This window comes from Caballeronia sp. KNU42 (assembly GCF_053760385.1).
The window spans coordinates 1,716,380-1,774,050 of the sequence record NZ_CM132390.1 but is presented as its reverse complement, the minus strand read 5'-3'; the positions used below and the strand labels follow the sequence as shown (position 1 = coordinate 1,774,050).

Here is a 57,671-nt window from a genome sequence, read left to right as displayed (position 1 = left end):
CGATCTGATGTATTTCGAAACCGGCCAGGGCAGCGAGTTGTCCGCCGACGCGCATCACGGCGTCGATCAGCAGACCTGCGAAGTGCGCGGTTACGCGGTTGCACGCAAGTTCAGCCCGCTGCTGGTCAACACGGTGGTCGGTTTCATCGGGCCTGAGTATTTGTACGACGGCCGGCAGATCATTCGCGCCGGACTGGAAGATCACTTTTGCGGCAAGCTGCTCGGCGTCCCCATGGGTTGCGACATCTGCTACACGAATCACGCTGAAGCCGATCAGGACGACATGGACAACCTGCTCACGCTGCTGGGCGTGGCCAATGTCAATTTCATCATGGGCATTCCCGGCTCCGATGACGTCATGCTCAATTATCAAAGCACGTCATTCCACGACGCGCTCTATGTTCGCAATGTACTCGGCTTGCGGCGTGCGCCGGAGTTCGAAGCCTGGCTTGAGTCGATGCGAATCGCCGGTCCACTCGGCGCTTTGCTGAACCAGTCCGCATCACAACCGCTGCTTGAATGGATGAGCGCCTGATGACCGATTTCGACGTTCCTCCGTCTTCCGTCGATGTCAATCCGTGGGACGCGTTGCGCCGCTTCACGAACGCGCGCATTGCGCTGGGACGAGCGGGCAGCAGCCTGCCGACGGCGCCATTGCTTGCGTTTAATCTCTCGCATGCGCAAGCACGCGACGCGGTGCATCAACCGCTCGATGTGGCCGCCCTGCATGCGTCTTTACATGCGTCCGGTTTTGAAACGCTCGACGCGGAAAGCGCTGCCCCCGATCGCGAGCATTATCTGCGACGCCCGGATCTGGGTAGAAAGCTGGACGATGAAAGTGCAAAGCGGTTACGTGACTACGCGGCCGCCGCACCCGCTGCGTTCGATGTGGTATTCGTGGTCGCCGACGGTCTCTCAGCCTACGCAGCGGCACGTCACGCCGTGCCATTACTCGAACGCATGCGCGCGAAGCTGTCTGGGGTCAGCATCGGTCCGATCGTCATCGCAAGGCAAGCGCGGGTCGCGCTTGGCGATGGTATCGGTGAGCTTTTACGGGCGCGGATCGTGGTGATGCTGATCGGTGAACGGCCGGGTCTGAGTTCGCCCGATAGTCTCGGCATCTACCTGACGTATGAGCCGCGCATCGGTAAAAGCGATGCTGAACGCAACTGTATTTCGAACGTGCGTCCCGAAGGTCTTGCCTACGATCCCGCCGCGTTCAAGCTGCATTACCTGCTGACTGAAGCGACGCGATTGAAGCTGACGGGCGTCAAGCTTAAAGACGATAGCGATGCGTTGTTGCCGGCGGGAGGCTTGTCGGGCTCGGTGTTGGAAACCTAGATCGTGCACCTCGATGCGACGGACGGGCAGCCTCTGCACTGATGGCGTTTGGCTGTGATCCCGTTCCGTTCGCGTTGGTGGCGAAGCTTGTGTCGTTCATACGCGCTCTATCGTGCAACAGCCACCGGCGTCGCTGCGCTGCTTGCACCCGCTACCCCACCCGCCACCGTTTCACTCCCCGGCACGCAATGCGACTGCAGCGATAAATACCCCGGGTTATAAGCCTTCGCATCTTTCTTCGGCAACGTATAAGCGATCCGGCATTGCTCGACCGGACCACTCCCCCATTTAACCGTCAGCGCACCTTGATCTTCGAGCCCACGCGCAAATATTCTGCTGTCCTGACCGACCACACCCACGCTTTTTCCCTGTTCGTCTTCCACACTCGCTCCAAATGGCAACGCACCACCGCCCAGTTTCGGCGCCTGAATCAATGCCGCGCGCCCGCTCACCGTCTCGTACTTCATCATCACTATAGAGCCTGCGCGCGGCGCCACCTGCGCCGATGTCGATTTAAATTCGACATCGGTGGACGTGCCCTTCGGATCGATATCCACCACGTTCATGCTGTACGGCGACAGGTACGGTATCACCGCATATCCGCGTGAATCAACCTTCGTTCCCGGTGAACTCGTCACCATTGCACCGGCCGCAGCAGGAGCTTCCACAATGCCGATCGTGTCACCCACAGTCTGCGATAACGTCACCCCGCCCGGGTGCGCGACAACCGAACCCTGCACGCCCGCCGACACCTGACGCGTTCCAGCGCCACCACTCGCCGATGCATTGAACGTCGCATAAGGCGCACGATACGTCGCGCTCGCCCCCGCATTGCCATTGTTCGCCGATGTGCCCCCGGCGTTATACGTGCCATAGCCGTTGTACGAGAACTGGTTCGTTTCACCCAGCGAACCACTCACGTTCGCCTGCATGTTCGTCGCGCCATCGGAGCTGTGCGAGGCGTTCGTCGTCAGCATCGGCGCATGTGTTTTGTGGCCCAGCGGGATGGTCGTGCTCAGCATGAAGTCGTTCGATAACTGACCGTCCATCGAACGCGTGCGCCCCGCCGTCAGGCTGTACGTTCCGTACTTGAACGCGTTCGTATAGCCGGCCTGGAACAGCGTATCGCTACCGCCGTGGTTCCAGTAGTTTTGCGACGAACCCGTCACGAACATCGTGCCGTGATCGCCCAGCTTTTGATTCACCGATACCTGCATCCGGTTACGCTGGCGGTAAATCGCGTTGATATCGCCGCCATGGTCTGCGATATCGCGCACCGTCGCTGCATCGCTCAGGTTCATGTAACCCGCCGTCGAGAAACGATACGCCGCCACCGATACGTTCGTATCGGTCGCCGCGATGAACTTGCTGTAGCCCAGGCGCAAGCTCGTGCCGTGCATCGACTGCGCGTTCGGAATGCTGGTCACCGCGCCCGTGACGTCCATCGAGAACGCGCCGATGCCCGTGTTCAACGCACCGCCCACGTTCATCGCACCATATCCCGTCGATGCCACCACGCCGCCATAAGCAGTGACGGTGTTGGTGAGACCGCGCTGGATCGTGAACTGGCCGAAGACGGGCTTCGTATCGAGCGAATCGTTGCGCAGTTGGCCGGCCGTTGCGCTGAAACGCGTGACGCCCGGGCGCAGCAATTGCGCCACCGATGCAAACGGCACCGTGAACTCCTTGCTGCGGCCATCGGCCTCCGTCACCGTCACCACCAGGTCACCGCCGTAGCCGGTCGAGTACAGATCGGTGATTTCAAACGGACCCGGCGCGACGTTCGTTTCCTGCAACACCTGGCCGTTCTGACGGATCGTCACGCGTGCATTCGTTTCAGCCGTGCCGCGCACGACCGGCGCGTAACCGCGCATCGATTCAGGCAGCATGCGGTCGTCGGTGGCGAGTTGCACGCCGCGAAACGACACGCCATCGAAGATCTCGCCGGTCGTGTTGGCATCGCCCACGGTGAGTTGCGAGCCCAACTTGGTGATATCGCGCTGCGCGTAAGTCGCGATGTTGTCGAACTGGGTCTTCTGGCCGGTGCCGGCCGATATCGACGATTGATGGCGCAAATGCCAAGCGCCGATGTTCACGCCCGCGCTCAAGCCCAGGTAGCTCTGGCTCGAGCCGATGCCCGATCCTTCCGTGTGATACGTGTTCGCGTTGTAGCTGATAAAGCCGCCATTGACCCCTTGGTCCCACAGTTCAGGCGACACGTAGCCACGCGCCGAGTTCTTCATGAACGCCTGCGGCACGCTCAACTCCAGCGTCTGCTGCGTGAAGTCAAAGTCGACCGTGGCGCCGGGGACCAAGGTACCGATCTCATCGCAGGTTTCTGCCGTTGCGGCGCTTCGTCCCGCGGCAGCATCGGCCTTGGCCAGATCCACACCCGCGCGCTGCAACAGCGCGCGGCTGAAACAGGGCTTTGAACCCAGCTTGCCGTCAGGCGCTGCAAAGCGAATGTCTTCACGCGCCAGGCGCGCTCCATTGACGATCAGGTCGACCGAATATGTCCCCGGCGTCACGGCGTTGCCGCGCGTGAAACGGCTCGTGTCGACCGCCGTGCCTCCCTCTCCGCGCAGATACGTGTTGTCGAAACTGACTTCATCGACGGCGCCGCCCTGGGTTTGCGGCGTGATCACGGCATCGGCGACGGCTTGAGAGATTGCACCGCACGCCATCATCGAGAAAGCAATTGCAGCAAGCGGCTTCAGGCGCAGCCGGAATGCAACCGGGTACTGAGCAATGAATGCGGTTTGAGCAGAGAGTTTCATGATTCAGCCTGCAGTGATGGGGACAATTCAGACGCGAGTTGACCCATCGGGCTGTTCGGAACAGTCCGCTCGGTAAAACGCGTGTTGAGTGTTGGGAAGGCGTCGGCTTGGTTCGGCCCGCGACACCTTCAGTTCGCCCCGGTCAGAGGCGAAGTCTTAGGGGTTTTACGGGGCGACAGGTACATCAAACGGCAGGGCGCCGCCGAAATCGCTGATGCCTTGGTACTTGACGTGTGCGTTGGCAGGCACCGTTTTGAGGTTCTTCACCGGAAACTGCGCCGTGCCACGCGGCTCGACCATGCCACCCACGTCATTCGTATAGGTCTGGCCGGCGCCCACCACGTCGATCTTGCTAAACGACACGTAGTAAGCCGTGGGGTTGGTCGCCTTCACGTCGTAACCTTTGTTGTCGGCTGAGGGCACGAGCTTCCAGGTCAGCTTGCCAGCCGCTTCATCCGCTGTGCCCGCCAAGCCCTTCGGACGCGCAAACACCTTGAGGCGCGTGCGAAACGCGAACTGCAGCGTGTTGGTGTCTGCGGTGTCCGAGGTCTTCGCGATCTTGGGCGGTACATCCAGCACGTTCAGCCAGAACACCGACTCGCGGTCCTGCGGCAGCGCATCGCCCGTGTACATCATGCGCAGCGTCTGCGATTTCTTCGCATCCATGCGGAAGATCGGCGGCGTCAGCACGAACGGCGCGCTCGCTTCACCGGGCTTCGCATCCGCGTTGCCCTTATCCATCCAGACCTGCACCAGCGACGGTTCAGCGCGATCGTTGGTGAGCTTGACCGTCACCTCACGATTTTCAAGGGGATACACCACCCGCGTGCCGCCCACCGTTACGCTCGCGCCCGCGCTTCCGGCGAACAAGGCCGCCACCAAACCCAAACCACACGCCATTCGACTCAGGGACTTCATGATTGATGCATCTCCGTGAAAAACGTATCTCGATATTTCGGTAAAAAAACAGGCACCTGCACCCGCAGATGCCTGTCGAGGACGGCTTACTGGTAGTCGACCGTGTACTGCACCGAGGTGTTCACGGGGCCGGCTGTCGCCTTGCCCGTCGCGTAATACTCAGCGAAGTACTTCAGGTTCGCAGCACCCGTCACGATGGCAGCACCATTGCCCGCCATGTCGTTGTTTTCACCGGTCTTGACGTTGATGGGCAGGTGCGATGCGTTGAGCAAGCGAACCTGGACGTTTTGCGCACCGGCGGGCGCCTGGTTCATCAGATAACCCGTGTCCTGGTCGATCGTCGGGCCGTTTTCGAAACGCGCAACCGCCTTCGTTTCGGTCGAGCAGCCGCTCAGCGTGAAGGTCAGATCGGTGGCGCCCGTCGTGCCGGCGGTTGCGCCTGTTGAGCTCAAGGCGCTGTCGGTCACGACCGGCAGCGTGACGTTCTTGTCAGCCGCGCCGGCGACTTTGGTATCGATCGAGCAGGTTGTATCGGTGACTGCACCGGTGAAGGTGATCGTGCCGTCAGACGCGCTTGCGCCCGTTGAAGCCAGAGCCAATGTAGCGAGAGTTGCAGCAGCAGCGACGGTGGAGAGAAATGATTTCATGAACGTTTCCAATAGAGAAATGAATGAGGTTTGTAGACACGTGCGGCGCTTAGGATTCCTATCCCAGTTGATGCCGACCGCGCAGTGCGAGCCACCTTTTTTTCATCGTCTGGATTCGTGTGGGAGGCGATGAACCGGTTCGTCTGCGAGTGAATGAATATTAAGACTGGGGCTCTTCGATGGCCCTCGGAACGCTCTTAAAGAATTAGGACAAAATTGAGAATTCTTAATTGCGCAATGGTGCGTGGGCGGGCGGGAAGAAGGTGCGTTCATGAACGCCAAAAGGCGTCCGTGAGGACGCCTTTTGGTGTTTTAGATGGATTGAGACGGGTGAGGGTTTGCGGGAGTCGGCTTATCCACCTGTCCTGATACAAACGTCGCGAGCCGTCTTCGCAAAGGGTCTGTTATGACGAACCGCTCTGATCAAACGACGTCGTGCGCAGCAAGCGGATGGAAACAAGACGGACCGTTAGTCGCGTTTTTACTGGATGAGTGGCGAGGCTGTCCCCGCCGCTCATCGAACTGCGCGGCGCTCCCCTTCTCTCTTCGCCACAACCGCTACTGACCTTGAACGCATTGCATCGAAGACCCGCTGGCGATGTGGAATCGCGAGCAACAGGCCCAGCGCGAGAGCATCGGCAGCGAGACCCAACGGAACGTCGATCAGCCCATTGGTCAGCGTGAACAACACTGAATCGACCGTCAGCGAGATCACCGCGCCTGCCACGAAACACACCAGGCCATCACGGCCGACCGCACCGACCCACGGCAAACGCCGCGCAATCTGTTTCACCACTCCACGCCGCGCCAGATCGCTTGCAAGCCATGCAATGCTCAGGAAATTGACGATGCGCACGCCGGCCAGGTTGCGCTTTAAATCACCATCGATGGAAACGGGAAGCACGAGCAACTTGTAATACGCCATGCCCACGACAACCGCGAGCGCCGCGATGCTGACAACCCAGCCGAACCGGTAGGAACTCACGCGCTGATAGACAGGCTGGCAGCACGCGAGCACGCCGAGAACAAACATCAACTGCCACGCGGCGGGATTGAAGTCCCACAGCAAGTCGTCCGCTGACGGCAAATACTCAGCAACCGGCGCCGCGACAGCCCACAGCGCGACACTTGCACCGAGCAGGAGCCACGGCTTGCTACGCGCCAGCGGCAAGACAAGCGGCACGGCCAGCGCGAAGAACGCATACATGGGCAGCACGGACGATAAATACGGCTGACGTCGCAGGAGCAGCACGTCGGTGATCGCCGTGAACGGCGCAGCGAGAAAGCTATCCAGGTCGGCGATGGCAAGATTCGGTGCATTGCCGAAAAACGGCCGCAACAAGAAGCTCGTCAGCAGCATAAGGACGGCGGTCACGACAAACGCACGGTAGATCTCGAACGCGCGACGGAAAAACCGTGCCCGGGCGGCGGATTCCGAGCGGCGGGCGGCCATCGACACATAGGCCGTGGCTGTGGCGAACCCGCCGAGAAAGACAAACACTTCCGCGGCGTCGTTGAGCGCGAACGCGTGCAACGTCACACGTGAAAGCATGCTGCCGCCAATGTGATCGACTACGATCACCAGCAGCACGAGACCTCGAAAAAAGTCCAGTTCGACCAGGCGTTGCGATTTTCCCTGCATGTGAAACCTGAAAAATACCGCTGGACACAAGCAGCGAAGATTGAAGGCGTCGGTTCCGGTACGGTTCCGGCTAAAGTTATGCGTGGATTCGGCACGACGAACAGCACTAGAGTTTACCCGTATTTGCGCGTCGCACCATTTAGATCGATCGGCCGACGCCACCGCCCCGCCCGGCGAACTTTTTGGCTCTCCGCCGCTCTCAATTATTTCATTAAGCTTTCATTTTTGCCTGGCGCATCACGTATCATCGCGATCGGCCGCCGGGCAGGCGACTAAACCGTTACTTCCCACTTCCCCAAGACCCTCGGATCTCATGGACTATTTAGTTGCATTGGCAAGTGACCCCGGCGCGTGGGCCGCACTGGCGACGCTGCTTGTCATGGAAGTCGTGCTCGGCATCGACAACCTGATCTTCATCTCCATTCTTACGAACAAATTGCCCGAAGCGCAGCGGGCGCGCGTTCAGCGGCTCGGCATCGGGCTCGCGCTGGTGATGCGGCTTGGCCTGCTCGGCACGGTCGCGCTGATCGTGCGCCTGACCGCGCCGATCTTCACCGCGTTCGGCCATGACTTCTCGTGGCGCGACCTGATCCTGATTGCCGGTGGTGCGTTCCTCGTGTGGAAGGCGACCACCGAGATCCATCATCACGTCTCGGGAGAAGGTGAAAATGGCAGCGCCGTCGCGAAGACTTCGACGCTCACGCCGTGGTCCGCGATCGGCCAGATATTGGTGCTGGATCTCGTGTTTTCCATCGACAGCATCGTGACTGCGGTCGGCATGACCGAACATATTCCCATCATGTTCGTCGCGGTGATCGGGGCCGTTTCCGTGATGATGTTCGCGGCCGGACCGCTGTCGCGTTTCATCGAAAGGAACCCGACTGTCGTGATGCTCGCGCTCGGCTTCCTGCTCGTGATCGGGATGACGCTCGTCGCCGAAGGCTTCGGGTCGCATGTGCCCAAGGGCTATATCTACGCAGCGATGGCGTTCTCGGCGCTGGTCGAGGGACTGAACATGCTGTCGCGAAGAGCGAAAAAGAAGCGCGCTTCAGAGTGATGGCGCGATAAGTCGAAAACGCCGCGCCGCTTAAAAACCGGCGCGGTTTTTGTTAGAACGGCAAGTCAGGCTGACGCGGCGGTTTATCGGCGCCAGTCACTTTTTGCGCCTTGAGCCAGCGCTCGATTGCCTGCACAACGTGGTCCCGTTCGTCATCGTCCAGCCGTTTCCCCGCTTCTATGCCATGCCACTTGGCGAGGCAACTCCGGCAGCAAGTCGCCGTGGCGTGCTGCGCGATAAACACCGGGTGACCCCGAAACGGCGTCTGCTTGCCATCGTTCGACGGTTGTTCGGGCGCAAGGCGACGCGTGATCAGTTCACGCGCGTGGCTGATCACATCCGTCATGCCGTGCTCACGCAGATACGTTTGTTCGCGTTCGCCAAGCCGGAAACGCATTCGAAAATTCGAATGCGACAAGGCGTTGAAAACGGAGTCGAGATCGCGCATGGCAAGTGGCGCCAGGCTCAGACCGGTTTGCGATACAACGACGAATCCGTAAAACCTTCCGCGTTCAGCACATACCCGACCACGATCAGCGCGGTCCTTTCGATGCCTTTTTCAAGCACTTTTCCCGCGATATCGGCGAGGGTGCCGAGCACCTTTTCTTCGTCGGGCCAGCTTGCACGGAAGATCACTGCCACGGGACAATGCTCGCCGTAATGCGGAATCAGGTCGGTGACAATCCGTTCGATATGACGCACGCCAAGGTGGATCGCCATGGTCGCGCGATGGCGCGCGAGATCGGCAAGTTGTTCGCCTTCGGGCATCGATGTCTTCGTGGCGAAGCGCGTGAGGATCACCGTCTGCGAAATACCGGGTAAGGTGAATTCACAACCGAGCGACGCAGCACAGGCCGCCGCCGCCGTGACGCCAGGCACGATTTCGTACGGTATCCCGAGCGTATTCAGGCGCCTGATCTGTTCGCCGATAGCACCATACAACGACGGATCGCCGGAATGCACACGGGCGACGTCCTGCCCTTGAGCGTGCGCGGCTTCGAGCAACGCAATAATTTCATCAAGGTGAAGATCCGCCGTATTCACCACGTTTTGCGCGCTATGCCCGCTCAACACAGCTTCCGGCACGAGCGATCCGGCATACAGGATGACCGGGCACGCGCGAATGAGGCGTTGCCCCTTCACCGTGATGAGTTCGGGATCTCCGGGTCCGGCGCCAATGAAATAGACCGTCATTTAAGGGGTTTTATCGAAAAGTGAATACGGATGGAGCCATGCTTCGAGTGCACTTAGAAGCGCGCTTGTATCGGAAAATTCGCGCTCGACCGGGGGTAAGCCCGGTCGCTGCAGCATGATCACGGGCAAGCCGCGTTCCCGCGCGACCGCCAGTTTCGCCTCGGTGGCCGCGCCGCCGCTGTTCTTGCTGATGAGCACATCGGTTTGCTGTGCATCGAAGAGCGCGCGTTCGCCATCGAGCGAGAAAGGGCCACGCGCAGCAATGATGGTCGCCTGCGCGTTGCCGGAATGCGAGTCGAGACACCGGATGGTCCAATGCTGCGAAGGGGGAATCTCGTCAAGATGCGCAAGCGGTTCGCGGCCGAGCGTCCAGAGCGGATGGCGGTAAGGCGCGATGGCATGAAGGATGGACGAGAAGTCGGCGGCCTCGCACCACGCGTCGCCGCTTTGCGGTTGCCACGGTGCACGTCGAAGCGCCCAGCACGGCACGCTTTTCAACGCACTTGCCGCGCTCGCGTGACGGCTCATTTGCGCGGCGTAAGGATGCGTTGCATCGACGATCAAACCGATCGATTGCGCTTCAACGAAGGCCTTTAACCCATCTACTCCGCCGAAGCCGCCCACGCGCACACTGCAGGAGAGATCGCCCGGCATGCGGCCCAGGCCGGCCAGGCTATAGACGTGATCGGGACCGAGCCGTCGCGCGATGGTCAATGCATCCCCGGTGCCGCCCAATAGCAAGACCCGCATCATTGCGCCACCCCCACCATGCGCCCCTGCCGGTCGATCGCAAAACACTCCACGCCGATACCTTCCGGCACCACGCTCAACGCAAATTGCCGCGCATGCTCGCAGACGATATGACCGAGCGGTACTCGCTGCTCGTGGGCGAGCAGCAGCGCTTCCTGGCTCGTGTTGGCATCACGCATTGCCTGTTGCAGGGTGGTGCTGGCTCCGGCGCTCGCGGCCCAGGTGGCCAACTGCGGCAGGTCGATGCTCGAGTTCCGGCTATGCAGATCCATATGTCCCGCGGCTAGCTTGCTGATCTTGCCGAAGCCGCCGCACAGGCTCAACTTCTCGACCGGCGCACGTCGCAAATGCTTAAGCACGGCGCCCACGAAGTCCCCCATTTCAATGAGCGCGATATCCGGCAAGTTGTAGTGAAGACGCATGGCGTCCTCGCTCTGATTGCCCGTGCATGCCGCGATATGAGCATAACCATTCGCGCGGGCGACATCGATGCCTTGATGGATCGACGCGATATAAGCCGAGCAGGAAAACGGCCGGACAATGCCGGTGGTGCCGAGAATCGATAACCCGCCGACAATCCCCAGGCGCGGATTCATCGTCTTGAGTGCGAGTTCGGCGCCATTTTCCACGCCAATGCTCACTTCGAAGCCACCGCCGTAGCCATGTTCCTTTGCCAGCGCCGAAAGGTGATCGGTCATCATCTTTCGCGGCACGGGATTGATGGCGGGCTCGCCTATGGGAAGCGCAAGTCCGGCGCGCGTGATGGTGCCCACGCCCGGTCCCGCGAGAAAACGGACACCCGGCTCACTGAGCAGACGTACGCGTGCAAAGACGATTGCGCCGTGGGTGACGTCGGGGTCATCGCCGGCGTCTTTCACGGTGCCCGCTTCCGCACAATTGTCTCCGGCAAAAAGACGGCAGAACACGAGCGGCATCGTGACCTGCTGCCCCTTCGGCAACGTAATGTCCACATGCTCGCTCGCCAAGCCTGCGAGCAGCAATTGCGCCGCCGCGAGCGACGTCGCGCTCGCGCAACTGCCCGTGGTCAGTCCGGTGCGTAGCGGCGCGGGCCGTTCGGGCGTTTCGTCACGCATGGCGATAACCGATCAGCATCATGGTTTGACAGCATGCAGCAGCGTGATGGGGAGCGCCTGGCGCCAGGTATCGAAGGCTCCTAACGGCTGTGCGTGCGCAACGCTGATACGCGTCATCTCGCCGCCGTGGAGCGCGCGCCACGCGACCAATGTTGCCTCGCTCTGGATCGTAACGGCGTTGACGATCATGCGGCCACCTTTCTTCAGATGAGACCAGCACGTATCGAGCATATCCGGCGCAGTCACGCCGCCGCCGATAAAAATAGCATCGGGCTCGGGGAGTCCTGCCAACGCGCCCGGCGCTTCGCCCTCGACCAGTTGCAGTCCAGGCACGCCAAGCGCATCGCGATTGTGTTCGAGCAGGCGTTGACGCCCGCTGTCCGCTTCGATCGCGATGGCACGGCAACTCGGGTGCGAGCGCATCCATTCAATCCCGATCGACCCGCATCCCGCGCCCACGTCCCACAGCAATTCTCCCGGCTCGGGCGCGAGCCGCGACAGCGTGATCGCGCGGACATCGCGCTTGGTAAGCTGGCCGTCGTGGTGATACGCGTTGTCGGGAAGACCGGGCGTCAGAGGCAAGCGCCGCGCATGGCTCTGCGCGATGCATTCGATCGCTACCAGATTCAACGCGGCCACATCGCTCGCCGTCCACGCGCAGGCCACACGATCGATTCGCCGCTCCTGCTCGCCACCCAGGTGCTCGAACACGCTCAGGTGGCTCGCGCCGAAACCGCGCTTTGTCAGCAACTCGGCAACGGCAGCGGGGCTCGATGCGCCGCTGCTGAGCACGAACAGGCGCGCACCCGGATGAAGCTGCGTTTCGAGCGCCGCGACCGGCCGCCCGACCAGCGACACCACTGCGACGTCCTGCAGCGGCCAATGCAAGCGCGCCGCGGCAAGCGACAACGAAGACGGCGTGGGCAGAACGCGGAACTCATCGGCGGGCAGTTCGCGGGCGAACGTGCTGCCTACGCCGAACATCATCGGGTCGCCACTCGCCAGCACGCACACCCGTTGCTTTTCATGGCGGCGCTCAAGAACGGGGGCAATCGTGAATGGCACCGGCCATGCGCAACGTTCGCCGGCCAGGCGGACCGGCAGCAAAGCGAGATGCCGCGCGCCGCCGAAAATCGTATCGGCAGCTATCAGCGCCTGGCGCGCGTGACGGCTTAGTCCGCGCCAGCCATCTTCCCCGATTCCCACCACGGTCAACCACGCTGACATCCGCTGATCCTCGCTTGATTCATCACTGATTACGCTGCGTCTGCAACGTGGCTGAGACAATGCGGTTAAAGCACGTCCGGCCAGACGCCGGAGCACTTTATCCGCCGCAAAAACGGGCATAATACCCCGTTAGTCGGTGCCCTTACGGGCCTAACAGGGAACACAGCAGAACTGTGGCTGCCCCCGCAATTGTACGCAGCGAGTCCGCACCCCACTGCCACTGGTTTCGACTGGGAAGGCCGGTACGGACGGCGACCTGCAAGCCAAGAGACCTGCCGACCGGAATTCTTCGTGCAAGCCAACATCGGGCGGGGTGTACCGATGCCGCGAACATGCCATTGCCTCAAAGGGCGCGGCATGCTCAAGGCGCCGCGCGAGACCGAACGGGTCACGCTTTGAACGAACCACTCACTACTATGCAGGTATCCACGCAAGCATCGCGGCCATCGGCTTGTCCGGGCCTGATGCGGATTGTGCCTGCTCGCGACGGCGGCCTGTGCCGCATTCGCCTCGCATGCGGCGAGCTAAGCGCAGCGCAGGCACGCGTTGTCGCACACGCGTCGCGCACGTTCGGCTCGGGTTTGATCAATGTCACCAATCGCGCGAATCTGCAGATCCGCGGCGTAAGGGAAGACTCGCAGGAAGCGCTCGTTTCGCGGCTCGTCGAGGCGGGCCTGGGTCCTCTCACGCCGGGTTCCGACGATCAGCGTAACGTCATGTCCAGCCCGCTGGCGGGCCTCGATCCGCACGCCTTGCTCGACGTCACGCCGCTCGTTTCGACGTTGCTCGATCAGTTGCAAAGCGACGCGCGTTTGGAGCAGTTATCACCGAAATTCGCGTTGATGGTGGACGGCGGCGAGCGCCTCGCGATGCTCGATCATCCTCACGATGTGTGGCTTTCAGCCATATCGGCGCAACGGTTTGCGTTCGGGCTCGCGGGCTGTCCACCGCGATTCAAGAACGACGCGCCCGCGTTGGCTGCGGTGAAAACCGCGCACGTCCCCGCGCTGGTCAATGCACTGCTGCACACGTTCCTCGATCTCGCTCAGCCCTGGCAAACCAGAATGCGCGATCTGCTGACGACGCGTTCCATCGACGAAATTCTTGGGCCTGTTCAGGAGAAGCTTGGCTTCGCTTTGGATCGCGACGTTGAACACTGGCGTCGTCCCGCATCCGATGCAAGGCTGCGTTTCGGTGTGCATCGTCAAGCGACGGGCTCCCACGTCTGCGTCGGTGCGCAGGTCCCGCTTGGACGTCTGGATGCAGCAACGCTGGCCGCGCTCGCCGATCTCGCGCCACGACTACGCATGACGCCCTGGCAAAGCGTCATGCTGCTCGACGTGCCTTCTTCTGACGCTCTAACGGTCGTTGAACAACTCGCCGCACTCGGCCTCGCGACCAACGCCGACGAACCGTTCGCGCGCCTGATCGCGTGCACAGGTTCTCAGGGTTGCGCGAAAAGTTTCGCCGATACCAAAGCCGACGCGCACCTTCTCGCCCGCTCAATGCCGCCCACGGGCGATGTCCACCTGAGCGGCTGCTCGCGCTCTTGTGCGGCGGCGCACCGCGTCGAGACCACCTTGATTGCTGTTGCACCTGGCCGCTACGATCTTTACGGCGATGCTCCTGAAGCCCTCGCCCGCCATCTCACCATTGAACAGGCAGCCCGCTGGCTAGCCCGGAGCTCCCTTGATGCTTGACTACATTCGCGACGGCCAAGCAATCTATCGCGCGTCGTTTGCGACCATTCGCGCCGAGGCCAACCTCTCGGCCATTCCCGCCGATCTCGAGAAACTTGCCGTGCGCGTGATCCATGCATGCGGCATGACGGACATCGTCGACGACCTCGTGTTCTCTCCCGGCGCGGGCGCGGCAGGCCGCTCAGCGCTAAGCCAGGGCGCCCCCATTCTCTGCGATGCACGCATGGTCGCCGAAGGCATCACGCGCGCAAGGCTGCCGGCGGACAACCGCGTGATCTGCACGCTTAACGATCCATCCGTGCCTGAGCGCGCTCGCGCACTCGGCAATACGCGCTCAGCCGCAGCGCTTGAATTGTGGCAGCCAGATCTTGAAGGCAGCGTGGTGGTGATCGGCAATGCGCCCACAGCGCTGTTCCATCTGCTCGACATGCTCGACGCGGGCGCGCCCAAACCGGCGCTGATCCTGGGCTTTCCGGTGGGGTTTATCGGCGCGGCTGAATCGAAGGCGCTGCTTGCCGCCGATAGCCGCGGCGTGCCGTTCGTCGCGTTGCGCGGCCGGCGCGGCGGCAGCGCGATGGCCGCCGCCGCTGTGAACGCGCTGGCAACGGAGACCGAATGATGAGCGGACGCCTCTATGGCCTCGGTGTCGGTCCCGGAGACCCCGAGCTGATCACAGTCAAGGCACTGCGTTTGCTGACCTCGGCGTCAGTGGTCGCTTACTTCGTTGCCAAGGGCAAGAAAGGCAATGCGTTCGGCATCATTGAAGGTCATCTTAAAGAGTCCCAGACGCGCTTGCCGCTGGTGTATCCGGTGACGACCGAAGCGCTAGAGCCGCCGCTCTGCTATGAGACGATCGTCGGCGACTTCTACGATGAATCCGCCATCCGTATTGCAGATCATCTGGAAGCGGGCCGCGATGTGGCCGTGATCTGCGAAGGCGATCCCTTCTTCTACGGCTCCTACATGTATCTGCATGACCGGCTGGCCGAACGTTTCGAAGCGCACGTGGTCCCGGGCGTGTGCTCCATGCTTGGGGGCGTGGCAGTGCTCGGGGTGCCGCTCGTGTACCGGAACCAGAGTTTGTCGGTGTTATCAGGTGTATTGCCGGAAGCGGATCTCAAGCAACGCCTGGCCGCCGCCGACGCTGCCGTGATCATGAAACTTGGCCGCAACTTCGACAAGGTGCGGCGCGTGCTCACCGAACTCGGACTCGACAAACGTGCGCTCTATGTCGAGCGCGCGACCATGGCAAACCAGCGCATCGTGCCGCTGGCGGAAGTCGAGCCCATGGCGTCGCCCTACTTCTCGCTGCTCGTCGTGCCGGGTGAAAAATGGCAGGCGTGATGACGTTGAACACTGATGTCCCTGTGGCGATCGTGGTGCTGGGGACGGGGGCAATCGACACCGCTCGCAGCATTCAGGCGCGGTATCCCGGTTCGATGATTCATGGGCTAGCCAATCGCGTGCAGGCCGATGTCGCGTTCACTGAACTCGGCCCTCATCTGCGCGAACTCTATGCACGCAACACGCCGATCGTCGCGTTATGCGCGGCGGGTATCGTCATTCGATGCCTCGCATCCGCACTTGCCGACAAGAGCCTTGAACCGCCCGTGCTGGCCGTGGCCGAGGACGGTAGTGCAGTCGTGCCTTTGCTTGGCGGGCTAAGCGGCGTGAACGTCATGGCGCGTGACATCGCGGCGGCGCTGGACGTCGCGCCGGCGATAACGACCAGCGGAGAACTGCGTTTCGGCACCTGCCTCTTGAACCCGCCAACGGGTTACGTACTTGCGGATATCGAGCACGGGAAGCGTTTTGTATCGGACCTGCTCGCAGGCGCCACGACGCGCGTAGAAGGTCACGCGCCGTGGCTCGACACAGCAGACCTGCCACGCACCGCCGATGCAGGCCTGGCGATCCGCATCACGCCGCATACAAGCGAGGTTGCTGGCGAGTTGATGATTCATCCGCGCTGCGCGGTCGTGTGGGTAGCAGCGCTGACGACAGGGCACTCGATCGTCGAACGTGTGCGCGAGATCCTGCGCGAGCAGCGTGTTGCATCGATGTCGCTCGCGGCAGTGCTCGCACCGTTGAACCTGATGGCGTCTGCACCGCTTGCCGAAGCCGCGCAGACGCTCGATGTGCCTCTGCGTTTCGGAACGCTTCCAGCCGGCTTCGAAACGCTTGCGTCCAATGACGACGGCATGACAATCGCCCTCGCGTCGCATCCAGTGGATCCCTCAACGCTCGGGCAAGCGCGCGGTACGCTCACCGTGATTGGTCTCGGCCCCGGCAGCGCGGATCTGATGGTGCCCGCGGCAAGACAGGCTTTATCGCAAGCAGACGATGTACTCGGCTACGAGACCTATGTACGCATGGCCGGTCCGTTTGCGCCGCATCAAATCCTTCATTGCACCGACAACCGCGAAGAGATGCAGCGCGCACGTCATGCGTTCGAACTGGCGAGTACCGGGCGTGACGTAGTGGTTGTATCGTCAGGAGACCCTGGGGTCTTTGCAATGGCCGCGGCCGTGCTCGAAGCGCTCGATCAGGCTCGCGGCAACGAGCAGTGGAACGCCGTGAAATTGTCGATCGTACCCGGTGTATCTGCTGCGCTCGCCACCGCCGCGCGCGCCGGTGCGCCCCTTGGACACGATTTCTGCATGCTGTCGCTTTCAGACAACCTCAAGCCGTGGGCCGTGATAGAAACGCGCTTGCGGCACGCGGCGCAAGCCGATCTCGTGATGGCGTTTTATAACCCCGTCTCTCGCGCCAGGCCGTGGCAACTCGATCGTGCACTTGATATCGTGCGTGAGCATCGGAATGGCGCAACATTGATTGTGCTGGGCAGAAACATCGGCAGGCCGGGCGAAACCCTGACCACCACGACGCTGGAGAAGCTGCATTCCAGTCAGGTCGATATGCGCACGATGGTGATCGTTGGTTCATCCACCACGCGTAGTTTCCCTCGGGCCGACGGCAACGGAAACTGGATATACACGCCGCGCTGGTACGAGTGAATTAAGCGGTGGTCATGGAAGCGGCCGTACGATAATCCGCTTGCCATGACTCGGCGAGCGTCACGCAACGCCCTAGCCGTACCGCCTCACTCTCGAAATCGACGATGACAATCTGGTCCACTGAATCAGGACGCGATGGTGTTTCCGGACTGCGGCCGTCGGTAAGCAACCATAGGACGCGCCGTTGTGAAGGATGATGACGCGCGGCCCTGAGAAGCACATTGGCGCCTGTGCGTACGCCCAGCGCAAGCGGCGTCCCGCCACCTCCTCCAATGGGCGCAAGCCACCGATCGTTCCACCAATGCGCGGCACCGGGTTCGCGACGGACTTGCGCTGTCGCACCGCCAAAGCAGACCAGCGCGACCTCCGAGCGCTCGCGGTACGCCCGGTCAAACAACGCCACGACCAGTCCTTTAGCCAGCGCAAGCCGTTTGCCACCAAGCATGGAGCCGGAGCAATCGAGCACGAAGCAATGCAACGCGCTGCTGTCGCCTTGCTCGTGATGAAATCGCAGATGAGCTTCATCCAGCGGTTGATTGCGTTTCGCCAGTAACGTTTGCAACCAGTCGATGCGCGTGCCCGATTCACCCGCGCTCGATCGGGTTCTACCTTGCGCAGAAGCATCCAGCCATCGAAGGCGGCCGGGTTCGGCCTTTGCATCGTGCCTTCGATGGCTCAGGATTTTTTTGCGGCAAGCGGCCTTACGTTCTTGACTGTGGTGATGTCAACGGGCTCGGGAGGCATGTAGCCGAAGCTTGCGTCATCGGCATCTTTGGGGCGCTGTTGCTGGCCCGACTCGGCAGCGCCTTGATCGCCAGGCGCGCTGCCTTCCTTGCGCCGATGCAGCAGCACCGCTTCCGCCACACGTTCAACATGTTCCACGTTCACCGCTGAAGCTTCTTCAAATGCCGCCAGCGCTCGCGCTGCGCGCAGCATGACGAGATCGGCGCGCAAGCCGTCCACGCGAGCCTCGATGCATAACTCGCTGACGCGCGCGTGAACCGCATCGTCGAATTCGAGGGATGGAAGCAACGCTCTGGCTTGCTGTAGCTTTAGCGCCAAAGCTTCCTGTTGCCCGGCAAATTTCGAACGAAAAGCCTCGGGATTCATATCGAATGCGAGACGCGACTTAACGATCTCCCGGCGTTTTTCAGCGTCGAAACAATTCTGCAATGCCACTGCCAGACCAAAGCGATCCAGCAATTGCGGCCTGAGTTCGCCCTCCTCCGGATTCATGGTCCCGATCAGCACGAAGCGCGCTTCATGCCGATGCGAAATGCCGTCACGTTCGATCACGTTCACACCGCTCGCGGCGACATCGAGCAACTGATCCACAAGTTGATTGGGCAACAGGTTGACTTCATCGACGTACAACACTCCTTCATGCGCCTTCGCGAGCAAACCCGGCGAAAAGCGCACGTCACCCTCGCGCAACGCGGTTTGAATATCCAGCGAACCGATCAACTGTTCTTCGCTTGCGCCCAGCGGCAGGGTCACGAACTGGCCTTGCGGCAGTAGTTCAGCAAGCGCACGCGCAGTCGTTGATTTCGCGGTGCCACGCGGACCGCTGACCAATACGCCACCCAGTGCAGGATCGACCGCGGCTAGTAAAAGTGCTTGCTGCAAGGGCTCTTGTGCGACCAATGCGGCAAACGGGAAGATGAGTTCGTTCACGATCGTTGCCCTTCCAGTTGCTGTTCGGCATCCAGCAGATGGCGTTCTATCTGGTCCTGATACGCACCGGGACTTTGCCATAGGCCACGCTGTATTGCTTCGGTCAAACGCTCGCAGATCGAATGCAGTGCGTGCGGATTATGCTGTTGCATGAACGCTCGCGTGTCTGCGTCGTTCACGTAGGCATCGGAGACCAGCGCGTATTGATGATCCGATACGACCCGCGCGGTGGCGTCGTAACCAAACAGATAATCCACCGTTGCCGCGAGTTCCGACGCGCCCTTGTATCCATGTCGCTTCACGCCGTCGATCCATTTTGGATTGACCACCCGTGAGCGGATCACGCGGGAAATTTCTTCCTGCAGCGTGCGGATGCGTGGCGAGGCCGGATTGCTGTGGTCAGGGTTATACGCTTGCGGCTGGGTGCCGGAAAGATGCCGCACGGCCGCCACCATGCCGCCCTGGAACTGATGATAGTCATTCGAATCCAGCAGGTCGTGTTCGCGATTGTCCTGGTTCTGCACCACCACGTCGATGGTCGACAAGCGCGCACCGAAGGTATCACGCGCCTCCACGCCATCGCCCTTCTGCGAATACGCATACCCGCCTGAGCTTTGGAAACCGCGCGCGAGGTCAGCATCGTTTTGCCATTGCTTCGCGTCGATCATCTCCTGCAAGCCAGCGCCATATGCGCCCGGCTTCGTGCTGAACACGCGCCATCCTGCACGCAAGCGGGCTTCCTTCTCGTCGAGTCCACGCGCCATGTGTTCATCGCGTTCACGCATGATGCGCGCACGGATCGGGTTGAGGTCTTCACCTTCATCGTCGAGTTCGGCCACCGCTTGCACGGCGGCATCGAAGAGATGCATCAGGTTGGCGAATGCATCGCGGAAGAATCCCGACACACGCAGCGTCACATCAATGCGCGGGCGATTGAAGATGGTGATGGGCAGGACTTCAAAATCGGTCACGCGATTGCTGCCCGCCGCCCACTTGGGCCGCACGCCGATCAGCGCCATGGCTTGAGCAATATCGTCGCCGCCGGTGCGCATGGTGGCCGTGCCCCACACCGATAAACCAATCGCGCGCGGGTAATCGCCGTGCTCCTGGAGGTGGCGCTCGATTAGCAGGTTGGCGGACTTCAGGCCGAGCGTCCAGGCTGCGCGCGTTGGGACGGCGCGAGTATCGACCGAGTAGAAATTGCGGCCGGTAGGCAACACGTCCGGCCTTCCGCGCGATGGCGATCCGCTCGGACCCGGCGGTACGAAACGTCCGTCGAGACCGCGTTGAAGCTGCTTGAGCTCTTGCGGGCCGCAAGCGTCGAGCCGCACGAGCAGATCGCCGTTCAAGCGCGTCAGTACCTGTGAAGTGTTCGGCCCCGCCGCATCCAATGGCCCGTCGAGCAACGACGTTGCCAGCAACTCAAGTCGCTCGCGGGTGTCGCCATGATGACGCCACGGCGCATCGATCACCGTTTCAAGTTCAACAGGACGGGGACCTGTCCATGGCGCGGTCCAATCGGCATCGAGGGGATCGAATGCATCGCCCAGGTTCAAGTCACGAGCCAAAGCGGTAAGCACACTTACGTTCGCGCCTTGCGCATCGCCGGTTGGATAGCGGCCGAGGGCAAGCAGGGTATCGCGGCGTTGCACGCCTTGCGGAGATGCGCCGAACACATGCAGGCCATCGCGGATCTGAGCCTCTTTGAGCTCGCATAAATACGCGTCCGCCCGTGTCAGCAACACATCTTCGGTATCAGAATCACGAGGTTTATCGAGTCCGAGTTCCTCATGCAGCCGATGCTCGACGATGCTCGCCAGGATAGTCTTGCGAAGGAGCTTCGCGCGCCGCGGATCGACCATCAGCGCTTCATAATATTCGTCGACCTGACGTTCAAGGTCCTGCAACGGACCGTAGTTTTCAGCGCGCGTGAGCGGCGGCATCAAATGATCGATGATGACCGCCTGCGCCCGCCGCTTCGCCTGGCTGCCCTCGCCTGGATCGTTGACGATGAATGGGTACAGATGCGGCATGGCGCCCAGCGTCAAGTCGGGCCAGCACGACGCGCTCAATGCAACGCTCTTGCCCGGCAGCCATTCAAGGTTGCCGTGCTTGCCCACGTGAACGATCGCGTCCACGTTGAATCGCAGCCGCAGCCAGAAGTAGAACGCGAGATACGCGTGCGGCGGCACGAGTTCCGCGTCGTGATAACTGGCGTAGTCGCCACGCTCACGCGAGCGCGCCGGCTGGATGCCGATGAACACATGCCCGCAGCGCCAGCCCGCGATCATGAAGCGGCCGCGACGCACCGTGGGATCGCTTTCGGGCGGACCCCAGCGTGCATTCAACTCCTGCTGGACGTTGTCCGGCAGCTTCGCGAAAGCGTCGAGGTAGTCGTCGAGCGCCAGGCTTTGCAACGCGGGACGCAGATCTCGAACCACGGGATCGTTCGTCACGCCCGAGGTCAGCGCTTGCATCAGGGCGTCGCCATCGGCGGGAATTGCATCCACCCGATAGCCTTCTTTTTCCAGCATCGAAAGGATATTGACGACGGACGCGGGGGTATCCAGACCCACGCCGTTGCCAATGCGGCCCTCACTCAACGGATAATTCGCGAGCACGAGCGCGATGCGTTTGTCGGCGTTATCAAGTTGCCGCAAGCGACACCAGCGTTGGCTCAACTCAGCCACGAAACGCACCCGCTCAAAGTCCGGCTGATAGCGCACGACGTCGACTTGCGTGATCTTGCATCGATACGCAAGTCCCTTGAAGCTGATCGCACGCGTAATGATGCGGCCATCGACTTCCGGCAAGGCCACGTGCATGGCGACATCGCGCGAGTTCAGGCCATGGTTGTCCTTCAGCCAGTCTTCGCGATTTCCACCGCTGAGGATGACTTGCAGCACAGGCGCGTCGCCCGCGAGTTCGAAAGGCACGGGGTCGTCTATGACACCAGCCGCAAACGACGTCGTGTTAAGCACCAGCGACGCGCGATGATCCGCGCAAAGCTGCTGCACGACTTCGCGACTCAAAGGGTCCTTGAGCGACGCCATCGCGATCGGCAGCGGGTTGAGGCCCTGCGCTTCCAGGGCAACGATCAACGCATCGAATACGTCCGTGTTGCCGGACTGCAAATGGGCCCGATAGAACAGCATGGCGACAACGGGCGCACCTTGAATCCAGCGTTCTTTCCAGTCGTCAGCGGTCGCGATCTGCCGCGCCGGATGATAGATTGCCACGGCCGGTAACGGACTCGGCGCCCGCGCTTCGCGCCCGTACCCCAACGCTCGGAACGCAATGCAACGAAGAAACTCTTCGGCATTTTTCGCGCCACCTTCACGCAGATAACGCCAGAGCTGATCGCATAACGCCGGCTCGGCCGTACTCTTCGCCACGAGGTTCGGATCTTCCTGCAAGTCGCCGGAGAACATCACGAGCATCTGGCCATTGCGGCGCGCGAGCGTGGTGATGCTCTCGATTCCGTAAGGCCAGTACGCTTCGCCGCCAAGGTGATCGATGACGATCACGCGCGCATGTTTCAGCACGTCATCGACGTAAAAATCCACCGAGGCCGGTTGCCGCAAGAACGCCTGATTTGCCAGGCGCACCGCTGGAAAATCCGCTTCCAGATGCGGCACGACACTCGCGAGCAGCGAGAGCGTGGTGTCGGCAGAGCTGAGCACGACAATAGGCGCCGGCGTCTGATCGATACGCATGACGCCGGCTGCGTCGTCGACAAAACCGCCGGGCGTCGTGCGTAGCAGATGCATGGATCAGGCCTGCACGGGTGCGTTGGCGAGAGCCGCAACCAGCGCTTGTTGCAGACGCGGTTGATCGAGGTCTTCACCAATCAGCACGAACCGGCTGACTCCTTCGCTGGCTTCTTCTGCTGTCCAGCGGCGGTCAAAGTAGGTATCGAAACGCTGACCCACTCCCTGCACGACGAGCCGCATGGGCGTGCCCGGCAAGGCCGCGAAACCCTTCACGCGATAGATCGTGTTGGCATCGACCAGCGAACGCAACGCAGCGACCACAGCCTCGCGCGACTCGACCCGCGCTTGCACCACGACTGAATCGAAGTCGTCGTGGTGATGATCGGCGTGGTCTTCGTCATCGACGGAACCATGATGATCGACCCGCAGATGAATCGTCGTTTCCGACGCCGCCTCAAGCCCGAGCAGCGCATGCAGATCAAGCTGCCCCATCTGCGCCGGCACGATCTTCACGCCTGCCGGAATTTCGCCGCGAATCAGCGTTTCCACCGCGCGTTGCTGCGTTTCGTCGATCAGGTCGGTCTTGTTGAGAATCACCAGGTCCGCTGAAGCAAGCTGATCTTCGAACAACTCATGCAGCGGCGATTCGTGATCGAGGTTCGGATCGGCGCGTCGTTGTGCGTCGACAGCCTGCGGGTTCGCCGCGAACTGGCCGCTTGCAGCAGCGGCACCATCTACAACAGTCACGACAGCATCTACGGTGAATGCATTCTTGATGGACGGCCAGTTGAAAGCCTGAACGAGCGGTTTGGGCAACGCCAGGCCGGAGGTCTCGATCAGCACGTGATCGATCTGATCACGCCGTTCGACGAGTTGCTCCATCACCGGATAAAACTCTTCCTGCACGGTGCAGCAGAGACAACCGTTCGACAACTCATACAGATTCGGTTGATCCGTGACGCTTTCGTCCTCGCAGCCGATGTTGCAGCCCTTCAGGATTTCGCCGTCGATGCCCAGTTCGCCGAACTCGTTCACGATCACCGCGATCCGCAGCCCTTTCGCGTTTTGCAGGATGTGCCGCATCAATGTGGTCTTGCCGCTGCCGAGGAAACCCGTGACGACCGTGACCGGGATTTTGCGCGTTTGCATCCGTTGCTCCGTTTATCGATTGGCTGCTTGCTGCCGGAATGCATGGCCCTTTGCCGACCGAGGCGAGCTATAAAACGCGCTCGCGAATGTCGCGAAGCAGGATGGCAATCCGGAAAAGCATGGTGAAAAGTGTCGATCGTATGCCGCATCCCCGCGACAAACGTCCGCTTCAGGTGTTGACTCGTTCCGGCCGGTATCCGGGCTGGCGAAAATGCCGCTTCACCTTCCCGCATGACATCACGCATGCAGTGGTTTTTCGAAGCCGGCTTTATCGTGCGCAGTGGTGTGAACCCGGCGTGAACCAGGATAAAACCACGTCGCGGGATTTTCGCTTGACCGTTGCGGGGGCAGCGCAGGTTGGCACGGCCGGGATTCCGGCAACGCTTCCTGCTTCCCGTTTAACTGCGCGCAGCAAGAAACCGCGCGCGAGCACCAGAAAACTACCGCGAAGTCTAGGCTGATGGGCAATGAGCGTCAAGGTTTGACCGGGGTGCGCAAAGGTCTTCAGCCCCTGCCTCGCGACGGGATACTTCGCCGTTGCGAGCACAATGGACCTGCTTTACCGGGCGGTTCCAACCGGTAAAAGCCCAGCGCAACCAGCACCCCATGTGCTATCTTTGCCCCGCGTCTGGTGCTCACGCGCGCTTTTCCTGCGCGCGTAGTTAAACGGGAAACAGGATCTGCATGTGCGTATTTTCAAGGCCTCAGGCCCCACGCACCGTGTCGGCAAAAACCTGTGCTGTCCCCGCAACGGTACGCGACCCGCGCCTGCTTCGACTGACTGTCATTGCTGATTCTCATTCGAAGCGAGCGCCCATTTCCTCCACGGCCACTGCTCCGACGAGCGGGAAGGCGAGCGGAATGCGGTCGCCAAGCCCGGATACCGGCCAGTCGCCAAGTGGTGCGCTTTAGCTTTGACAGCGCGCTGGACGCCACATCCGCGAGGGACGGATGAAGGACGTAGTGCTTATATCGTGTCAGATGAATCCAATTTTCCAGCGCTCGATATCGATACCGCGCTCACCTCGATGCCTGCCTTTGCGCAGGCTCGCTTGCGTTCGTCCCGATCGCGCGAGCCGGGCGCAATCGTGAGCACGTGGGTCATCGGTATAGGATGCCGGCGCGGTGTCAGCGTCGAACAAATTCATGCCGCCGTGTTCGCGGCGCTCGGGACGCGGCCGCTGGCGAGCATTCGCGCGCTGGCATCGATCGATAGCAAGAACGACGAAACCGGACTGCTCGAATTCGCCGATCGCCACGGTTTTCCCTTGCAACTTTTTTCGAAGCAACACATCGCGCAGATCGAGACTGGCGCGTCGGAACGGGTTCGGGCGCTGCTTGGCATCGATGGTGTCTGCGAACCCTGCGCGCTGCTGGCATCGCGCAACGGACGAATCATCGTGCCAAAAACCGTGACCGGCGGCGTGAGCGTCGCTATCGCTGAAGACACTGCCGAAGACGATCCGAATCAACCGACTGACAACGAGAGACCATCATGAAAACGGACGAAGAATCGCATCTGCGCATGACCCAGCGACGCAAGGAAGGCCACGAGAAAAAGCAGGCCGCCGCTGCGCGCGAGAAGGGTCTCCTGATCGTCAATACGGGCACGGGCAAGGGTAAGACCACGGCAGCGTTCGGCATGGCCGTTCGCGTGCTCGGACACGGCATGCGGCTCGGCGTGGTGCAGTTCATCAAAGGCGCGCTGCATACGTCCGAACGCGATTTCCTCGGCGCAATCGCGAACTGCGACTTCATCACCATGGGCGACGGCTACACCTGGGACACGCAGAATCGCGATGCCGACATCGCGACGGCTCGCAAGGGTTGGGACGCGGCGCGCACAATGATTGAAAGCGGCGAGTACCAGATGGTCGTGCTCGACGAGCTCTGCACAGTGCTCAAATACGAGTACCTGCCGCTCGAAGAAGTGCTCGCGGTGCTCAATGCGCGGCCTGACATGCTGCATGTGGTCGTGACGGGGCGCCATGCGCCGGACGCGCTTATCGAAGCAGCCGATCTCGTGACGGAAATGCGCCCGATCAAGCATCCGTATCGCGAGCAAGGGGTGAAGGCGCAACGCGGCGTCGAGTTCTGACGTGCGCGCGTGCCCCGCTCTATTCATCAGCGCGCCTGCGTCGAACCAGGGCAAGACCACCGTCACCGCCGGGCTCGCGCGCTATTACGCACGCCTTGGCCTGCGCGTGCGGGTCTTCAAGACCGGCCCCGACTTCCTCGATCCAATGATCCTGGAACGCGCGTCCGGCGCGCCGGTGTATTCGCTGCATTTGTGGATGGTCGGCGAGAGCGGCTGCCGCGCGCTGCTCGCGCAAGCGGCGCAAGAAGCCGATCTGATCCTGATCGAAGGCGTGATGGGCCTCTTCGACGGCACACCCAGCAGCGCCGATCTCGCATCCGCGTTCGGCGTGCCGGTGCTCGCCGTGATCGGCGCGCACGGCATGGCGCAGACCTTCGGCGCAATGGCGTTCGGGCTCGCTCGCTACCGCGCGGAGCTGCCCTTTCACGGTGTGCTCGCCAATCGCGTGGCGTCGGCACGGCATGCGCAAATGCTGAGCGAATCCATTCCAGAAGGCATCCGATATTGCGGACATCTGTCGAGCGCCGACGACATGACGCTGCCCGGACGACACCTGGGTCTCACGCAAGCAGCGGAGGTGGCGGACATCGATGCACGGCTGGATCGCGCAGCAGACGCCATCGGCGAGACTACCTTGCGCGAGTTGCCGCCCACGGTCGAATTTGATCACGAAGCCGTCGAGCAGCCGCCGCGTTTGATGGAAGGCCTGCACATCGCCATTGCCCGCGATGCCGCGTTTTCGTTCATCTACCCGGCCAATCTCGATCTGCTGAAGGCGATGGGCGCAACGCTCGCGCTCTTCTCCCCCCTCGCCGATGAACCCGTTCCCGCGCATGCAGACGCGCTTTATCTGCCGGGTGGATATCCGGAATTGCACGCCGCCAAACTTGCAGCGAACGCAGTGAGTGCGGCCTCGATTCGCGCGCATGTCGAAGCAGGTAAAGCCGTGGTCGCGGAATGCGGCGGCATGTTGTATCTGCTCGATTCGCTGACGGATATCGACGGTTCGCAGCATGCGATGCTAGCCCTTCTGCCCGGCCACGCGAAGATGCAGAAACGCCTGGCCAGACTCGCCATGCAGCGGGTCGAAAGCCGCCACGGCACTCACACCGGCCACACCTTCCACTACTCGTCCATGACGACCAGCATGTCGCCGGTGCTCACCGCAACGCACGCCACCACGGGCGTGGAAGGTGAAGCGATCTATCGTCATGGCTCAATTACGGCTACCTACATGCACACTTACTGGCCGACAAATCCGGCGGCGACCGCCGCCCTCTTTCGCGGCGAAACGCTATGACAACGCCTGTGGAACTGCCAATGGAAATCGACGTACCGCTCGAACTCACGTTCACCATCGAGCGCGCCAGACAGCTTCAACCCGTGGGCTCGCCATGCACGGACGTATGCCGGCTCGACAAGACCACCGGTCATTGCGAAGGCTGCTTCAGGAGCCGCGAAGAAATCAAGGCATGGAAAACCATGGCCGACGCCGACAAGCTCACGCTGTTCGATACCCTGCTCGCGCGCAAGGCCGCGCTATGAAAAAGGGGCGGCCTGCAAGCCGCCCCTCATCACATCCACACTAACGCTTGACGAAGCGCTCAGGCCGAAGCGATCCGCCGTGCCGGCGCCTTTTCCAATTCACGTTGCGCGAGCACGCCGAACAGCAAACCGAGCGTGGTCCAGATCACAGCCTGAATACCGATTGCCGCCACGCGGAACTTCCACAGCAGCGCCGCTGAGAACAGCTTCGGCACTTCGTCGACCGGTGGCAGCGCGAGGTACGCCAGCCCCATCAGCACGATATACACCGCCGCCGAGATCAGCACCGCGTTCCAGTTGCCATGGCGCGCTTGCAGACGACGCTGCAGCCGCACAGCAAACACCGCCACGATCAGCGAGATAGCGACCATGCCGAAAAACAGCGCGGTGCGTGCGCCGATCGTGTCGGGGTTTCCCACGGAAGGCGGATTGGGCGGGTATTTAAGGAACGGTACGATCGCGACGGTCACGAAACCGAACAAGCCAAGCAACGCCGATGTGCCGCGTGCCCGCAAAGCGCCAATGCGTGCATACGAAAAAGCGAACACGAGCGAGAAGAGGCCGCCCAACGCTGTCCCGAACACGCAGACACCGGTCAGCAAACCCAGCCCCGCTTGCGTGCCGCGACTGACAAGCTCGACGTCATCGGCGGGATCGTGCTGATGCCCGGCCGCCGCTTCCGCTTCCTCGTGCAATTTTTCTTGCTGCGATTCAAAGGCAATCGCGCGATCGACCGCAGGCTCGCCAAAGGTTTTGGCCACGCAAAAGCCGAGCAGGCCCGCGACGAGTCCCGCGATCATCCCGCGTATCAAAAGATTTCGGATCATGGTCGGTCTCAGTGGCAGGGAAAGCCGAGCAGATGGCGACCGTCGTGGACAAACTCGTGGATATACATGCCCTGGAAAATCGAAGTCGCGCCCTGTTCGGCGCCGACAAAATAAATCGCGAGCAGCGCAAGCAGGCCGATAAATATTGCCCAGGGCAGCACTTCACGCACCGGAATGGGCATCGGTGCATCAAATGCGGGAATGTTGGCGGAGAAACTGGCGGATGCAGCAGGATGGTTCATGAACGACTCCAAGGGAATACGCGTCCCGTAAGACAAAAGAAAGGCTGCAGCGGGGGTCTGACTTGCAGATGCTGAAAGAAGGCTGAAGCGCTACCAGTCCGATTCGACATCCGCTCACAGTGGCGCGACCGTGCCGGGTTTTCACCGGCTTCCTCGCGCTGCAAGCTTGCCATTCTAAAATGAGTTGGTGGAATGTAAAGCAATCCCTTAATCGAGCTCCATGAAAACCGAACTGATCTTGTTGTGCCACGCGAGCACGCACGCGATGAAAACCGGCTCGTTTCCGCGTAGCGGCGACGCTATTGATGAGCTTGAGTTATCCCGGCTCCCGCGGCTGGTGTCGACGTTTCAACCGGATCGCGTCGTCACAAGCCCGGCCCACGCTGCCGTGCAAACCGGACGAGCGTTCGGAATTGCAACGGGCGTTGACACGTCGTGGAGCGACCTGGATTACGGCCTGTGGCAAGGCCGTCCGATCCGCGAGATCCATGATGAAGACGCGGCCGGATTGGGTGCATGGCTTTCCGACCCGCGAAGCGCGGCGCATGGCGGTGAGAGTCTGGAAGCCCTTCAAACAAGAGTCCGCGACGCGCTTGAGAGCAAACGGGAGGCTGGCGTCACGCTGGTCGTGACGCATGCAATCGTGGTCAAGACTGTGCTGGCGACCGTGCTGGACGCACCGCTTACGGCAATCTATTGCATGGACCTCGAGCCGCTCTCGGCCATCACACTCACTCGCTCGGGCGACGCATGGCGCCTTCGATGCAAGTCTTCCGTATGATAAAAATACTTCGTTCGGACCAGATGCTGGAAAACCGAAGCAGCACTCTGAGACGGCGTGCACTCACGCTTTCGCGCCACGTGCCATGCGCTGGAGTGTCGAAGAATCAATCGCGCCCGCGCAGATCCTGATCGCTTCTTTCAGCGTGCGGGGGCGGCCCGCTGCGAAATGCGCTTCAAGGATCGCGATGGCGCGAAGCCGTTCGCCGTTGCCGAGCTTCTCGCCGGTCGCCAGTTCCAGCACCGATATGAAGTACGTCGCCGGTGGCGTAGTTCGGGAAGGCGCTGTTGGCGTGGCGGCGGGAATGGCATTTGACCATGCCTGCCTTGCAATGGTCGCTACATCGGACGGGGCGCGCCAATCCGCTTCTCTCAGTTCAAATTCTTGTCTACTGGTCATTAATCAAGCCCTGAAATAATCCTCGGTTCACTGTGAAATATTTAGCAAGGACTATTCCAGCTTGTATATGCCGGCGCTTTTCTTAACCTGCTTCGAGCATCGTCCGGACGACCCTGCACGCGGCCAGATCCCACGCCGCACACCCCACGCTCTTGAAAACGACTGGCCGCTTCTTGATCCCCGAATCATCCGCCTGACCGCTCAACGCGCTGGCAAGCGGCCGTACCTCGTCCCAATCGATATCTGCTTGGATCAGGTCCCCGGCCTCATGCCGCGCGCCGGCCAGATCGTCCACGAACACATCGCTCGCAAGCACCGTCGATGCCGCGATTTCAGCAGCATCGGGCGTGAACGCACCCACGCCAATCACGAGCCGGCCCTCGATGGGCGGCAGCGTATAGACCGGCGTTTTGCTTGTAGTCGTCGCGATAACCACATCGATCGACGCAGGAATATCCGCGTCCTTCAACACGCTCAATCTCGTCGATAACCCCGCATGATCCGCGCAAAACGCCTCGGCTCGTTCGACCCGCGAGCCCTGCACGATGATCTTCGCAGCCGGAAAAAGCGCGCTCAGCGCCTCGACGTGATGCGCGGCCTGCTTGCCCGTGCCGATGACCAAAACCTCCGCAGGCGCGCGTCCAAGCAGCGCCTGGATGCCGATCATGGTGACCGCGGCCGTGCGGCGGCCGGTTACCGTGGGACCGTCGAGCATGAAAAGCGGTACACCGGTCTCAGCATCGAATGCCGTGACCTGGCCGTGAATGGTCGGTAGCCCCAGCGCACCATTCTTCGGGCACACGTTGACGAGCTTGTGCATGGCGAGGTCGGCGGCTGCGGCGGGCATCGATAGCATCACGGCGCCATCGTTAAGCGGCACCACCATGCGTTCGGGGCTCTTGATGAGGCCGTTGGCATAGTCGAGCATGGTGAGCTTCAGGGTATCGACGAGGCGATCGAAGGGCAGCAGGCGCGCGGTTTGCGCGTCGTCGAAACGAGCAAGCGAAGACGAAAGCGAATCGGTATTGGTCATGGCGGTCGCAAGGAGAATGCCGTTGGCAAGGGGGCATTCTAAGGGCAAACAAATAGCCTCTGGCCTTTGCTGAAACTCTGCCGGAATCAGTGCACCCCGTCCCACCGCCGTGACAGCAGGATCAGCACCGGCATCAGGATCGCCCAGCCGATACCCAGAACGATCGTCGCGAGCAAGGGTTGCACAAAACGCACCGCGCCGAGCGCGGCGCCTGCGCGGAACGACATCGGCCCGGCTATCGCGCCAAGGAACGAAGCAAGCAGCATGCGTTGCCTGGGTTGCTTGAGCCAGCCGAACGTGGTGTTGAATTGCGCCGCGAACAGCGCCCACAATGCAAGGATCCAGTAAGATGCTGTGCCTGGCAATACGGCGCCGTTCGGATACACGAGCAACCCGGTGGCCACCGGCACGCTCTCCCAGATCGCGCCCACCATCACGACACTGGCCAGCAGCTTAAATTCCTGCAAGGGCCGCGCAACCCGCGCCAGATGCACGGCGACGAGCACAATGGTTGCCGCGACGCCCATCCATGGCACATCGTGTGCGGCGCTCAGTACACAGGCAAACCAGCCGAGCTGCCCGATCACGAAATAGACGGACGGCGCCCAGCGTTCGACTGTCGATGGGCGCTGTGTACCAACGGATGAGTCGTGCATGCGGCTTCCGGTTTGCGCGCAAAATGCGCCAAGTGTAACGACGCTATCGCACATCGCATACCGCAGCCGGCCATTGATGCACGCTAACCGCGAGAAAGCGGATCATTCGTCTGACCGTTACCTTGCGCTTGACGGGCCTGTCGTAACATTCCTGAAATTATCGGGCCTGATAATCGATAATTTGCATGATTGCGGGCTTTTGCATTGCCTGCCGGGACGATTGAACGCGGTCAACACGCCCAACCAAACGGAGCTTCCCATGAATTCGCAGGAAAAACAGCGCCGCTTCGAAGAAGACCTGATCGACAGCTACGACGAAGAACTCGAGATGGAAGTCGATGACCGCATCCTCGACGGCGACGGTGCGCTGTCCGCCGAAGCACGCGAGCAGCGCAAGATCTACTTTCGCGAACTGTTCCGCCTGCAAGGCGAGCTCGTGAAGCTGCAAGACTGGGTCGTCGCCAGCGGCCACCGGCTCGTGGTGATCTTTGAAGGACGCGACGCCGCCGGCAAGGGCGGCGCGATCAAGCGCATCACGCAGCGGCTCAATCCTCGGGTTTGCCGGGTCGCCGCGTTGCCCGCGCCGAACAATCGCGAACGCACCCAATGGTATTTCCAGCGCTATGTGTCGCATCTGCCCGCAGGCGGCGAGATCGTGCTGTTCGACCGCAGCTGGTACAACCGGGCGGGCGTGGAACGCGTGATGAATTTCTGTACCGATGCCGAGTACGAAGAGTTCTTTCGCTCAGTGCCCGAGTTCGAAAAGATGCTGGTGCGCAGCGGCGTGCAGATACTGAAGTACTGGTTCTCGATCACCGACGACGAACAGGAAGTGCGCTTCCAGGCGCGTATTGAAGATCCGTTGAAGCAGTGGAAGCTGAGCCCGATGGACCTGGAAAGCCGCCGTCGCTGGGAAGCCTATACGCACGCGAAGGAAGTCATGCTGGCGCGCTCGCATATTCCCGAAGCACCGTGGTGGGTCGTGCAGGCTGTGGACAAGAAACGCGCTCGGCTCAACTGCATTCATCATCTGCTGAGCCAGGTGCCGTATCACGAGATCGAGCACCCCACGATCGAATTGCCTGACCGCGTTTATAACGATGACTATCTGCGGCAGCCTGTGCCGCAAAGCATTATCGTGCCGGAGATATATTAATTAAGCTCTTAGCAGTGGCAGGTCTTGTCATGCATGGCATGGACCTGCGGCGGCTTGGCATCGCTACGATCTGCTTGATCGAAGCGATGCCTGAACACCGCGTGAAACATGTATTGCGAACTCTTCATGACCACCACGAACGTCACTTGCATCAGGTTGAAATCGAGCGTCACCATCAGGCGCATCAGGATCAACAGCGGTAGTACGACGGCGGGTCGGTAGAGTTGTCGTTCAATTAAGGCTTTCATGACGGCTCCCGTATCCATACTTTTATTTTACGGACCGGGAGCCTCCGGATAAACCCTCTGCAATCGAAGACACTTGTCGCGCGTTTTGAACAATCGCGCTTACAGTGCTGCGTTCAATGCTTAACGCGACGCAACGCTCGCGTCTGACGCAGATGCGACAGGTGCAGCAGGCGCCGCCGGCATATCTCCCCAACCACCACCCAGCGCGCGGATCAGGTTCACCGTCGAGGTAGCCTGCACGCCCGCCAGTTGAACCGCTGCGCGCTGTGACTGCAGCACGGTCCGCTCGGCATCGATCACGTCAAGATAGTTGACCGCGCCCTCGGTGTACTGCGAACGAGAGAGCTGCGCTGCACGGTTCGACGCGCTCACCGCTTCCGCTTGCGTGCGTGTCTGGTCCTGAAGGATGCGCAGGTCCGAGAGGTTGTCCTCCACTTCCTGGAACGCCACCAGCACCTGCTGCCGATAGTTCGCGACATCCTCTTCATAGATCGCGCGTGCATTTGCGAGATTGCCCTTGCGTCGGCCGCCATCGAAGATCGGCAGGTTGAGCGCCGTGCCCGCGAACGGTCCGAGCAGGAACGTACGGCTCGACCAGTTGAACAGATCGCCAAGCGTCGCCGATTCGAATCCACCCGAGCCCGTTATATTGAGCGACGGGAAAAACGCCGCCTTCGCCACACCGATCCGCGAGTTCGCGGCCGCCATTGCACGCTCGGCCGCTGCAATATCCGGACGACGTTCGAGCAACGATGAAGGCAAGCCTGGCGGAATCTTTATATCGACAGGCGTCAGCGGGTTCGCCGCCATCGAGAACTGCGATGCAGCCTTCCCCAGCAGCACCGCAAGGCTGTGCTCGGACGCAGCGCGCAAGCGCTGCACCGTCATGGCGTCGGACTTGGCCGTGGCAAGCTCGGACCTCGCCTGCGCCACGTCCAGCTCGCTGATCTCGCCTTCGTTAAAGCGGTTCTGCACGAGCTTCAATGCCTCTTCGCGCAGCGTGACGGTACGCGTGAAGACCTCGCTTTCCGAATCGAGCTCGCGCAGGTTGAAGTAGTTCTGCGCCACATCCGCTTGCAACGCGAGTTGCACGGAACGGAACAGCGCTTCGCTTTGCTCGGTGTCGGCGTTTGCGGCTTTCACCGAATCCGACACGCGACCGAACAGGTCCACTTCATACGACGCGCTGGCCTCCGCGCGCCATAGCGTTTGCGAAGGAATGTTCGCGTTGGCCGGCTGGAACTGGGACGCCGGCGAAAGCTTCTCGCGCGTCGGACCAAAGCCCGCATCCAGCGTCGGGAACAAGCCTGCCCGCGCAGTCTGGTTGATCGCACGCGATTCCTTCACGCGTGCAGCCGCTGCCTTCAGGTTCTGGTTCGCATCGAGCGCCTGATGTTCCAGGTCGTTGAGCGTCGGGTCATTGAAGACCGTCCACCACTCGCCGCGCATCGCCTGTTCCGACGGTTGCGCAGTCTTCCACGTGCCCTGCTCCGAAGGCGCCAAAGCAGTTTCCTGCGGTGTTTCCTTGAAGGCTGCCGGCGCGCTCACGTCGGGCTTCGTATAGGTCGGCGCAAGCGAACAGCCTGCCACTACCAGCAACGATCCGAGTAAGACCGACAACCCCAGCCATCGCCTTGCATTCAACGTTTTCATTTCGATCTCTCTCATGCTTCGAGCGAAGCATTGACACCGCGCATGTGCGGATTGTGGCCATGCTTGTCGACGAGATGCTCGCCGCCAGCCAGCTTTCTCAACAGCACATAAAACACCGGCGTAAGCATCAGGCCGAACAGCGTCACGCCGAGCATGCCGAAGAACACTGCCACGCCCATGGCATGGCGCATTTCCGAACCCGCGCCCGACGACAGCACGAGCGGCACCACGCCCATGATGAAAGCGATCGACGTCATCAGGATCGGCCGCAAGCGCAGGCGGCTCGCTTCAATGGCCGCCTCCACGATCGAGCGTCCCTGCATTTCCAGCTCTCGCGCAAATTCCACGATCAGGATGGCGTTCTTCGCCGACAAGCCCACCAGCACCATCAAGCCGATCTGCGTGAAGATATTGTTATCGCCCTTCGTGAGCCATACACCGACCAGCGCCGAGAGAATGCTCATGGGCACGATCAGGATCACGGCGAGCGGCAGCGTCAGGCTTTCATACAGGGCCGCGAGCACGAGGAACACGAGCAGCACGCTGATCGGGAACACCCACATGGCCGCATTGCCTGCAAGAATCTGCTGGTACGTCAGGTCGGTCCATTCGAACTTGATGCCGCGCGGCAGCGTTTCAGCGGCAATGCGTTCCACCGCAGCCTGCGCCTGGCCCGACGAATAACCCGGAGCCGGACCGCCGTTGATGTCGGCAGCGGTGTAGCCGTTGTAGCGCACCACCATCTCCGGACCATAGGTCGGCGTCACCTTGACGAGCGACGAGAGCGGCACCATTTCGCCATTCGCGTTACGCGTCTTGAGCAAGCCGATGTCTTCCGAAGTCGAGCGGAACGGCGCATCCGCCTGTACCCGAACCTGATACACACGGCCGAAGCGGTTGAAGTCGTTCACATACAGGGAACCCAGATACACCTGCATCGTGCTGAATACATCGGTGACCGATACACCCAGTTGCTTCGCCTTCACACGATCCAGATCCACGTTCAATTGCGGCACGTTGATCTGATAGCTGGAGAACGTCGGACCCAGTTCAGGCGTCTGCGATGCACGCTTGATGAACGCCTGCGTCGCGTCGTTCAGTGCGGCGTAGCCCAGCGCCCCACGGTCTTCCAGTTGCAGCTTGAAGCCGCCCAGCGTTCCGAGCCCCAACACCGGCGGCGGCGGGAACACGGCAATGAACGAACCCTTGATCGCCGCATATTTCTGGTTCAGCGAGCCCGCAATGGCACCGGCCGAAAGCGCCGCGCCCTTACGCTCGTTAAACGGCTTGAGCGTCACGAACACAATGCCCGCGCTCGACGAATTCGTGAAACCGTTCACTGACAAGCCCGGGAATTCCACCGCGCTTTGCACGCCCGGCGTCTTCCTCGCGATGTCTGTCATCTGGCGAATCACTGCTTCGGTACGATCGAGCGACGCGCCGTTGGGCAACTGCGCAAAGCTGATCAGGTACTCCTTGTCCTGCGCCGGCACGAAACCTCCGGGCACGACCTTGCCCATCATCACGGCGCCGCACAGCAGCACCACGTAGACGCCCATCATCAGCGCCTTGCGGTTGATGACACTCGTCACGCCCTTGCCGTAGTTCTCCGAACCACGCTTGAAGACCTTGTTGAACTGGCGGAAGAAGCCACCGAAAACACGATCCATGCCGCGCGTCAGCCAGTCCTTCGGTTCGTCATGGCCCTTCAGCAACAATGCTGCCAACGCCGGCGACAACGTCAGCGAGTTGAACGCCGAGATCACCGTGGAGATGGCGATGGTCATCGCGAACTGCTTGTAGAACTGACCCGTGAGGCCGGACATGAACGCGAGCGGCACGAACACGGCAGTCAACGTCAATGCGATGGCGATAATCGGCCCGCTCACTTCGCGCATGGCCTGATAGGTCGCCTCTCGCGCCGATAGCCCCGCCTCAATATTGCGCTCGACGTTCTCCACCACCACGATCGCATCGTCCACCACGATCCCAATTGCCAGCACCATCCCGAACAATGACAAAGCGTTGATCGAGAAACCGAAGGCCAGCAGCAATGAGAACGTACCGATGATCGACACCGGCACCGCCAGCAACGGAATAATCGACGCACGCCAGGTCTGCAGGAACACGATCACCACCAGCACGACCAGCGCGATGGCTTCGATCAGCGTGTGAATCACCGCCTCAATACTTGAGCGCACGAACTGCGTCGGGTCATAGACGATCTGGTATTCAACGCCCGCCGGCATATCCGCCTGCAGTTCCTTCATCGTCTGGCGGACCTGGTCGGAGATTTGCAGCGAGTTCGCGCCTGGCTGCTGGTTGATCGCCATCGCGACCGCGGTCTTGTTGTCGAGCAGTGAGCGCAACCCATATTCCGATGCTGCCAGCTCCACGCGCGCCACATCGCCCAGATGCGTGACCGCGCCGTCAGGCGACGTCTTGAGCACGATGTCCCTGAACTCCGCTTCGTTCTGCAAGCGGCCTTGAGCATTCACGTTCAGTTGCAACGGTACGTTCGACAGAGTCGGCGACGCACCGATCACGCCCGCGGCCACCTGCACGTTCTGCTCGCGGATCGCGTTGACTATGTCGGTTGCCGTCATGCCGCGCTGCGCGACCTTTTGCGGATCGAGCCAGATTCGCATGGAGTAGTCGCCTGAGCCCCACAGCTGAACTTCGCCCACGCCCTGGATCCGCTCAAGCCGGTCCTTCACGTTGATCAGCGCGTAGTTGCGCAGATACGTCATGTCGTAGCGGTTATTCGGCGAGTTCAGGTGAACCACCATGGTGAGCGTCGGCGATGACTTGATGGTCGTCACGCCGAGCCGCGTCACGTCTTCCGGCAAACGCGGCAGCGCTTGCGCCACGCGGTTCTGCACCAGTTCCTGTGCCTTGTCCGGGTCCGTGCCGAGCTTGAACGTCACCGTGATGGTCAAATTGCCGTCGCTGTTTGCCTGCGACTGCATGTACAGCATGTCTTCCACGCCGTTGATCTGCTCTTCCAATGGCGAGGCCACCGTTTCGGCGATCACCTTCGGATTCGCGCCCGGATACTGCGCGTGGACGACCACGGACGGTGGCACGACTTCCGGATATTCGGAGATCGGCAGCTTGAACATGGCGATGATGCCCGCCAGCAGCAGGAGCACCGACAACACACCCGCAAAGATCGGGCGGTCGATGAAAAACTTGGAAATGTTCATGACGTTTTCTTTATCTGCATGAGAGGCTGCGCGCGCGTGAGCACCGACCGGTTCGTCCCGTCAGGAACGAACCCGTCACATGCCACGCACACGAGGAGCCGCTGTTAAGCGCTTATAAAACCCGTCTTTTAAAGCGCGTCTTATGAAGCGTCTTTAGCTGGCGACGCACTCGCCATGGCTACGGAATTGGCCTTCACCACGTCGTTCGGGCGCACGCGCTGCAGGCCGTTCACCACGATCCGCTCACCTGGCTGCAAGCCCTTCGAGATCACGCGCAGCCCGTCGCTCAGCGTGCCGAGCGTGACTTCGCGGTACTGCACGCGGTTGTCCGCGTCGACCACCATCACGAACTTCTTGTCCTGGTCGGTCCCGATGGCGGCATCGTCGATCATCACCGCCGGATGCGGCGTGCCGCCGCCTACCTTGATGCGTGCATAGAGGCCCGGCACCAGCGAACCATCGGCGTTATCGAAACGTGCCCGCACGCGAATCGTGCCCGAGCCCGTATCGAGCTGGTTGTCGACGGACGCAACCTTGCCTTCGCGCGAGAAACCGTCTTCATTCGCGAGACCGAGTGAAACCGGCACGCTCGCACGCGAGTCGCGGCTGAGATAACGCAGGTAGGTTTGTTCATCGACATCGAACGACGCGTAGATCGGCGACACCGATACCAGCGTGGTCAGGAGCGGCGCGCTGGAACCCGTCGACACGATGTTGCCGACAGTCATTTCCGCACGCGACACGCGGCCCGACACCGGCGCCACGATCTGCGTGTACGTCAGGTTGATCTTCGCCGTCTCGAGCGCCGCTTGCGCGGCCTTGAGGTTCGCAGCCGCTTCATGCGAAGCGTTCTGCTTCTCGTCGTAGTCGCGCTTGGCGATGGCGTTGTCCGCCAGCAGACGCTCCGCACGGGCGGCATCGGTCGATGTATAACCGTTGCGCGCCTGCGCTGCTGCCAGTTGCGCCGCGGCTTGATCAACTTGCGCCACATACGGGCGCGGGTCGATGGTAAAGAGCGGATCGCCCTTCTTCACCAGCGCGCCATCGACGAAATGCACGGCGACGATCGTCCCCGGCACGAGCGGACGGATCTCGACTTTATCGACCGCTTCCAGGCGGCCCGAATAGTTCTGGTAGTCGGTGATGGTCTTCGAGACCACGGTTGCGACATCCACTTCCATGGCGGGCGCCGACGGCTTGATGGCCGCTTCCGCGCCGTTCACCGGCAGGTCGCCGTGGCCGAAACCATGCATGGCAGTGAATGTTCCGATGCCTGCGACGACCAGCGCGGCGCCTAGCGCGACGGTAAGACGTTTGCGAGTGATGGACATGCGTTGCTCCGATTAAGTCGTTGAGATTGTTTGAATTTTTTGAGTGTCGCGAAGCGGCGCAGGCGTGCGTGCACGAAGCCGTTTCTTGAAGAACGCGACCACGTCGGCAATAGCGGCCGGGTCCGCAGCAAGCGCGTTATGCGATGCATTGACGTGGCGCGTGACCTCCGTCGGCACGCCCGCTGCGATCAGTTCGCCCGCATATTTCTCTGCCTCGATATGCAGCAAGTCATGCTGGGCGCTTGCGATCAGCGCAGGCGGCAAGCCCGCAAGACGGCGCGATTCCAGCGGCGCCGCATACGGATGAAGCCGTTGTGAAGCGTTCGGCAGATACGCGCGATAACACTGCGCGCACTCCGCCATGCAGATGTCCGGCGAGCGCACCTTGTTCTCGTCGGCCATGCGCGTCATGCTTGGGTCGAGCAACGGCGCGAGCAGCGCTTGCGCGAGAATCGCGATGTCGCCGCGATCCCGCGCAATGGCCGCGACACACGTGGCCAGGTTGCCGCCTGCATCGTGCCCCGCGACCCCGATGCGGTTGGCATCGGCCCGTTGCGCACGAGCGTTCGCTACAGCCCATTGCGCCGCCCGATAACCATCCTCGGGCGCCGCAGGAAACGGGAAAGCCGGCGCCAGCGAGTAGCCCACCGAGATGACCCACGCCGCGGTATCCCGGGCAATGGTGCTGGCCGTCACGTCGGCATCGTCCAGCGTGCCGCGCACGAAGCCGCCGCCATGAAAATAAAGCACGACCGGCAGGACGCTGCCGTCCGAGGCGGGGCGATAACTGCGCAAGGTTATGGGTTGCGCATGTCCCGCGATTCGAACATCCTCTATGCAGAGGCCCAGATCCAGCGTTGATGCCATGGTTATTTTCAGCGCGTCCGCGCCATCCCACCCGAGTTGCGATGGAACGAATTCTGGGGGCAACGACATTTGAAATAAATGCCTATAATCCGGCAACACAATTCGGTCGCACTGAACAATCGCGATCGAAACTGCCCATTCCTGTCTGAGCGGCATCCTTATTACGGAAGCTGCAAAGCATTGACGGTGAGAGAAAAATGGACCGGCTACAAGCTATGCAGGTGTTTACAAGGGTTGTCGACACCAATAGTTTTTCACGCGCAGCAGACACCATGGACATGCCGCGCGCCTCGGTGACGACGATCATTCAGAACCTCGAAGCGTTTCTCAACGTGCGTCTCCTGCAACGCACGACGCGACGCCTCAACTTGACGCCCGACGGCGCGGCGTACTACGAGCGCTGCGTGCGGATTCTCGCGGACATCGAGGAAACCGAGAGCTCGTTCGCCAATACCGGCAAGGGTCCGCGCGGTAAATTGCGGATCGATATGCCGGGGTCGATCGGACGCATGATCGTCATGCCCCAGCTTTGCGAATTCCACACGCGTTATCCGGAAATCGAGTTGATGATCGGTTTCGGCGACAAACCGGTCGACCTGATCCAGGAAGGGGTGGATTGTGTCATTCGCGTGGGAACGCTGCAGGATTCGAGTCTTGTCGCACGGCGGATCGGCGTGTTTCAGGGCCTGACCGCTGCAAGTCCGGATTACCTCGAGCTTCATGGCGTGCCGCATACCATCGAGGATTTGCAGCAGCACACGGCCGTGAATTATTTCTCCAGCCGCACTGGCCGCGTGATGGACATGGATTTTGTCGTTGATGGGAAATCTGTCGATGTGAAGATGCGCGGGAAGATTGCCGTGAATGACGCCGAGGCTTATATCGCGTGTGGTGTTAAAGGGGTGGGGATCGTCCAGATACCGCGCTTCATGGCCCTTCCGCACTTGCGCTCCGGCGAACTGATCGAGGTGCTGCCGCAGTGGAAACCGTTGCCCATGCCCATTTCCGTGGTGTATCCGCATAACCGGCATTTGTCGCCGAAGGTGCGGGTGTTCGTCGATTGGGCCGCTGAGTTATTCGAACGGTGTCCTCTGCTTTCCGGTCAGGAAGACGCCGAGCAGCGCTGTCTGCCGACGGCTACGCCTGCGAAATCCATCGTCAAACATGGGACGCCGGATGTTGCCGGGACGGCTGAGGTGGTCGTTTAGGGGTTTGGTCGCTCGCGCTGGTGGATAGGTTTTAGGTTAGCGGTCGGGGTTGGCGGTGGGTTGCTAGGTTCCTGCGTTTGCGGTCGGGGTCTATGCCGGGTTGCTGCTTTCGGGGTTTGTGGTCTGCTTGCGTTGGCTCATTTCTTTACCACTATTAGCCACTGCGCGTGGCGGCGCGTCATTTCTTTGTCCAAAGCGACAAAGAAACGAAGCAAAGAAAGCGCTTTCAAAACGCGGGCTCATAAGTTGACCTAGCGTGCACTTTGTGCGTTTTTGGCACCCCAAAAGCACGGTGCTCGCAAGAGCGACGGATGTGTGAACCCCTCCTTCTCCGAACACCGATACCCACACGCTTCGCCACCAGTGACTGAACCTGCCCAAGGGGCACCCCGCGCTATCCGCGAACAACCATCTACGAATTTGTACAAATACCGAACCACGTCGCCAACCCACCTCGAAATAAAGCGCTCGGATAGACGAGGCACTACCGACAAAAATAATCGCACCGATCACGCCGATCAAGCGGCTAACTCATGAAAACCTGAAGCGGTAAATACGCGTGGGGCCGGGCGGGTTTCTTGGCAAGCGTGCTTGCCCGAGAGCGTACGGGGCGAAGCGTGTGCGTGTAAGAATTCGCGAGAAGGAGGGGTTCAAACATCCGTCGCTCTTGCGAGCACCTTGCTTTTGGGGTGCCAAAAACGTGGAAATTGCACGCTAGGTCAACTTACGAGCCCTCGTTTTGAAAGCGCTTTCTTTGCTTCGTTTCTTTGTCGCTTTGGACAAAGAAATGACGCGCCGCCACGCGCAGTGGCTAATAGTGCTAAAGAAATTAGCCAACCTAAGCAGTCCACTAGCGCTGAAAGCAACAACCCGGAATTGACCCCCGACCACTAACCTCCCCCTCCACAACCCGCGAGCAAAAACCACATCCATTCGACCCTCTCCCGGGTAAGGGCTTAAGCCCCTATCAACAATACTGGTTTACTCTCAAAACCCCTTCCCATAACGATTCCCGCGATTATTCGCCCAGCGCGATTAATCTTTTCGCTTAACGATCATTTATCCGCGGCGCTCGTGTGACTACATTTCGTCCTGTCGCAGCGCGGCTCGGCTTAATCGTCCCGACGCCCGCTGCCCCGCTATCAGTCCGATAGCATCGACTCCGTTCGATGCTCATCGAATGAAACGACAGGAGCAGCACGCATGAAAACCGCTATCGCAACACTCTCGCTTTCCGCTATCTCCGCCATAGTCTCCACAACCGCATTCGCTGACGGCGGGATTGGGCATGCAGGCACTTATCAAACCGTCGTAACCAGCCAAAGCACGATGACGCGGGAACAAGTGCGCGCCGAACTGGCTGCATCGTATGCAAACGGCACGTTGCCCGCGCTCAACCGCAACACGTACCCTGAGCGCAGCATGGCGGGAATCGCAATCGCCGAGCAGCACGAACAACGTGCACGCGACGCGGCCGCGGCTGAACAACGTAATCGTTCGATCGTGGAGTTCGCGAACGGATCAGTGACGCAAAGCGGCAACGCTCACGTTCAATAAATCGAGGAGTCCATCATGAATGAATCAGTAGCCCTTGAAGAATTCTCCGCGCTCGACGACTGGCTTCCGGAAGCAGCGCAATGGCAACCGTACCGGCCGCAAGTCACACGCGAGCGTCAGGCAACGGAACGGACCGATTCTGCGGCAGGTTGAACGAGTGAGCGCTTTAGCAGCGCGGAGCCGTCAAGGATGTGAAAGTGCGGTAATCGTAGTGGGCGCCTGATCGCTGGTGAAAGCGATCAGGCGCTTTTGCTTTAGCCGCAGGCCCCGACTTCGCCGCACGCTGTGCAGAAGTCGCAACCGTCCTTGCGGATCATCGCGTTGGCGCCGCACGTCGGGCATTTGCGGCCCGGAATGGGCAGCAGCGCGTGCGGGTTGGCAGCATCCGCGTTGTCCTCTACGACCGGCGTGATGTCATCATCGCTCGAATCCGATGACGCCAATGCGAGCCCCCCCTGCGCAGTTTCATGCCGACGCTGCGCAAGCTGTCGCGAAGGTACCTGACCACCCTCGATATCGAGGAAACCCCGCCGGAACAGTATCTGCTGGATCGCATAAGCAAGCGCCGCGACTTCCGAATCGTGCCAACGGGGCGCCCTATGGCCACCGGGACGCTCGACGTCGCCAAGACGCACCTGACCACGATCCCACGATACCTTGCGCATATCCTGCAGATTGCGCGCGACAAAACCACCCCGCGCCGCCAGCGACAACGACCGCATGGTCGCCGTGATCCACTGCTGCGATTCGTCGCGCTGCCCGGTTGGTATGAAGAACTCGATGGGACGCTCGATAGTGACATCTTCGCCGCCCAGCCGCCCCGTAATCTCCATGAACGACACCGCTACATAAAGCGACTTCTTACCGGCTTGCGTGAGGTACTCCACCTTCTCGATGATCGCCGGCAACTCGCCGCGCGGACGATGATCGATCGCAATGCGTAACGGGTCGAGTTGAACCTCGGCGTCCGCCGCGTCCGAGGGATCGGATGCAATGACGGCGGGTGTCTCCGGCGTCACCGATAACACCGCGCCCAGCGTGTCGTTGGGACGATAGGTGGCCAGCCCCTTCAGGCCGCGGCGCCAGGCGTCGAAGTAAAGATCCTTGAACGCATCGAACGGATAGTCGGCCGGTACATTGACCGTCTTCGAGATGGATGTATCGACGAAAGGCTGCACCGCCGCCATCATTTCCAGGTGATCGTTTGCGGACATATCGAGTGCGCTCACGAAATACGCCGGCAACGCCTTCACATCACCGCCCAGCTCGCGATACAGGCGATACGCGTGGTCCTCCACCGCGAACGATTGCCGGCTGCCGTCAGCCATGCGCTTGGTCCGCTGATAGGTCCACGAGAACGCCGGCTCAATGCCGTTGGACGCATTGTCAGCGAACGCGAGGCTCACGGTGCCGGTCGGCGCAATGGAAAGCAGATGGCTATTGCGAATGCCGTCGCGTTCGATCTCCGCCTTGATGTCATCGGGCAGACGCGACGCGAAAGTGCCTGTTTCAAGGTACTTTTGTGCATCGAAGAGCGGGAACGCTCCACGCTCGCGAGCGAGTTCCACCGATGCGCGGTACGCCTCGTCGCGCATGGTCCGCGCTACGCGAGTCGCAAAATCACGGCCCTCCTGCGAGTTGTAGCGCACCCCGAGCATGACAAGCGTGTCGCCGAGGCCGGTGAAACCCACGCCTATGCGCCGCTTCGCCTGCGCTTCCCGATCCTGCTCGGGGAGCGGCCAGAGCGTTACGTCGAGCACATCGTCGAGAAAACGAACCTGAGTGCGGGTGCTTTTCGCCAACCCATCCCAGTCGAATACCGGCGTTCCTCCATGACGCTGCGCGAACGGTTCACGCACGAAACGCGTCAGGTTCAATGGCCCAAGGTTGCAGCATCCGTAGGCCGGCAGCGGCTGCTCGCCGCAGGGATTGGTTGCGCGAATGGTCTCCACCGCACGCAGGTTGTTGTCGTCATTCATGCGAGATACGAACACCACGCCGGGCTCCGCGACGTCATAGGTCGAGCGCATGATGGTGTCCCACACCTCACGCGCCTTCACTTCGCGATAGACCCACAGACCATCGTCACGCTGCCGCGCATCAGCCGATGCCTTGAACGAAGGCGACGGTTCGGCACGATGCACGAGTTGCCATGCTGTATCGTCGGCAACGGCCTGCATGAACTCGTCCGTCACCGCGACCGATACGTTGAAGTTATTCCAGCGGCCCTTCACATGCTTGGCCGCGATAAATTCAAGCAGGTCAGGATGTGAGCAATCCAGGATCCCCATCTGCGCGCCGCGCCGTGAACCGGCGCTTTCAACGGTCCTGCATGACGCGTCGAACACATCCATGTAACTGCACGGCCCCGACGCCGACGATCCCGTTGAATGCACGCGTGCACCCTTCGGACGGATTGCGGAAAAGTTGTAACCCACCCCGCCACCGCGCCGCATGGTTTCGGCTGCCTGCAGCAAGGCAACGTAGATACCCGGCAAACCGTTCTCGTCCACGCCCTGAATGGCGTCGCCCACGGGTTGCACAAAACAGTTGATCAGGGTTGCCTGGATCCCCGTGCCGGCCGCGCTCATGATGCGGCCCGCCCCCAACGCGCCACGCTGGAAATTCTCGAAGAATTCGGCCTCCACCTGCTTGCGCCGCGCCTCAGGTTCGGCGAGTGCCACGCCGCGCGCGACCCGACGGTAAATATCTTCAACGCGCGTTTCGTCACCCTTCGCATATTTCTCCAACATCACGTCGATCGAAAACTGTTGCGGTAGAACAGTGATCTTCAAGTCGTCTTCAGCCATATCTGTCCTCTTATCCTTTTGTTCGTGCAGCAGGCGGATTGCTGCGTTGCATCGCAGTGGCGGGAATGCTTCCCGCCGCGCGAGTCATCCCCAAGTTTTACACCTTTCGGAGTAGTCCCGCCGGAGGAGCGACTTGGGGTCGCGCCCTCCCAACGGCTAATGGGCGGCAACTGGCGCAGTCCCTAATCTTGCAGTCGATTCCCCACCGAACGCAAACTCAATCGACAGGCAAGCACCATGACTGCCGCACGCAAATCTCAAGCCACCCAGGCCGTCCACGATTCCTCGACCGCCGACCCGCGCGCCTGGCGCGTGCTCTGGTCAAGCACCTTCGCTTTCACCATCTGCTTCGCGATCTGGATGATGTTCGCGATTCTCGGTATTCCGCTGAAGACTCAGCTAGGTCTCTCCGACACCGAATTCGGCCTGATCGCCGCTACCCCGGTTCTGTCGGGCTCGCTTGCCCGTGTACCGCTCGGCATCTGCACCGACCGTTTTGGCGGCCGTATCGTCTTTTTCCTGACGATGCTCGCCACCGTCATACCAATCTGGATGCTCACCTACGCCACGCAGTTCTGGCAATTCATTGCGCTGGGGCTGCTGGTGGGCCTCGCCGGCGCCAGCTTTTCGGTAGGCACGCCGTATGTGGCGCGCTGGTTCCCCAAGGGCCGCCAGGGCCTCGCGATGGGCATCTTCGGCGCCGGCAACTCGGGCGCTGCGTTGACGAAATTCGTTGCACCCGTGTTGATCGTGACAGCCGGCACCTGGACGATCGTGCCGCAGGTCTATGCCATCGCCATGCTCGTGACCGCCCTGCTCTTCTGGGCGACGTCGGCCACGAATCCCGCTCATCGCATTGCCAATCCGCCGAGCTTCGCCAGCCAGTTGAGCGTGATGACAGACCGTCGCGCATGGCGCTATTCGCAGTATTACTCGGTCGTGTTCGGTGGTTATGTGGGGTTGGCGTTGTGGCTGCCGCATTACTACGTCAATCATTACGGATTCCATATTGAACAAGCCGCGTTGCTGGCCGCTTGCTTCTCGCTGCCGGGCGGTGTCCTTCGTGCTGTGGGCGGATGGCTGTCCGATCGCTACGGCGCGAGGAAAACGACGTGGGTCGTGATGTGGACCGTGCTTACGTGCTTCTTCTTTTTAAGCTATCCGGACACCAGTTTCATCGTGCGCTCAAGCTATGGTCCGCTGGGCTTCAACATCGCTCTCTCGCCCACCGTGTTCACCGTCCTGATGTTCACCGTAGGCATTGCAATGGCGATCGGCAAGGCGTCCGTCTTCAAGTTCGTCTCCGATGAATACACCGGCAACATTGGTGCGGTATCCGGCGTGGTGGGTCTCGCGGGGGGTCTGGCCGGCTTCGCGTTACCCATTCTTTTTGGGCTGCTCGCCGACCTGACGGGCGTGAGCAGCACCTGTTTCATGCTGCTTTTCGGCGCCACTGCTGTCAGCCTCATCTGGATGACCTTCTCTTTCCGCTCGCATGGCAATGCCGCCCCGGCGCGTGCATCCGTCTAACCCAACCCATAAAAACATGTCCGACTATCTCCTCAAAAAATGGGAACCGGAAGATCCGGCTTTCTGGAAAACACGCGGCTCGACCATTGCCAATCGCAACCTGTGGATCTCGATCCCGGCATTGATGCTCGCCTTCGCGGTGTGGTCGCTATGGAGCGTCGTGGTGGTGAACCTCGACAAGGGTGGTTTCCACTTTACGAAGAACCAGTTGTTCTGGCTGACTGCCTTGCCCGCGCTGTCAGGCGCCACGCTGCGGATCTTCTATTCGTTTCTCGTGCCGATCTTCGGCGGCCGGCGCTTCACCGCGTTCTCAACCGCCACGCTGCTGATTCCTGCCATCGGCATGGGCTTTGCATTGCGTGATCCATCAACAGGCTATGGCACGCTGCTCGTGCTCGCCTTGCTGTGCGGTTTCGGCGGCGCGAACTTCAGTTCATCGATGGCAAATATCAGCTTCTTCTTCCCCAAAGCGCAGAAGGGACTTGCCACGGGATTGAACGCAGGCATCGGTAACCTAGGTGTGTCGCTGGTCCAGTTCGTGACGCCGCTCGTGATCGCCACGGCCGCGTTCGCTTCGTTCGCGGGCGAAGGTCAGACGTTCGTCGCCAACGGCGTCGAACGCGGCATCTGGCTGCAGAATGCGGGCTTCATCTGGGTGCCGTTTATCGTGGCGGCATCTGTAGCGGCCTGGTTCGGCATGAACGACATCGCCGACGCGAAGGCCTCGTTCGCCGAGCAAGCCGTGATCTTCAAGCGCAAGCACAACTGGCTCATGTGCTGGCTTTATATCGGCACGTTTGGTTCGTTCATCGGCTTCTCGGCGGGCTTTGCGCTGCTGACCAAATCGCAATTTCCATCGATCAACCCCACCACCTACGCTTTTCTTGGCCCGCTTGCAGGCGCATTGGCGCGTCCGGTCGGCGGCTGGATCTCTGACCATCTCGGCGGCGCGCGGGTGACGCTGTGGACCTTCATCGGCATGATCGCGGCCGTGTTCGGCGTGATCTCGTTCATGCCGGGTATAGGGTCCGCGGGTAACTTCGGCGGCTTCCTCGCGATGTTCATCGTGCTCTTCATGCTGACCGGAATTGGCAACGGTTCGACCTTCCGCATGATCCCGGTGATCTTCATGACCGAGCATCAGCGCCGCGCGAAGGGGCTCGATGCCGCGGCCCAACGCCAGGCTCTCCACGACGCCGGCAAGGAATCCGCAGCCGTACTCGGGTTCTCCGCTGCCATTGGTGCGTATGGCGGCTTCTTCATCCCAAAGACCTTCGGCACCGCGCTCGACATGACCGGCTCCGCCATTCCCGCGCTATACGTCTTTATCGCCTTCTACGTGACGTGCGTCGCCATCACGTGGTTCTGCTACGCACGCCGCAACGCGAGCATGCCTTGCTGACGCACTCCTTCCGCCACAGGACACAACAATGAGTCATTTTCTGGATCGCCTGAAGTTCGTCAAGCTCACGCAGTCGACGTTTTCGAACGGACACGGTGCGCTTGTCAATGAAGACCGCAAGTGGGAAGAGGGTTATCGAAACCGCTGGCAGCACGACAAGGTCGTACGCTCCACGCACGGCGTGAACTGCACGGGTTCGTGTTCGTGGAAGGTCTATGTGAAGAGCGGGCTAATTGTCTGGGAGACGCAGCAGACCGACTATCCGCGCACCCGTGCCGATCTGCCCAACCATGAACCGCGCGGCTGTCCGCGTGGCGCATCGTATAGCTGGTACGTGTATTCCGCACAGCGCGTGAAGTACCCGATGATCCGCGGCCGCCTGATGGAGATGTGGCGCGAAGCACGCCAAACGCTGGACCCAGTCGCGGCTTGGGCGTCGATCAGTCAGGACCCGGTGAAAGCTAAACGCTACAAGAGCGTTCGTGGTCTCGGTGGTTTTGTGCGCGCCGACTGGGGCACCGCCAACGAGATGATCGCGGCCGCGAACGCGTTCACCATCGGCAAGTTCGGACCCGATCGCGTGATTGGCTTCTCCCCCATCCCAGCGATGTCGATGGTGTCATACGCCGCGGGCTCCCGTTACCTGAGCCTGATCGGCGGTGTGTGCCTGTCGTTCTACGACTGGTACTGCGATCTGCCGCCCGCTTCGCCGCAAGTCTGGGGCGAGCAGACCGACGTGCCCGAATCGGCGGACTGGTACAACTCCACCTATTTGATGGTGTGGGGATCGAACATTCCTCAAACCCGCACGCCCGATGCGCATTTCTATACCGAGGTGCGTTACAAGGGCACGAAGACCGTGGCGGTATCGTCGGATTTCGGCGAGATGGTCAAGTTTGGCGACATCTGGCTCGCGCCGAAGCAAGGCACCGACGCTGCGCTGGCGATGGCGATGGGCCACGTCGTGCTCAAGGAATTCCACGCCGCGAACGCATCGAGCAAGTCCGGGTATTTCCGCGACTACATCAAGCAATACACCGACATGCCCATGCTCGTGCTGCTGCGCGAGAACGACGGCATGCTCGTTCCCGATCACTTCCTGCGCGCCTCGCATCTCGCCGATAACCTCGACGAAGCCAACAACGCGCAATGGAAGACGCTCGTGATCGACGCCGACAGCGGCGAGATTGTCGCGCCGAATGGCACCATCGGGTTTCGCTGGAATGAAGCCGCGCACAACGACGGCCAAAAGGTCGGCCGCTGGAATCTCGAACTCAAGGATGGCGGCAGCGGTCGAGCGATCGACCCACGCGTCTCCCTGATCGACAGCGGCGCGCACGATGAAGTCGTCGCCGTCGGTTTCCCCTACTTCGGCAGCGAACACAACGCGTTGCTTGAACGTCGCGTTCCCGCGCGACGTGTAACGCTCGCGGACGGCACCAGCGCGCTCGTTGCCACCGTATTCGATTTGCAGATGGCGAACTACGGCGTGGATCAGGGCCTCGGCGGCCCGAACGTTGCCAGCAGTTACGACGACGATGTTCCCTACACGCCGGCATGGCAGGAAAAGCACACCACGGTCCCGCGCAACCTGGTGATTCAGGTGGCGCGCGAGTTCGCGACCAACGCCCATCAGACGCAGGGCAAGAGCATGGTGATCGTGGGCGCTGCGCTCAATCACTGGTACCACAACGACATGATTTATCGCGGCATCATCAACTTGCTGATGATGTGCGGTTGCGTGGGTAAAAGCGGCGGCGGCTGGGCTCATTATGTCGGCCAGGAAAAACTGCGGCCGCAATTCGGCTGGGCGCCGCTTGCGTTCGCGCTCGACTGGTCGAAGCCGCCGCGCCAGATGAACGGCACGTCGTTCTTCTATAACCATACGAGCCAGTGGCGTCACGAAAAGCTCGCGCTGGACGAAGTGCTTGCACCGACCGCGAACAAGGCGAAGTACTCGAACCTCGCCATGCTCGACCTGAACGCAAAGTCCGAACGCATGGGCTGGTTGCCAAGCGCGCCGCAACTGGGTGCGAATCCGCTCGACCTCACGGACGAAGCGGCGCGTGCCGGTATGAAACCAATTGACTACGTTGTCGGCCGCCTGAAGTCGGGAGCGTTGCAGTTCTCCTGCGATGACCCCGATAACCCCGTCAACTTCCCCCGCAACATGTTCGTCTGGCGTTCGAACATCCTGGGCAGTTCGGGCAAGGGACATGAGTACTTCCTGAAGTATCTGCTCGGCACGCAAAACGCCCTCTTCTCGGATGAAAGCGACGCGCTCCTGCCTGCAGAAGTCACCGTGCGTCCCGCCGCCGAAGGCAAGCTCGACCTGCTGACCGTACTCGACTTCCGCATGAGCACGACCTGCCTCTACGGCGACATCGTTCTGCCCACCGCCACGTGGTACGAGAAGGACGACTTGAATACATCGGACATGCATCCGTTCATTCATCCTTTGTCCGAAGCCGTGCAACCGTTGTGGGAAAGCAAGAGCGATTGGGAGATCTATAAAGGCATCGCGAAAAAATTCGCGGAGATCGGCGGCATGCACCTTGGCACGCGCACTGATCTGGTCTGCACGCCGCTCATGCACGATACCCCCGGCGAGCTTGGCCAGCCATTCGAACCGAAGGACTGGCGGGCAGGCGAATGTGACCTGATCCCCGGCAAGACAGCACCGTCCATGACGGTCGTCGAGCGCAATTACAAGGACGTCTATCGCAAGTTCACGTCGGTGGGTCCCTTGCTCGATACGCAAGGCAACGGCGGCAAGGGCATCAACTGGAACAGCGCGCACGAAGTGGGCGAGCTCGCGAACATCACGCGTACGGTTACCGAAGCCGGCGTAAGTCATGGACGCCCGCGCCTTGACAGTGCTATCGACGCCGCCGAAATGATCCTCACGTTCGCGCCGGAGACCAATGGTCACGTCGCGGTGAAGGCATGGCAAGCGTTATCGAAGATCACGGGACGCGAGCACGCGCATCTCGCAGAAGGCCGTGAACACGACAAGATCCGTTTCCGCGATGTCCAGGCGCAACCCCGCAAGATCATCTCCGCGCCGACTTGGTCGGGGCTCGAGTCCGAAGAAGTCAGCTACAACGCCGGCTACACGAATGTACACGAACTGATCCCATGGCGCACGCTGACGGGCCGTCAGCAGTTCTATCAGGACCATCGCTGGATGCTCGACTTCGGCGAGGGCTCGTGCGTGTATCGCCCCGCTATCGATACAAAGACCGTCACCGCAATGCTCGGCGCGAAGCCGAACGGTGAGCACGAACTCGTGCTCAACTGGATCACGCCGCACCAGAAATGGGGCATCCACTCGACCTATTCGGACAACCTGCGCATGCTCACGCTTTCCCGTGGAGGACCCCATGTGTGGGTCTCGGAAGCAGAGGCCAGGGAGGCCGGTCTCGCCGATAACGACTGGGTGGAAGTGTTCAACATAAACGGCACGCTGACCGCCCGCGTGGTGGTCAGCCAGCGCGTGCCGCGCGGCATGTGCCTGATGTATCACGCGCAGGAAAAAATCGTCAACGTGCCGGGCGCTGAAACAAGCGGCATGCGCGGCGGGATTCACAACTCGGTCACACGCACGGTGCTCAAACCCACCCACATGATTGGCGGTTATGCGCAGCAGGCCTATGGCTTCAACTACTACGGCACCGTGGGCTCGAATCGCGATGAGTACGTGATCGTGCGCAAGATGAAAAAGATCGCGTGGCTCGAAGGCCCGCTCAATGAAGGAGCAGCATCATGAAGATCCGTGCACAAGTTGCAATGGTGTTGAACCTGGACAAATGCATCGGTTGCCATACCTGCTCCGTGACATGCAAGAACGTATGGACTTCCCGCGATGGCGTGGAATACGCGTGGTTCAACAACGTGGAGACCAAACCGGGCATCGGCTATCCGAAGGAATGGCAGAACCAGAAAAAGTGGCGCGGCGGCTGGACCCGCGACGCGAGTGGCAAGCTGCATCCGCGTCAGGGCGGGAAGTTGAGGGTTCTTGCGAACCTGTTCACGAATCCGAACCTGCCCGCGATTGACGACTACTACGAGCCGTTCACGTTCGACTACGAGCATCTGCAAAAGGCGCGCCTGTCCGAGACGCCGCCGACCGCGAGGCCTGTGTCCGTCATCACGGGCAAGAAGATGGAGAAGATTGAATGGGGCCCGAACTGGGAAGATGACCTTGGCGGAGAGTTCTCGTCGCGCAGTCGCGATGCGTTGTTCGAGAACGTGCAGAAGGAGATGTACTCGACATTCGAGAACACCTTCATGATGTATCTGCCACGCCTGTGCGAGCACTGCCTGAACCCGGCATGCGTGGCGTCGTGCCCGTCAGGCTCGGTGTACAAACGCGAGGACGACGGCATCGTGCTCGTCGACCAGGACAAGTGCCGCGGCTGGCGCATGTGCATCTCGGGTTGCCCGTACAAGAAGATTTATTTCAACTGGAAGAGCGGCAAGGCGGAGAAGTGCATCTTCTGTTATCCGCGGCTGGAAGCCGGTCAACCGACCGTGTGTGCGGAGACGTGCGTCGGGCGCATTCGCTATCTTGGCGTGCTGCTGTATGACGCCGACAAGATTGGTGAAGCTGCTTCGGTCGAACATGAAAAAGACCTGTACCAGTCGCAACTGGACGTGTTCCTCGATCCCCACGATCCCGCTGTGCAGGCCGAAGCACACGCGCAGGGTATATCGCAAAGCTGGCTCGATGCCGCGGTCAAGTCACCCGTGTACAAGATGGCGGTGGAATGGAAAGTGGCGTTCCCGCTGCATCCGGAGTACCGGACTTTGCCGATGGTGTGGTACATCCCCCCACTTTCTCCGATCCAGTCCGCAGCGGACGCGGGCCATATCGGCATGGACGGCATCATTCCTGACGTGAAGAGCCTGCGCATTCCGGTGAAGTACCTCGCGAACCTGCTGACCGCCGGCGATGAAGCGCCGGTCACATCCGCGCTCAAACGCATGCTCGCCATGCGCGCGTTCAAACGCGCCGAGGTCGTGCATGGCCGCGCGGAACCTGCGTTGCTCGACGGCCTGGACCTCACGCCCGCGCAAGTCGAAGACATGTATCTGACGATGGCCATCGCCAACTACGAGGACCGCTTCGTGGTGCCCTCATCGCATAAGGAACAAGCCGAAGACAGCTTCAACGACCGTGGCAGTTGCGGTTTTACATTCGGCAATGGCTGCTCGGGCGGGGTATCGGAGGGATCGTTGTTCGGCAAGAAACCGCAGGGCAGCGTGGTATTCGCCGACATGCCGAAGTCACGCAAAAAAACGGAGGCCGCATCGTGAGCGGAATTTCCAAACCTTTATCGATCTACACGCTGCTGGCGACTTTGCTCGACTATCCGGAACCCGAACTGCTCGACGCCATGCAGGAGATCAGCAAGGAGCTCAAAGCATTCCCTGAAGCGGTACAAGACGCGTTGCAACCGTTGCTCGCCCTGCTCAAGGAGCATCCGTTGATCGAGTTGCAGGAGAACTACGTCGCCACGTTCGACCGCAATCCGGCGCACTCGCTGCATCTGTTCGAACACGTTCACGGCGAGAGCCGCGATCGCGGGCAGGCGATGGTCGATCTGCTGGATGAATACCGCCGGCTGGGTCTCGAGATGGCGACCAATGAATTGCCCGACCATGTGCCGCTGTTTCTTGAAGTGCTGGGGAACATCGATCCAGAGCAAGCACGTGGGCTGCTCGATGAAGCCATCCACGTCCTGGCCGCGCTGGGCGATCGACTTGCACGCGACGAGAGTCCATACGCCGGCGTATTCACCGTGCTGCGGTCAATGACAGATGTCGTGCCGTTAGCCGCCGAGGTGGCACCGATCCGTGACATGGACGAAGCGCTGGAGCGTTTCGGTCCCGGCGCCGATGGCGTCGAACCTTTGCTCGCGCCATCGAGACCCCCACCGTCCACTCCGCTCGCCCAGCCGATGCACTTCCATCCGCGACCGCCTGCTACGGCCAACTGAGTTCCAGGGACACCATTCATGCTCAATCAATTCTTGTTCGGCATTTATCCGTACATCGCGGCGGCCTTTTTCCTGTTCGGCAGCCTCGCGCGCTTCGAGCGCGAACAATACACATGGAAAGCCGACAGTTCGCAGTTGCTTCATCGCGGCAATCTGCGGCTCGGCAGCATCCTGTTTCACGTCGGTATCCTCGGACTCTTCTTCGGGCATCTCGCGGGCCTGCTCACGCCGGTTGCGGTATGGGACTGGCTCGGGATCGAGCACGGCACGAAACAGGCCGTCGCGATGATCGCGGGCGGCGTGATGGGCGCAATGTGCCTCGCAGGTCTCGTCATCCTGATTCACCGGCGTATCAGCAACGCGCGGATTTCCGCCGTGACCCGCACCGGCGACAAGGTGCTGCTGTTGTGGATTCTCGTGACGCTGCTGCTCGGCTTGTCGACGATCCGGGAATCAGCCGATCACATGGACGGCCGCATGATGGTCCAGCTCATGACCTGGGCGCAGCACGTCGTCACCTTCCGCGGCGACGCGGCGCAGTACGTGGCAGCCGCACCGTTTGTATTCCGGATGCATCTGTTCATGGGCATGTCGCTATTCGTCATCTTTCCGTTCACCCGGCTCGTGCACGTCTGGAGCGGCTTCGCTTCGGTCACGTACCTGAGCCGCGCATGGCAACTCGTGCGGCCTCGCTAACTTGCTAAGGAAGACAACCTCATGGCAATCATTGTCAACGGCGTGGAACTCACCGACACCGACCTGGAGCGCGAAATGCCGGCTCATGCAAACACGCCCGATTCACAACGGGCGGCGCTGACCTCGGCCGTCCTGCGCCGCGTCCTGCTCGATGAAGCGGCTCAGTTGCACATCACTTCCTCTCACGGCGACGAGGCGATGATCGAAGCGTTGCTCGATCACCAGCTCGCTGAAGCCGCTGCACCCACGCATGAAGAGTGCGAGCGCCACTACCTGGCTGACTTGGAGCGCTGGCGAGTGAACGAGCGCGCGCGGGTGAGTCATATCCTGTTCCAGGTGACGGAAAAAGTGGATCTGCTGGCGCTGCGCCAGCGCGCTCAACAGACACTCGATGAACTGCTCCACGCCGACGACCTGGAACTGCGCTTCGTTCACTTGGCGCGTACCTTGTCGAATTGCCCATCGGGCGTCGATGGCGGCGCGCTCGGCGAGATAGGCCGCGGCGACACGGTAGCGGCGTTCGAACGCGCGGTGTTTGCCACGCCGGCTGGTACCCTCTGCCCTGTGCTTGTGGAAACGGAGTTCGGCTTCCATATCATCCGGGTTCATGAGAAATCGCCTGGCTCGGTGTTACCGTTCGAGCAGGTCGAACTGCGCATTCGTGTCGCCATGACGCAGGCGCTGCGCGATCTCGCCGAGCGCCGCTATGTGATGGAAGCGGTGGGACGCGCTAATATTCAGGGCTGGAAAGACGGGGTAGCGACATGACAGAAGCAGCGGCGAAGCTGCGTATCTTCGGGATTTGCGGGCGTTCGGGACAGGGCAAGACAACGTTGATCGAGGCGCTGCTGCCCTGGTTCCGCGCGCGCGGCCTGGTCGTGAACGTGGTGAAGCACAGTCATCATTCAATCGATCTCGAGCCGCCCGGCAAGGACAGCGTACGTTTTCGCGCGGCCGGCGCAGGCGAGGTGCTGATTGCCTCGCCGTACAGGTACGCCATCGTCCGCGAGCTGCATGACGCGCCTGAACCGCCGCTGGAGGACCTTCTCGCACGGCTCGCGCCAGCAGACTTGACGCTGGTCGAAGGCTTCACGCGTGAAGTGTTGCCGCGCCTTGAAGTCGTGCGTCCCGAGGCGGGCCGTGATCCGCTTTATCTCACCGATATGGCAATCCTCGCTATCGCCACCAACGACGCCCCGCGTCTTCATGACGCACCTGCAATCCCGCTTCTGCCACTGGCGGACGTCAGCCGTATTGGTGAGTTCATATGCAAAACAGTCGGACTCTCACCATTGGACGCCAGCACGCCGGATAATTAGCGCCCTTTGTATTCCGGTCGCGCACGCACGCAGTTCCATGTCCGATCTCCCGCAATATCCGGCATCACCCGCGGCGTCCCCCGCGCCGTCCGCCACGCCGTTCCGTTACCGGCTATCCACGCGCATTGTCACGTTGTCCGGCGTTGCGCTGGCGTTGGTCCTTTCCATGATCGCGGGCACGCTCTGGCTCTCGTGGCAACTCGAAGGTGCAGGGGCGGCGATCAACGACGCCGGCAGCCTGCGCATGCGGGCGGGCAACGTCGCCATTCAACTCAACGAAGCACGGGCCGGCCGCCACGCCGACGTGAATTCGCAAAGCGCCCTGCTCGATCTCACGCTGGCCAATCTGAAAAGCGGCGACCCCGCGCGGCCATTATTCCTTCCTGCCACGGCCGCGATTCACGCTCAACTCGATGCCGTATCGCAGGCTTGGCACGACTCGCTGAAGCAGGCAATCGCGTACGACTCGTCAAGCCCCATCGATACTCCCTCGCTGTATCTCGCCCGGCTGCCGGCGTTCGTTGCCGAAGCCGATGCGCTGGTCCGCATGATCGAACGCGAAAACGCGCGCAAGACAGCCTGGCTGCGACGCTGGCAGATTGCCCTCGCGGCACTCGCGTGCGTGGGCACGATCGCAATCGTGACCCTGCTCTACGCGTGGTTCGTCACGCCCGTACGGCGTCTGGAGCGCGGTCTGTCCCGGATCGAACAGCGCGAATTCAGCGCACGTTTGCCGGTTGAGTCTCGCGACGAGTTCGGTCATCTTGCGGGGGGTTTCAACCGGATGGCGAGCGAACTTCAGAGTTTGTATCGCGACCTCGCCCTGCGCGTGACAAATAAAACCGCGCAACTTGCCACACGCAACGGCGAGCTGGTCGCGCTCTACGAGATGACTGCATTCCTGCATGGCGCGCATGACGTCGAAGTCCTGTGCCGGGGTTTTCTTGCTCGCGTGATGCGTCAGTTCAACGCGGACGCGGGCACTGTCCGCGTACTCGCTCAGGACGGCGGCAACCTGCACGTCGTCGTCTCCGAAGGCTTGCCCGGGCCGCTTCTGAACGCCGAGCGCTGCATGCCTGCGCACGCGTGCGTGTGCGGCTCGGCGGCCACCAGCGGCCACGCGGTCGTGCGCGACCTACGCATGCAGCAAGCGGTTGACAGCGGTCCCACGACCCATTGCGGCAAGGCGGGTTTCGATGCGGTCG

Annotated in this window: 50 protein-coding genes and 4 riboswitches (2 of these 54 running past the window's edge); of the genes, 26 read left to right on the top strand and 24 right to left on the bottom strand. The window is 61.1% G+C overall.

The window, feature by feature from the left end; translation table 11 throughout:
• On the top strand, positions 1-535 hold the final stretch of the coding sequence (locus ACSOSP_RS39220; protein ID WP_455314384.1) for an ethanolamine ammonia-lyase subunit EutB. Its footprint begins 845 nt before the window's first position; the window shows 535 of its 1,380 coding nt (coding positions 846-1,380); its start codon lies off the left edge, out of view; its stop codon occupies positions 533-535.
• Positions 535-1,341 carry an ethanolamine ammonia-lyase subunit EutC gene (gene eutC / locus ACSOSP_RS39215; RefSeq protein WP_455314383.1) on the top strand — a complete coding sequence of 269 codons (807 nt, stop codon included), beginning with the start codon at positions 535-537 and terminating at the stop codon, positions 1,339-1,341. Before ACSOSP_RS39220 ends, eutC begins: the two co-directional genes overlap by 1 nt.
• A 107-nt stretch (positions 1,342-1,448) precedes the next feature.
• Here eutC and ACSOSP_RS39210 read toward each other — a convergent pair whose 3' ends face one another.
• The 4 genes from ACSOSP_RS39210 to ACSOSP_RS39195 all read right to left on the bottom strand — a co-directional run bounded on the left by ACSOSP_RS39210 (position 1,449) and on the right by ACSOSP_RS39195 (position 7,325).
• Positions 1,449-4,118 (bottom strand): fimbria/pilus outer membrane usher protein, encoded by a 2,670-nt coding sequence (locus ACSOSP_RS39210; RefSeq protein ID WP_455314381.1) that lies wholly within the window; start codon positions 4,116-4,118, stop codon positions 1,449-1,451.
• 165 nt (positions 4,119-4,283) lie between these two features.
• Complete coding sequence (locus ACSOSP_RS39205; protein ID WP_455314380.1) at positions 4,284-5,036, bottom strand: fimbrial biogenesis chaperone; 753 nt, start codon at positions 5,034-5,036, stop codon at positions 4,284-4,286.
• Positions 5,037-5,122: 86 nt separating this feature from the next.
• A complete protein-coding gene (locus ACSOSP_RS39200; RefSeq protein WP_455314379.1) occupies positions 5,123-5,683 on the bottom strand; it encodes a fimbrial protein in 561 nt (186 codons plus the stop codon).
• A 514-nt stretch (positions 5,684-6,197) separates the two neighbouring features.
• Positions 6,198-7,325 (bottom strand): OpgC domain-containing protein, encoded by a 1,128-nt coding sequence (locus ACSOSP_RS39195; protein ID WP_455314378.1) that lies wholly within the window; start codon positions 7,323-7,325, stop codon positions 6,198-6,200.
• Here ACSOSP_RS39195 and ACSOSP_RS39190 point away from each other — a divergent pair.
• Both ACSOSP_RS39190 and ACSOSP_RS39185 read left to right on the top strand, forming a co-directional pair.
• Positions 7,248-7,601, top strand: a complete 354-nt coding sequence (locus ACSOSP_RS39190) for a hypothetical protein (protein WP_455315437.1) — start codon at positions 7,248-7,250, stop codon at positions 7,599-7,601. The two genes, ACSOSP_RS39195 and ACSOSP_RS39190, sit on opposite strands and share 78 nt — an antisense overlap.
• Positions 7,602-7,638: 37 nt before the next feature.
• Entirely contained in the window at positions 7,639-8,382 is a 744-nt protein-coding gene (locus tag ACSOSP_RS39185; protein WP_455314377.1) for a TerC family protein, read from the top strand.
• A gap of 52 nt (positions 8,383-8,434) precedes the next feature.
• Here the strand turns inward: ACSOSP_RS39185 and ACSOSP_RS39180 are convergent, their stop codons facing one another.
• Genes ACSOSP_RS39180 through cbiE form a run of 5 tightly spaced genes read right to left on the bottom strand, consistent with a single transcriptional unit; the run spans position 8,435 to position 12,647 of the window.
• Complete coding sequence (locus ACSOSP_RS39180; protein ID WP_455314376.1) at positions 8,435-8,830, bottom strand: DUF4186 domain-containing protein; 396 nt, start codon at positions 8,828-8,830, stop codon at positions 8,435-8,437.
• Between the two features lie 17 nt (positions 8,831-8,847).
• Positions 8,848-9,576 carry a precorrin-4 C(11)-methyltransferase gene (gene cobM / locus ACSOSP_RS39175; RefSeq protein WP_455314375.1) on the bottom strand — a complete coding sequence of 243 codons (729 nt, stop codon included), beginning with the start codon at positions 9,574-9,576 and terminating at the stop codon, positions 8,848-8,850.
• Positions 9,577-10,329 carry a cobalt-precorrin-6A reductase gene (locus ACSOSP_RS39170; protein ID WP_455314374.1) on the bottom strand — a complete coding sequence of 251 codons (753 nt, stop codon included), beginning with the start codon at positions 10,327-10,329 and terminating at the stop codon, positions 9,577-9,579.
• Positions 10,326-11,420, bottom strand: coding sequence for a cobalt-precorrin-5B (C(1))-methyltransferase (locus ACSOSP_RS39165; protein ID WP_455314373.1), 1,095 nt, complete (start codon positions 11,418-11,420; stop codon positions 10,326-10,328). Before ACSOSP_RS39165 ends, ACSOSP_RS39170 begins: the two co-directional genes overlap by 4 nt.
• Positions 11,421-11,438: 18 nt before the next feature.
• The gene (cbiE, locus tag ACSOSP_RS39160) at positions 11,439-12,647 is read right to left on the bottom strand and encodes a precorrin-6y C5,15-methyltransferase (decarboxylating) subunit CbiE (RefSeq protein ID WP_455314372.1); all 1,209 of its coding nucleotides are present in this window, start codon (positions 12,645-12,647) and stop codon (positions 11,439-11,441) included.
• 117 nt (positions 12,648-12,764) lie between these two features.
• Positions 12,765-12,941: riboswitch (cobalamin riboswitch) on the top strand.
• Positions 12,942-13,063: 122 nt separating this feature from the next.
• On the opposite strand from cbiE, the gene cobG reads away from it, so the two are divergent.
• Genes cobG through cobJ form a run of 4 tightly spaced genes read left to right on the top strand, consistent with a single transcriptional unit; the run spans position 13,064 to position 17,364 of the window.
• Positions 13,064-14,347: a precorrin-3B synthase gene (gene cobG / locus ACSOSP_RS39155; RefSeq protein ID WP_455314371.1), complete on the top strand. Its 1,284-nt coding sequence runs from the start codon at positions 13,064-13,066 to the stop codon at positions 14,345-14,347.
• Complete coding sequence (locus ACSOSP_RS39150; RefSeq protein ID WP_455314370.1) at positions 14,340-14,966, top strand: precorrin-8X methylmutase; 627 nt, start codon at positions 14,340-14,342, stop codon at positions 14,964-14,966. The genes cobG and ACSOSP_RS39150 overlap by 8 nt, the downstream gene beginning before the upstream one ends.
• On the top strand, positions 14,963-15,691 hold the full coding sequence (locus ACSOSP_RS39145; protein WP_455314369.1) for a precorrin-2 C(20)-methyltransferase: 729 nt from the start codon (positions 14,963-14,965) through the stop codon (positions 15,689-15,691). Before ACSOSP_RS39150 ends, ACSOSP_RS39145 begins: the two co-directional genes overlap by 4 nt.
• Positions 15,691-17,364, top strand: coding sequence for a precorrin-3B C(17)-methyltransferase (cobJ, locus tag ACSOSP_RS39140; RefSeq protein ID WP_455314368.1), 1,674 nt, complete (start codon positions 15,691-15,693; stop codon positions 17,362-17,364). The genes ACSOSP_RS39145 and cobJ overlap by 1 nt, the downstream gene beginning before the upstream one ends.
• A 1-nt stretch (position 17,365) precedes the next feature.
• On the opposite strand, the gene ACSOSP_RS39135 is transcribed toward cobJ, so the two are convergent.
• The 4 genes from ACSOSP_RS39135 to cobW all read right to left on the bottom strand — a co-directional run bounded on the left by ACSOSP_RS39135 (position 17,366) and on the right by cobW (position 23,900).
• Positions 17,366-17,926, bottom strand: a complete 561-nt coding sequence (locus tag ACSOSP_RS39135) for a vWA domain-containing protein (RefSeq protein WP_455314367.1) — start codon at positions 17,924-17,926, stop codon at positions 17,366-17,368.
• Positions 17,927-18,039: 113 nt separating this feature from the next.
• Entirely contained in the window at positions 18,040-19,038 is a 999-nt protein-coding gene (locus tag ACSOSP_RS39130) for an ATP-binding protein (protein WP_455314366.1), read from the bottom strand.
• On the bottom strand, positions 19,035-22,808 hold the full coding sequence (gene cobN / locus ACSOSP_RS39125) for a cobaltochelatase subunit CobN (protein ID WP_455314365.1): 3,774 nt from the start codon (positions 22,806-22,808) through the stop codon (positions 19,035-19,037). Before cobN ends, ACSOSP_RS39130 begins: the two co-directional genes overlap by 4 nt.
• Positions 22,809-22,811: 3 nt before the next feature.
• Positions 22,812-23,900 carry a cobalamin biosynthesis protein CobW gene (gene cobW, locus ACSOSP_RS39120; protein WP_455314364.1) on the bottom strand — a complete coding sequence of 363 codons (1,089 nt, stop codon included), beginning with the start codon at positions 23,898-23,900 and terminating at the stop codon, positions 22,812-22,814.
• Positions 23,901-24,071: 171 nt separating this feature from the next.
• A riboswitch (cobalamin riboswitch) is annotated at positions 24,072-24,352 on the bottom strand.
• Between the two features lie 160 nt (positions 24,353-24,512).
• Positions 24,513-24,806, top strand: a riboswitch (cobalamin riboswitch).
• A 68-nt stretch (positions 24,807-24,874) separates the two neighbouring features.
• On the opposite strand from cobW, the gene ACSOSP_RS39115 reads away from it, so the two are divergent.
• The 4 genes from ACSOSP_RS39115 to ACSOSP_RS39100 are packed head-to-tail and all read left to right on the top strand — an operon-like array spanning position 24,875 to position 27,543.
• Positions 24,875-25,399 carry a cobalamin biosynthesis protein gene (locus tag ACSOSP_RS39115; protein WP_455314363.1) on the top strand — a complete coding sequence of 175 codons (525 nt, stop codon included), beginning with the start codon at positions 24,875-24,877 and terminating at the stop codon, positions 25,397-25,399.
• Positions 25,396-25,998: a cob(I)yrinic acid a,c-diamide adenosyltransferase gene (cobO, locus tag ACSOSP_RS39110; protein ID WP_455314362.1), complete on the top strand. Its 603-nt coding sequence runs from the start codon at positions 25,396-25,398 to the stop codon at positions 25,996-25,998. Before ACSOSP_RS39115 ends, cobO begins: the two co-directional genes overlap by 4 nt.
• Position 25,999: 1 nt before the next feature.
• Entirely contained in the window at positions 26,000-27,298 is a 1,299-nt protein-coding gene (locus ACSOSP_RS39105) for a cobyrinate a,c-diamide synthase (protein WP_455314361.1), read from the top strand.
• Complete coding sequence (locus tag ACSOSP_RS39100) at positions 27,295-27,543, top strand: DUF1289 domain-containing protein (RefSeq protein WP_455314360.1); 249 nt, start codon at positions 27,295-27,297, stop codon at positions 27,541-27,543. Before ACSOSP_RS39105 ends, ACSOSP_RS39100 begins: the two co-directional genes overlap by 4 nt.
• A 59-nt stretch (positions 27,544-27,602) precedes the next feature.
• On the opposite strand, the gene ACSOSP_RS39095 is transcribed toward ACSOSP_RS39100, so the two are convergent.
• Positions 27,603-28,370 carry a CbtA family protein gene (locus tag ACSOSP_RS39095; protein ID WP_455314359.1) on the bottom strand — a complete coding sequence of 256 codons (768 nt, stop codon included), beginning with the start codon at positions 28,368-28,370 and terminating at the stop codon, positions 27,603-27,605.
• An 8-nt stretch (positions 28,371-28,378) separates the two neighbouring features.
• Entirely contained in the window at positions 28,379-28,612 is a 234-nt protein-coding gene (locus tag ACSOSP_RS39090) for a CbtB domain-containing protein (RefSeq protein WP_455314358.1), read from the bottom strand.
• Between the two features lie 31 nt (positions 28,613-28,643).
• A riboswitch (cobalamin riboswitch) is annotated at positions 28,644-28,790 on the bottom strand.
• Between the two features lie 42 nt (positions 28,791-28,832).
• On the opposite strand from ACSOSP_RS39090, the gene ACSOSP_RS39085 reads away from it, so the two are divergent.
• Entirely contained in the window at positions 28,833-29,393 is a 561-nt protein-coding gene (locus tag ACSOSP_RS39085) for a histidine phosphatase family protein (RefSeq protein WP_455314357.1), read from the top strand.
• Between the two features lie 63 nt (positions 29,394-29,456).
• Here ACSOSP_RS39085 and ACSOSP_RS39080 read toward each other — a convergent pair whose 3' ends face one another.
• The 3 genes from ACSOSP_RS39080 to ACSOSP_RS39070 form a co-directional block, all read right to left on the bottom strand.
• Positions 29,457-29,792 (bottom strand): hypothetical protein, encoded by a 336-nt coding sequence (locus ACSOSP_RS39080; protein ID WP_455314356.1) that lies wholly within the window; start codon positions 29,790-29,792, stop codon positions 29,457-29,459.
• 82 nt (positions 29,793-29,874) lie between these two features.
• The gene (gene lhpI / locus ACSOSP_RS39075) at positions 29,875-30,825 is read right to left on the bottom strand and encodes a bifunctional Delta(1)-pyrroline-2-carboxylate/Delta(1)-piperideine-2-carboxylate reductase (RefSeq protein ID WP_455314355.1); all 951 of its coding nucleotides are present in this window, start codon (positions 30,823-30,825) and stop codon (positions 29,875-29,877) included.
• An 86-nt stretch (positions 30,826-30,911) separates the two neighbouring features.
• A complete protein-coding gene (locus ACSOSP_RS39070) occupies positions 30,912-31,481 on the bottom strand; it encodes a DUF2878 domain-containing protein (protein ID WP_455314354.1) in 570 nt (189 codons plus the stop codon).
• 259 nt (positions 31,482-31,740) lie between these two features.
• Here ACSOSP_RS39070 and ppk2 point away from each other — a divergent pair, with 259 nt between their 5' ends.
• Positions 31,741-32,637, top strand: a complete 897-nt coding sequence (gene ppk2, locus ACSOSP_RS39065) for a polyphosphate kinase 2 (RefSeq protein WP_455314353.1) — start codon at positions 31,741-31,743, stop codon at positions 32,635-32,637.
• An 8-nt stretch (positions 32,638-32,645) separates the two neighbouring features.
• Here ppk2 and ACSOSP_RS39060 read toward each other — a convergent pair whose 3' ends face one another.
• From ACSOSP_RS39060 to ACSOSP_RS39040, 5 genes are all read right to left on the bottom strand, one after another.
• The gene (locus ACSOSP_RS39060; protein WP_455314352.1) at positions 32,646-32,885 is read right to left on the bottom strand and encodes a hypothetical protein; all 240 of its coding nucleotides are present in this window, start codon (positions 32,883-32,885) and stop codon (positions 32,646-32,648) included.
• A 120-nt stretch (positions 32,886-33,005) separates the two neighbouring features.
• Positions 33,006-34,538 carry an efflux transporter outer membrane subunit gene (locus tag ACSOSP_RS39055; protein WP_455314351.1) on the bottom strand — a complete coding sequence of 511 codons (1,533 nt, stop codon included), beginning with the start codon at positions 34,536-34,538 and terminating at the stop codon, positions 33,006-33,008.
• Between the two features lie 11 nt (positions 34,539-34,549).
• A complete protein-coding gene (locus tag ACSOSP_RS39050) occupies positions 34,550-37,744 on the bottom strand; it encodes an efflux RND transporter permease subunit (RefSeq protein WP_455314350.1) in 3,195 nt (1,064 codons plus the stop codon).
• A gap of 140 nt (positions 37,745-37,884) precedes the next feature.
• On the bottom strand, positions 37,885-39,075 hold the full coding sequence (locus ACSOSP_RS39045; RefSeq protein ID WP_455314349.1) for an efflux RND transporter periplasmic adaptor subunit: 1,191 nt from the start codon (positions 39,073-39,075) through the stop codon (positions 37,885-37,887).
• Positions 39,076-39,087: 12 nt separating this feature from the next.
• Complete coding sequence (locus ACSOSP_RS39040) at positions 39,088-39,942, bottom strand: alpha/beta hydrolase fold domain-containing protein (protein ID WP_455314348.1); 855 nt, start codon at positions 39,940-39,942, stop codon at positions 39,088-39,090.
• 197 nt (positions 39,943-40,139) lie between these two features.
• Between ACSOSP_RS39040 and ACSOSP_RS39035 the strand changes: the two genes are divergently transcribed.
• The 3 genes from ACSOSP_RS39035 (at position 40,140) to ACSOSP_RS39025 (ending at position 42,860) form a co-directional block, all read left to right on the top strand.
• Complete coding sequence (locus tag ACSOSP_RS39035) at positions 40,140-41,150, top strand: LysR family transcriptional regulator (protein WP_455314347.1); 1,011 nt, start codon at positions 40,140-40,142, stop codon at positions 41,148-41,150.
• A gap of 1,203 nt (positions 41,151-42,353) precedes the next feature.
• A complete protein-coding gene (locus ACSOSP_RS39030; RefSeq protein WP_455314346.1) occupies positions 42,354-42,707 on the top strand; it encodes a DUF4148 domain-containing protein in 354 nt (117 codons plus the stop codon).
• Positions 42,708-42,722: 15 nt separating this feature from the next.
• Positions 42,723-42,860, top strand: coding sequence for a hypothetical protein (locus tag ACSOSP_RS39025; RefSeq protein WP_455314345.1), 138 nt, complete (start codon positions 42,723-42,725; stop codon positions 42,858-42,860).
• A 101-nt stretch (positions 42,861-42,961) separates the two neighbouring features.
• Here the strand turns inward: ACSOSP_RS39025 and ACSOSP_RS39020 are convergent, their stop codons facing one another.
• Positions 42,962-45,517, bottom strand: a complete 2,556-nt coding sequence (locus ACSOSP_RS39020; RefSeq protein WP_455314344.1) for an adenosylcobalamin-dependent ribonucleoside-diphosphate reductase — start codon at positions 45,515-45,517, stop codon at positions 42,962-42,964.
• A 237-nt stretch (positions 45,518-45,754) separates the two neighbouring features.
• Here ACSOSP_RS39020 and ACSOSP_RS39015 point away from each other — a divergent pair, with 237 nt between their 5' ends.
• The 9 genes in view from ACSOSP_RS39015 to ACSOSP_RS38975 are tightly spaced (at most 37 nt apart) and all read left to right on the top strand, a layout consistent with a single transcriptional unit that may run on beyond the window.
• A complete protein-coding gene (locus ACSOSP_RS39015) occupies positions 45,755-47,047 on the top strand; it encodes an MFS transporter (protein WP_455314343.1) in 1,293 nt (430 codons plus the stop codon).
• A gap of 16 nt (positions 47,048-47,063) precedes the next feature.
• Positions 47,064-48,449 (top strand): NarK family nitrate/nitrite MFS transporter, encoded by a 1,386-nt coding sequence (locus ACSOSP_RS39010; RefSeq protein ID WP_455314342.1) that lies wholly within the window; start codon positions 47,064-47,066, stop codon positions 48,447-48,449.
• 28 nt (positions 48,450-48,477) lie between these two features.
• A complete protein-coding gene (locus ACSOSP_RS39005) occupies positions 48,478-52,218 on the top strand; it encodes a nitrate reductase subunit alpha (RefSeq protein WP_455314341.1) in 3,741 nt (1,246 codons plus the stop codon).
• Entirely contained in the window at positions 52,215-53,768 is a 1,554-nt protein-coding gene (narH, locus tag ACSOSP_RS39000; RefSeq protein WP_455314340.1) for a nitrate reductase subunit beta, read from the top strand. Before ACSOSP_RS39005 ends, narH begins: the two co-directional genes overlap by 4 nt.
• A 5-nt stretch (positions 53,769-53,773) precedes the next feature.
• Positions 53,774-54,451 (top strand): nitrate reductase molybdenum cofactor assembly chaperone, encoded by a 678-nt coding sequence (gene narJ, locus ACSOSP_RS38995; RefSeq protein WP_455315378.1) that lies wholly within the window; start codon positions 53,774-53,776, stop codon positions 54,449-54,451.
• Positions 54,452-54,469: 18 nt separating this feature from the next.
• A complete protein-coding gene (narI, locus tag ACSOSP_RS38990; protein ID WP_455314339.1) occupies positions 54,470-55,147 on the top strand; it encodes a respiratory nitrate reductase subunit gamma in 678 nt (225 codons plus the stop codon).
• 21 nt (positions 55,148-55,168) lie between these two features.
• Positions 55,169-55,915, top strand: a complete 747-nt coding sequence (locus tag ACSOSP_RS38985) for a peptidylprolyl isomerase (protein WP_455314337.1) — start codon at positions 55,169-55,171, stop codon at positions 55,913-55,915.
• Positions 55,912-56,466: a molybdopterin-guanine dinucleotide biosynthesis protein B gene (mobB, locus tag ACSOSP_RS38980; RefSeq protein ID WP_455314336.1), complete on the top strand. Its 555-nt coding sequence runs from the start codon at positions 55,912-55,914 to the stop codon at positions 56,464-56,466. Before ACSOSP_RS38985 ends, mobB begins: the two co-directional genes overlap by 4 nt.
• 37 nt (positions 56,467-56,503) lie before the next feature.
• A protein-coding gene (locus ACSOSP_RS38975; RefSeq protein WP_455314335.1) for a type IV pili methyl-accepting chemotaxis transducer N-terminal domain-containing protein crosses the window boundary here: on the top strand, positions 56,504-57,671 show its 5' portion. Its footprint extends 800 nt past the window's final position; the window shows 1,168 of its 1,968 coding nt (coding positions 1-1,168); it begins with the start codon at positions 56,504-56,506; its stop codon lies off the right edge, out of view.

Bases quoted from the DNA above. Each gene is read 5' to 3' on its own strand.
- eutC (WP_455314383.1), top strand. From the start codon at position 535: ATGACCGATTTCGACGTTCCTCCGTCTTCCGTCGATGTCAATCCGTGG.
- ACSOSP_RS39210 (WP_455314381.1), bottom strand. From the start codon at position 4,118: ATGAAACTCTCTGCTCAAACCGCATTCATTGCTCAGTACCCGGTTGCA.
- ACSOSP_RS39205 (WP_455314380.1), bottom strand. From the start codon at position 5,036: ATGAAGTCCCTGAGTCGAATGGCGTGTGGTTTGGGTTTGGTGGCGGCC.
- ACSOSP_RS39200 (WP_455314379.1), bottom strand. From the start codon at position 5,683: ATGAAATCATTTCTCTCCACCGTCGCTGCTGCTGCAACTCTCGCTACA.
- ACSOSP_RS39195 (WP_455314378.1), bottom strand. From the start codon at position 7,325: ATGCAGGGAAAATCGCAACGCCTGGTCGAACTGGACTTTTTTCGAGGT.
- ACSOSP_RS39185 (WP_455314377.1), top strand. From the start codon at position 7,639: ATGGACTATTTAGTTGCATTGGCAAGTGACCCCGGCGCGTGGGCCGCA.
- ACSOSP_RS39180 (WP_455314376.1), bottom strand. From the start codon at position 8,830: ATGCGCGATCTCGACTCCGTTTTCAACGCCTTGTCGCATTCGAATTTT.
- cobM (WP_455314375.1), bottom strand. From the start codon at position 9,576: ATGACGGTCTATTTCATTGGCGCCGGACCCGGAGATCCCGAACTCATC.
- ACSOSP_RS39170 (WP_455314374.1), bottom strand. From the start codon at position 10,329: ATGATGCGGGTCTTGCTATTGGGCGGCACCGGGGATGCATTGACCATC.
- ACSOSP_RS39165 (WP_455314373.1), bottom strand. From the start codon at position 11,420: ATGCGTGACGAAACGCCCGAACGGCCCGCGCCGCTACGCACCGGACTG.
- cbiE (WP_455314372.1), bottom strand. From the start codon at position 12,647: ATGTCAGCGTGGTTGACCGTGGTGGGAATCGGGGAAGATGGCTGGCGC.
- cobG (WP_455314371.1), top strand. From the start codon at position 13,064: ATGCAGGTATCCACGCAAGCATCGCGGCCATCGGCTTGTCCGGGCCTG.
- ACSOSP_RS39150 (WP_455314370.1), top strand. From the start codon at position 14,340: ATGCTTGACTACATTCGCGACGGCCAAGCAATCTATCGCGCGTCGTTT.
- ACSOSP_RS39145 (WP_455314369.1), top strand. From the start codon at position 14,963: ATGATGAGCGGACGCCTCTATGGCCTCGGTGTCGGTCCCGGAGACCCC.
- cobJ (WP_455314368.1), top strand. From the start codon at position 15,691: ATGACGTTGAACACTGATGTCCCTGTGGCGATCGTGGTGCTGGGGACG.
- cobN (WP_455314365.1), bottom strand. From the start codon at position 22,808: ATGCATCTGCTACGCACGACGCCCGGCGGTTTTGTCGACGACGCAGCC.
- cobW (WP_455314364.1), bottom strand. From the start codon at position 23,900: ATGCAAACGCGCAAAATCCCGGTCACGGTCGTCACGGGTTTCCTCGGC.
- cobO (WP_455314362.1), top strand. From the start codon at position 25,396: ATGAAAACGGACGAAGAATCGCATCTGCGCATGACCCAGCGACGCAAG.
- ACSOSP_RS39100 (WP_455314360.1), top strand. From the start codon at position 27,295: ATGACAACGCCTGTGGAACTGCCAATGGAAATCGACGTACCGCTCGAA.
- ACSOSP_RS39095 (WP_455314359.1), bottom strand. From the start codon at position 28,370: ATGATCCGAAATCTTTTGATACGCGGGATGATCGCGGGACTCGTCGCG.
- ACSOSP_RS39090 (WP_455314358.1), bottom strand. From the start codon at position 28,612: ATGAACCATCCTGCTGCATCCGCCAGTTTCTCCGCCAACATTCCCGCA.
- ACSOSP_RS39085 (WP_455314357.1), top strand. From the start codon at position 28,833: ATGAAAACCGAACTGATCTTGTTGTGCCACGCGAGCACGCACGCGATG.
- ACSOSP_RS39080 (WP_455314356.1), bottom strand. From the start codon at position 29,792: ATGACCAGTAGACAAGAATTTGAACTGAGAGAAGCGGATTGGCGCGCC.
- lhpI (WP_455314355.1), bottom strand. From the start codon at position 30,825: ATGACCAATACCGATTCGCTTTCGTCTTCGCTTGCTCGTTTCGACGAC.
- ACSOSP_RS39070 (WP_455314354.1), bottom strand. From the start codon at position 31,481: ATGCACGACTCATCCGTTGGTACACAGCGCCCATCGACAGTCGAACGC.
- ppk2 (WP_455314353.1), top strand. From the start codon at position 31,741: ATGAATTCGCAGGAAAAACAGCGCCGCTTCGAAGAAGACCTGATCGAC.
- ACSOSP_RS39060 (WP_455314352.1), bottom strand. From the start codon at position 32,885: ATGAAAGCCTTAATTGAACGACAACTCTACCGACCCGCCGTCGTACTA.
- ACSOSP_RS39055 (WP_455314351.1), bottom strand. From the start codon at position 34,538: ATGAAAACGTTGAATGCAAGGCGATGGCTGGGGTTGTCGGTCTTACTC.
- ACSOSP_RS39050 (WP_455314350.1), bottom strand. From the start codon at position 37,744: ATGAACATTTCCAAGTTTTTCATCGACCGCCCGATCTTTGCGGGTGTG.
- ACSOSP_RS39045 (WP_455314349.1), bottom strand. From the start codon at position 39,075: ATGTCCATCACTCGCAAACGTCTTACCGTCGCGCTAGGCGCCGCGCTG.
- ACSOSP_RS39040 (WP_455314348.1), bottom strand. From the start codon at position 39,942: ATGGCATCAACGCTGGATCTGGGCCTCTGCATAGAGGATGTTCGAATC.
- ACSOSP_RS39035 (WP_455314347.1), top strand. From the start codon at position 40,140: ATGGACCGGCTACAAGCTATGCAGGTGTTTACAAGGGTTGTCGACACC.
- ACSOSP_RS39030 (WP_455314346.1), top strand. From the start codon at position 42,354: ATGAAAACCGCTATCGCAACACTCTCGCTTTCCGCTATCTCCGCCATA.
- ACSOSP_RS39025 (WP_455314345.1), top strand. From the start codon at position 42,723: ATGAATGAATCAGTAGCCCTTGAAGAATTCTCCGCGCTCGACGACTGG.
- ACSOSP_RS39020 (WP_455314344.1), bottom strand. From the start codon at position 45,517: ATGGCTGAAGACGACTTGAAGATCACTGTTCTACCGCAACAGTTTTCG.
- ACSOSP_RS39015 (WP_455314343.1), top strand. From the start codon at position 45,755: ATGACTGCCGCACGCAAATCTCAAGCCACCCAGGCCGTCCACGATTCC.
- ACSOSP_RS39010 (WP_455314342.1), top strand. From the start codon at position 47,064: ATGTCCGACTATCTCCTCAAAAAATGGGAACCGGAAGATCCGGCTTTC.
- ACSOSP_RS39005 (WP_455314341.1), top strand. From the start codon at position 48,478: ATGAGTCATTTTCTGGATCGCCTGAAGTTCGTCAAGCTCACGCAGTCG.
- narH (WP_455314340.1), top strand. From the start codon at position 52,215: ATGAAGATCCGTGCACAAGTTGCAATGGTGTTGAACCTGGACAAATGC.
- narI (WP_455314339.1), top strand. From the start codon at position 54,470: ATGCTCAATCAATTCTTGTTCGGCATTTATCCGTACATCGCGGCGGCC.
- ACSOSP_RS38985 (WP_455314337.1), top strand. From the start codon at position 55,169: ATGGCAATCATTGTCAACGGCGTGGAACTCACCGACACCGACCTGGAG.
- mobB (WP_455314336.1), top strand. From the start codon at position 55,912: ATGACAGAAGCAGCGGCGAAGCTGCGTATCTTCGGGATTTGCGGGCGT.